This is a genomic window from Mesonia profundi (assembly GCF_031085155.1).
GTDB lineage: Bacteria > Bacteroidota > Bacteroidia > Flavobacteriales > Flavobacteriaceae > Mesonia > Mesonia profundi.
On sequence record NZ_JAVHUL010000019.1, the window covers coordinates 1 to 57,671 of the forward strand.

55 protein-coding genes are annotated in these 57,671 nt (G+C 35.6%); 31 read left to right on the forward strand and 24 right to left on the reverse strand.

The features are described from left to right. Window positions 1-405: 405 nt before the first annotated feature. Together RBU60_RS08345 and trkA are read right to left on the reverse strand one after the other, a co-directional pair. Window positions 406-1,902 carry a TrkH family potassium uptake protein gene (locus RBU60_RS08345; RefSeq protein WP_308864368.1) on the reverse strand — a complete coding sequence of 499 codons (1,497 nt, stop codon included), beginning with the start codon at window positions 1,900-1,902 and terminating at the stop codon, window positions 406-408. Beyond that, window positions 1,902-3,251, reverse strand: a complete 1,350-nt coding sequence (gene trkA / locus RBU60_RS08350; protein WP_308864369.1) for a Trk system potassium transporter TrkA — start codon at window positions 3,249-3,251, stop codon at window positions 1,902-1,904. Before trkA ends, RBU60_RS08345 begins: the two co-directional genes overlap by 1 nt. A gap of 130 nt (window positions 3,252-3,381) precedes the next feature. On the opposite strand from trkA, the gene ubiE reads away from it, so the two are divergent. Both ubiE and porT read left to right on the forward strand, forming a co-directional pair. Further along, entirely contained in the window at window positions 3,382-4,110 is a 729-nt protein-coding gene (gene ubiE / locus RBU60_RS08355) for a bifunctional demethylmenaquinone methyltransferase/2-methoxy-6-polyprenyl-1,4-benzoquinol methylase UbiE (RefSeq protein ID WP_308864371.1), read from the forward strand. A 4-nt stretch (window positions 4,111-4,114) separates the two neighbouring features. Continuing rightward, a complete protein-coding gene (porT, locus tag RBU60_RS08360) occupies window positions 4,115-4,807 on the forward strand; it encodes a type IX secretion/gliding motility protein PorT/SprT (protein ID WP_308864373.1) in 693 nt (230 codons plus the stop codon). A 1-nt stretch (window position 4,808) separates the two neighbouring features. Here the strand turns inward: porT and RBU60_RS08365 are convergent, their stop codons facing one another. Then, the gene (locus tag RBU60_RS08365) at window positions 4,809-5,531 is read right to left on the reverse strand and encodes a TrmH family RNA methyltransferase (RefSeq protein ID WP_308864375.1); all 723 of its coding nucleotides are present in this window, start codon (window positions 5,529-5,531) and stop codon (window positions 4,809-4,811) included. A gap of 34 nt (window positions 5,532-5,565) precedes the next feature. Between RBU60_RS08365 and tamL the strand changes: the two genes are divergently transcribed. The 3 genes from tamL to accD are packed head-to-tail and all read left to right on the forward strand — an operon-like array spanning window position 5,566 to window position 10,153. Beyond that, entirely contained in the window at window positions 5,566-8,133 is a 2,568-nt protein-coding gene (gene tamL, locus RBU60_RS08370) for a translocation and assembly module lipoprotein TamL (RefSeq protein ID WP_308864376.1), read from the forward strand. Window positions 8,134-8,187: 54 nt separating this feature from the next. Then, entirely contained in the window at window positions 8,188-9,261 is a 1,074-nt protein-coding gene (gene fbaA / locus RBU60_RS08375) for a class II fructose-bisphosphate aldolase (protein ID WP_308864377.1), read from the forward strand. Between the two features lie 34 nt (window positions 9,262-9,295). Beyond that, complete coding sequence (gene accD / locus RBU60_RS08380; protein WP_308864378.1) at window positions 9,296-10,153, forward strand: acetyl-CoA carboxylase, carboxyltransferase subunit beta; 858 nt, start codon at window positions 9,296-9,298, stop codon at window positions 10,151-10,153. 49 nt (window positions 10,154-10,202) lie between these two features. On the opposite strand, the gene RBU60_RS08385 is transcribed toward accD, so the two are convergent. From RBU60_RS08385 to RBU60_RS08405, 5 genes are all read right to left on the reverse strand, one after another. Further along, window positions 10,203-11,051, reverse strand: coding sequence for a T9SS type A sorting domain-containing protein (locus tag RBU60_RS08385; RefSeq protein WP_308864380.1), 849 nt, complete (start codon window positions 11,049-11,051; stop codon window positions 10,203-10,205). Window positions 11,052-11,062: 11 nt separating this feature from the next. Further along, a complete protein-coding gene (locus RBU60_RS08390) occupies window positions 11,063-13,015 on the reverse strand; it encodes a T9SS type A sorting domain-containing protein (RefSeq protein WP_308864381.1) in 1,953 nt (650 codons plus the stop codon). 849 nt (window positions 13,016-13,864) lie between these two features. After that, window positions 13,865-14,230 (reverse strand): heavy-metal-associated domain-containing protein, encoded by a 366-nt coding sequence (locus tag RBU60_RS08395; RefSeq protein WP_308864383.1) that lies wholly within the window; start codon window positions 14,228-14,230, stop codon window positions 13,865-13,867. 21 nt (window positions 14,231-14,251) lie between these two features. Then, window positions 14,252-16,498 (reverse strand): TonB-dependent receptor, encoded by a 2,247-nt coding sequence (locus tag RBU60_RS08400; RefSeq protein WP_308864385.1) that lies wholly within the window; start codon window positions 16,496-16,498, stop codon window positions 14,252-14,254. A gap of 184 nt (window positions 16,499-16,682) precedes the next feature. Then, window positions 16,683-17,102 carry an HYC_CC_PP family protein gene (locus tag RBU60_RS08405; RefSeq protein ID WP_308864387.1) on the reverse strand — a complete coding sequence of 140 codons (420 nt, stop codon included), beginning with the start codon at window positions 17,100-17,102 and terminating at the stop codon, window positions 16,683-16,685. A gap of 234 nt (window positions 17,103-17,336) precedes the next feature. Here RBU60_RS08405 and rpsO point away from each other — a divergent pair, with 234 nt between their 5' ends. From rpsO to RBU60_RS08460, 11 genes are all read left to right on the forward strand, one after another. Beyond that, window positions 17,337-17,606 carry a 30S ribosomal protein S15 gene (gene rpsO, locus RBU60_RS08410; protein WP_308864389.1) on the forward strand — a complete coding sequence of 90 codons (270 nt, stop codon included), beginning with the start codon at window positions 17,337-17,339 and terminating at the stop codon, window positions 17,604-17,606. Window positions 17,607-17,869: 263 nt separating this feature from the next. After that, on the forward strand, window positions 17,870-20,038 hold the full coding sequence (locus RBU60_RS08415; RefSeq protein ID WP_308864391.1) for a polyribonucleotide nucleotidyltransferase: 2,169 nt from the start codon (window positions 17,870-17,872) through the stop codon (window positions 20,036-20,038). A 309-nt stretch (window positions 20,039-20,347) separates the two neighbouring features. Beyond that, the gene (gene proC, locus RBU60_RS08420; protein WP_308864392.1) at window positions 20,348-21,157 is read left to right on the forward strand and encodes a pyrroline-5-carboxylate reductase; all 810 of its coding nucleotides are present in this window, start codon (window positions 20,348-20,350) and stop codon (window positions 21,155-21,157) included. 16 nt (window positions 21,158-21,173) lie between these two features. Further along, window positions 21,174-21,953 carry a glutamate 5-kinase gene (gene proB / locus RBU60_RS08425; protein ID WP_308864394.1) on the forward strand — a complete coding sequence of 260 codons (780 nt, stop codon included), beginning with the start codon at window positions 21,174-21,176 and terminating at the stop codon, window positions 21,951-21,953. Window positions 21,954-21,996: 43 nt separating this feature from the next. Then, the gene (locus RBU60_RS08430) at window positions 21,997-23,196 is read left to right on the forward strand and encodes a glutamate-5-semialdehyde dehydrogenase (RefSeq protein WP_308864395.1); all 1,200 of its coding nucleotides are present in this window, start codon (window positions 21,997-21,999) and stop codon (window positions 23,194-23,196) included. A gap of 148 nt (window positions 23,197-23,344) precedes the next feature. After that, window positions 23,345-24,055, forward strand: coding sequence for a hypothetical protein (locus RBU60_RS08435; protein ID WP_308864396.1), 711 nt, complete (start codon window positions 23,345-23,347; stop codon window positions 24,053-24,055). Between the two features lie 127 nt (window positions 24,056-24,182). After that, window positions 24,183-26,861 (forward strand): TonB-dependent receptor, encoded by a 2,679-nt coding sequence (locus RBU60_RS08440; RefSeq protein ID WP_308864397.1) that lies wholly within the window; start codon window positions 24,183-24,185, stop codon window positions 26,859-26,861. Between the two features lie 22 nt (window positions 26,862-26,883). Further along, window positions 26,884-28,593: a hypothetical protein gene (locus RBU60_RS08445; RefSeq protein WP_308864398.1), complete on the forward strand. Its 1,710-nt coding sequence runs from the start codon at window positions 26,884-26,886 to the stop codon at window positions 28,591-28,593. Window positions 28,594-28,745: 152 nt separating this feature from the next. Next, window positions 28,746-29,948, forward strand: a complete 1,203-nt coding sequence (locus tag RBU60_RS08450) for a DUF4249 domain-containing protein (RefSeq protein ID WP_308864399.1) — start codon at window positions 28,746-28,748, stop codon at window positions 29,946-29,948. 14 nt (window positions 29,949-29,962) lie between these two features. Continuing rightward, window positions 29,963-31,207 carry a DUF4249 domain-containing protein gene (locus tag RBU60_RS08455; protein WP_308864400.1) on the forward strand — a complete coding sequence of 415 codons (1,245 nt, stop codon included), beginning with the start codon at window positions 29,963-29,965 and terminating at the stop codon, window positions 31,205-31,207. 174 nt (window positions 31,208-31,381) lie between these two features. After that, window positions 31,382-32,245, forward strand: coding sequence for a sigma-70 family RNA polymerase sigma factor (locus tag RBU60_RS08460; protein ID WP_308864401.1), 864 nt, complete (start codon window positions 31,382-31,384; stop codon window positions 32,243-32,245). Between the two features lie 95 nt (window positions 32,246-32,340). Here RBU60_RS08460 and RBU60_RS08465 read toward each other — a convergent pair whose 3' ends face one another. Continuing rightward, window positions 32,341-33,345 carry a lipoate--protein ligase gene (locus tag RBU60_RS08465; RefSeq protein ID WP_308864403.1) on the reverse strand — a complete coding sequence of 335 codons (1,005 nt, stop codon included), beginning with the start codon at window positions 33,343-33,345 and terminating at the stop codon, window positions 32,341-32,343. A gap of 227 nt (window positions 33,346-33,572) precedes the next feature. Here RBU60_RS08465 and rpe point away from each other — a divergent pair, with 227 nt between their 5' ends. The 4 genes from rpe (at window position 33,573) to RBU60_RS08485 (ending at window position 36,639) form a co-directional block, all read left to right on the forward strand. Beyond that, window positions 33,573-34,238: a ribulose-phosphate 3-epimerase gene (gene rpe, locus RBU60_RS08470; protein WP_308864405.1), complete on the forward strand. Its 666-nt coding sequence runs from the start codon at window positions 33,573-33,575 to the stop codon at window positions 34,236-34,238. A gap of 86 nt (window positions 34,239-34,324) precedes the next feature. Continuing rightward, entirely contained in the window at window positions 34,325-35,287 is a 963-nt protein-coding gene (locus tag RBU60_RS08475) for a YpdA family putative bacillithiol disulfide reductase (protein WP_308864406.1), read from the forward strand. 33 nt (window positions 35,288-35,320) lie between these two features. Next, window positions 35,321-36,058, forward strand: coding sequence for an NYN domain-containing protein (locus RBU60_RS08480; protein WP_308864407.1), 738 nt, complete (start codon window positions 35,321-35,323; stop codon window positions 36,056-36,058). 179 nt (window positions 36,059-36,237) lie between these two features. Further along, window positions 36,238-36,639 carry a GlcG/HbpS family heme-binding protein gene (locus RBU60_RS08485; protein ID WP_308864408.1) on the forward strand — a complete coding sequence of 134 codons (402 nt, stop codon included), beginning with the start codon at window positions 36,238-36,240 and terminating at the stop codon, window positions 36,637-36,639. A gap of 373 nt (window positions 36,640-37,012) precedes the next feature. Here RBU60_RS08485 and RBU60_RS08490 read toward each other — a convergent pair whose 3' ends face one another. Next, complete coding sequence (locus RBU60_RS08490; RefSeq protein ID WP_308864409.1) at window positions 37,013-37,852, reverse strand: zinc-dependent peptidase; 840 nt, start codon at window positions 37,850-37,852, stop codon at window positions 37,013-37,015. A 445-nt stretch (window positions 37,853-38,297) separates the two neighbouring features. On the opposite strand from RBU60_RS08490, the gene RBU60_RS08495 reads away from it, so the two are divergent. Beyond that, a complete protein-coding gene (locus tag RBU60_RS08495; RefSeq protein ID WP_308864411.1) occupies window positions 38,298-39,341 on the forward strand; it encodes a flavin-containing monooxygenase in 1,044 nt (347 codons plus the stop codon). Here the strand turns inward: RBU60_RS08495 and RBU60_RS08500 are convergent, their stop codons facing one another. From RBU60_RS08500 to RBU60_RS08525, 6 genes are all read right to left on the reverse strand, one after another. Continuing rightward, a complete protein-coding gene (locus RBU60_RS08500; protein WP_308864413.1) occupies window positions 39,342-39,755 on the reverse strand; it encodes a DoxX family protein in 414 nt (137 codons plus the stop codon). A gap of 35 nt (window positions 39,756-39,790) precedes the next feature. Next, on the reverse strand, window positions 39,791-40,228 hold the full coding sequence (locus tag RBU60_RS08505) for a hypothetical protein (RefSeq protein ID WP_308864414.1): 438 nt from the start codon (window positions 40,226-40,228) through the stop codon (window positions 39,791-39,793). A 43-nt stretch (window positions 40,229-40,271) separates the two neighbouring features. Continuing rightward, window positions 40,272-41,618: an alpha/beta hydrolase family protein gene (locus RBU60_RS08510; RefSeq protein WP_308864415.1), complete on the reverse strand. Its 1,347-nt coding sequence runs from the start codon at window positions 41,616-41,618 to the stop codon at window positions 40,272-40,274. 5 nt (window positions 41,619-41,623) lie between these two features. Further along, window positions 41,624-42,202, reverse strand: a complete 579-nt coding sequence (locus RBU60_RS08515; RefSeq protein ID WP_308864416.1) for a hypothetical protein — start codon at window positions 42,200-42,202, stop codon at window positions 41,624-41,626. 2 nt (window positions 42,203-42,204) lie between these two features. Beyond that, complete coding sequence (locus tag RBU60_RS08520) at window positions 42,205-42,474, reverse strand: DUF2089 family protein (RefSeq protein ID WP_308864417.1); 270 nt, start codon at window positions 42,472-42,474, stop codon at window positions 42,205-42,207. Window positions 42,475-42,934: 460 nt separating this feature from the next. After that, on the reverse strand, window positions 42,935-43,696 hold the full coding sequence (locus RBU60_RS08525) for an endonuclease/exonuclease/phosphatase family protein (protein ID WP_308864418.1): 762 nt from the start codon (window positions 43,694-43,696) through the stop codon (window positions 42,935-42,937). A gap of 212 nt (window positions 43,697-43,908) precedes the next feature. On the opposite strand from RBU60_RS08525, the gene RBU60_RS08530 reads away from it, so the two are divergent. From RBU60_RS08530 to RBU60_RS08540, 3 genes are all read left to right on the forward strand, one after another. Next, window positions 43,909-44,535, forward strand: a complete 627-nt coding sequence (locus RBU60_RS08530; RefSeq protein WP_308864420.1) for a Crp/Fnr family transcriptional regulator — start codon at window positions 43,909-43,911, stop codon at window positions 44,533-44,535. A 225-nt stretch (window positions 44,536-44,760) separates the two neighbouring features. Continuing rightward, window positions 44,761-45,561 (forward strand): sulfite exporter TauE/SafE family protein, encoded by an 801-nt coding sequence (locus RBU60_RS08535; protein ID WP_308864421.1) that lies wholly within the window; start codon window positions 44,761-44,763, stop codon window positions 45,559-45,561. Window positions 45,562-45,660: 99 nt separating this feature from the next. Beyond that, window positions 45,661-47,118, forward strand: a complete 1,458-nt coding sequence (locus RBU60_RS08540) for an MBL fold metallo-hydrolase (RefSeq protein WP_308864422.1) — start codon at window positions 45,661-45,663, stop codon at window positions 47,116-47,118. Between the two features lie 79 nt (window positions 47,119-47,197). On the opposite strand, the gene RBU60_RS08545 is transcribed toward RBU60_RS08540, so the two are convergent. After that, window positions 47,198-47,788 (reverse strand): class I SAM-dependent methyltransferase, encoded by a 591-nt coding sequence (locus RBU60_RS08545; RefSeq protein ID WP_308864424.1) that lies wholly within the window; start codon window positions 47,786-47,788, stop codon window positions 47,198-47,200. 137 nt (window positions 47,789-47,925) lie between these two features. On the opposite strand from RBU60_RS08545, the gene RBU60_RS08550 reads away from it, so the two are divergent. Continuing rightward, entirely contained in the window at window positions 47,926-48,300 is a 375-nt protein-coding gene (locus tag RBU60_RS08550; protein ID WP_308864426.1) for a rhodanese-like domain-containing protein, read from the forward strand. 291 nt (window positions 48,301-48,591) lie between these two features. On the opposite strand, the gene RBU60_RS08555 is transcribed toward RBU60_RS08550, so the two are convergent. From RBU60_RS08555 to RBU60_RS08585, 7 genes are all read right to left on the reverse strand, one after another. Then, on the reverse strand, window positions 48,592-49,089 hold the full coding sequence (locus RBU60_RS08555; RefSeq protein WP_308864427.1) for a GTP-binding protein: 498 nt from the start codon (window positions 49,087-49,089) through the stop codon (window positions 48,592-48,594). A 327-nt stretch (window positions 49,090-49,416) separates the two neighbouring features. After that, window positions 49,417-50,046 (reverse strand): TlpA family protein disulfide reductase, encoded by a 630-nt coding sequence (locus RBU60_RS08560; protein ID WP_308864428.1) that lies wholly within the window; start codon window positions 50,044-50,046, stop codon window positions 49,417-49,419. 9 nt (window positions 50,047-50,055) lie between these two features. Beyond that, a complete protein-coding gene (locus RBU60_RS08565; protein WP_308864441.1) occupies window positions 50,056-51,714 on the reverse strand; it encodes a bifunctional metallophosphatase/5'-nucleotidase in 1,659 nt (552 codons plus the stop codon). Window positions 51,715-51,716: 2 nt separating this feature from the next. Beyond that, window positions 51,717-52,139, reverse strand: coding sequence for a DsrE family protein (locus RBU60_RS08570; RefSeq protein ID WP_308864429.1), 423 nt, complete (start codon window positions 52,137-52,139; stop codon window positions 51,717-51,719). 74 nt (window positions 52,140-52,213) lie between these two features. Continuing rightward, complete coding sequence (locus RBU60_RS08575) at window positions 52,214-52,630, reverse strand: DoxX family protein (protein ID WP_308864430.1); 417 nt, start codon at window positions 52,628-52,630, stop codon at window positions 52,214-52,216. A 122-nt stretch (window positions 52,631-52,752) separates the two neighbouring features. Then, the gene (locus RBU60_RS08580; RefSeq protein ID WP_308864431.1) at window positions 52,753-53,115 is read right to left on the reverse strand and encodes a hypothetical protein; all 363 of its coding nucleotides are present in this window, start codon (window positions 53,113-53,115) and stop codon (window positions 52,753-52,755) included. A 101-nt stretch (window positions 53,116-53,216) separates the two neighbouring features. Next, complete coding sequence (locus tag RBU60_RS08585) at window positions 53,217-53,372, reverse strand: hypothetical protein (protein WP_308864433.1); 156 nt, start codon at window positions 53,370-53,372, stop codon at window positions 53,217-53,219. A 313-nt stretch (window positions 53,373-53,685) separates the two neighbouring features. On the opposite strand from RBU60_RS08585, the gene RBU60_RS08590 reads away from it, so the two are divergent. The 6 genes from RBU60_RS08590 (at window position 53,686) to RBU60_RS08615 (ending at window position 57,586) form a co-directional block, all read left to right on the forward strand. Continuing rightward, complete coding sequence (locus RBU60_RS08590) at window positions 53,686-54,243, forward strand: YeeE/YedE family protein (RefSeq protein WP_308864434.1); 558 nt, start codon at window positions 53,686-53,688, stop codon at window positions 54,241-54,243. Between the two features lie 3 nt (window positions 54,244-54,246). Next, window positions 54,247-54,660, forward strand: coding sequence for a DUF6691 family protein (locus RBU60_RS08595; RefSeq protein ID WP_308864435.1), 414 nt, complete (start codon window positions 54,247-54,249; stop codon window positions 54,658-54,660). Between the two features lie 203 nt (window positions 54,661-54,863). Then, complete coding sequence (locus RBU60_RS08600) at window positions 54,864-55,376, forward strand: hypothetical protein (protein ID WP_308864436.1); 513 nt, start codon at window positions 54,864-54,866, stop codon at window positions 55,374-55,376. 167 nt (window positions 55,377-55,543) lie between these two features. Continuing rightward, a complete protein-coding gene (locus RBU60_RS08605) occupies window positions 55,544-56,161 on the forward strand; it encodes a hypothetical protein (RefSeq protein WP_308864438.1) in 618 nt (205 codons plus the stop codon). Window positions 56,162-56,322: 161 nt separating this feature from the next. Beyond that, entirely contained in the window at window positions 56,323-56,874 is a 552-nt protein-coding gene (locus RBU60_RS08610; RefSeq protein ID WP_308864439.1) for a hypothetical protein, read from the forward strand. A gap of 46 nt (window positions 56,875-56,920) precedes the next feature. Beyond that, window positions 56,921-57,586 carry an FAD-binding oxidoreductase gene (locus RBU60_RS08615; protein ID WP_308864440.1) on the forward strand — a complete coding sequence of 222 codons (666 nt, stop codon included), beginning with the start codon at window positions 56,921-56,923 and terminating at the stop codon, window positions 57,584-57,586. Window positions 57,587-57,671 lie beyond the last annotated feature (85 nt).

A 57,671-nucleotide genomic window follows, 5' to 3' on the forward strand; every position in this document is an offset into this window, starting at 1 on the left:
TAATTGTCCGATAGAATTATGATAAAAATAAATTAGTATATTAACCAAAACGGTCAACTCTATTTAGGGAAGCACACATACTGAATACTGAACACCGAATACTGAATACTGAATACTGAATTTTTAGCTTTTAGTTTTTATCTTTCCACTTTACAAAGTGACAGTCGGGACTTCATTGCATTCGCTCTGAATGACAGTTCTTTTATTAGTTGTTATTCTGAAGAAGAAAGTCTTTAGATTAACGATTGAAGATTAACGATTGTGGATTTTTGATTTTTTTTCACACATTACTCATCACTCAATACTCAATACTCAATACTCATTACTGAATACTCAATACTGAATTTTACACTTTTCACTCTCACATTGGTCTATTTTCTATTCTCTATTCTCTATATTCTTTTCTCACCTATTTCTCCAAAAGAAAGGCGTTAAAATGATAAGTACGGTAAAAAGCTCTAAACGCCCAATAAGCATTAAAAATGCACACCACCATTTTCCGGCAGCAGGCAAGACGTCATAATTATTAACAGGACTTAAAGCACCAAACGCCGGACCTATATTTCCTAAGGAAGAAGCGGCACCTCCTATGGCGGTAGAGAAATCTAAGCCTAAAGAAGCCAGGCCAATGGCACCAATAATAAATGCCAGCATATACAGAATAAAAAATCCCAGAATATTAAAAACAATCTTTCCTTGGATGCTTTTTCCGTTATAGCGAACCGGTAAAATAGCGTTGGGATGCAAGGTTCTCTTAAATTCGGTGATCCCGTTACGAATCATAATAATGTGACGCACCACTTTCACCCCTCCCGAAGTAGATCCCGCAGATCCTCCCAAGAAAAACATCCCAAAAAAGAAAATGGTCAAAAAAGGCGTCCACATAGTGTAATCTGCACTAACAAATCCTGTAGTGGTAATCACAGACAATACCTGAAACAAGGCGTGCCTAAATGCACTTTCTCCTTGTCCCCAAACCATAGGATGCTCGATGGAAGACAAGCCAACATCTGCATAGAAATAAATAAGCAAGGCTGCGATTACCGCAAAAGAACTCACAAATATTACATACCATTTAAATTCTTCATCGTGTAAAATACGCTGTATTCTGCCTTTAAAAGCGAAGTAACTCATCACAAAGTTCATTCCTGCCAAGAACATAAACGCAATGATAATGTACTGAATAAGAGGTTTGTGATTCCAATAGGCAACACTGGCGTTTTTGGTAGAAAAACCTCCAGTAGAAAGCGTACTCAAAGCGTGGTTAGCTGCATCAAACATGCTCATTCCAGCAACTTTAAGCAAGATGGTTTCGGCTACAGTGTAGCCTACATAAATAAACCATAAACGTTTCGCAGTATCGGTGATGCGAGGTTTGAGTTTATCGGCGCTGGGACCCGGAGCTTCGGCGGCAAAAAGCTGCATTCCTCCAATTCCCAATAAGGGTAAAATAGCTACGGCGAGTACAATAATCCCCATTCCGCCAATCCAATGCGTTAAACTTCGCCATATTAAAACCCCTTTGGGGATCACTTCAATATCATTTAAAATAGTAGCTCCCGTAGTGGTATAACCAGACATGGTTTCAAAGAAAGCATTGGTAATGGTGGGAATCGATTCGGTAAATAAGTAAGGCAGCATTCCGCTAAAAGCCATAAAAATCCACCCGAAAGTCACAATAATATAACCTTCGCGTTGCTTCATTTCCTTGCGGTAATCGCGGGTAAAAAACATCAGCAAAACGCCAATTAGCATAGTCGTAATAGATGCTGCCGCAATCTGTACGGTTACGCCATCTTCATAATACCAACTTACCAATGTCGCTAGCATCATGAAACCTCCGTTGCACAGCAACAAAAGCCCCATAATATGAATAATAATCTTAAGGTTAAGTTTTGGCATTAGGAAAATAGTTTTTCTACCTTATGGATGGATCTAGGCAAGCAACAAATCACTACGCGATCGCCTTCTTTTATCAAAAAATCTCCCAAAGCAATAATCCCTTCTCCTTGCCTTACCACGCCACCCACAATAGCCGAACGCGGCAAATCTATATCTACAATTTTTTTATCGCATACCTTAGAATTAGGACGTACAATAAATTCTAGCAACTCCGCATTCATATTATTGAGTTTGGTCATTGCTACCACTTCTCCTTTTCTTACGTATCTAAAAATATTATTTGCTGCTAAGAGCTTTTTATTAATCAAGGTATTGATCCCTATGGAATGACTCAGCTGAAAATAATCCATATTTTCTACCAAGGCGATGGTTTTTTTTACGCCTTTAGATTTTGCCACTAAGCAAGACATGATATTGGTTTCTGAATTTCCGGTCACGGCAATAAACGCATCCATATCATGAATATTCTCTTCTTCAAGAATCCCTACATTTCTTCCGTCGCCATTAATCACGAGCACTTTAGACATTTCATCTGCCAGCTCAAAAGCTTTGTCGTGGTCTTTTTCTACCAATTTTACATTAAATTTAGCGTCACTAAGCACTTGAGAGGTTTGCGCTCCAATTTTACTTCCGCCAAGGATCATAATGTTTTTAATTTCTTGTTTTACTTTCCCTGTAAGTTTATACAGTTCTTGTTCGCCATCTGCCGTAGTGATAAAAAATACTTGATCTCCTTCTTTAAACTGCGTATCTCCTCTAGGGATAAGCGTGTATTGCGTCCCAAATCGCTGGATGGCAATAGGTACAAATCGTAAACTAGGGAAAATTAAAGCCGCATCTTGAACACTTTTCCCTACAAAAGGAGCATTTTTAGAAAGTTTAAATCCAATCATAGAAAGAGCACCTTCATCAAATTGAAAGTTCTCATTAAATGCAGATTGGTTGATGAGCAATTCTATTTCTTTCGCGGCAAGAGCTTCTGGAGAAATAAGCTCATCGATTCCAAACTGTACAAACCCAAGCTCATCTTTATCTTCAATAAACTCGGTGTTGGATATTCTGGCAATAGTTCTTTTGGCACCCAACTGCTTGGCCAATACGCAAACAGTAATGTTGGTCGTTTCACTGCTGGTTACACTCACAACCAGGTCTGCTCCTTTTATTTGCGCTTCTTTAAGAATCTTTATTGAAGTGGCATCTCCTTTTACTGTCCTAATATCTAGGTGCGTATCTGCATACGCTAGATTAACTTTGTCATTATCTATTAAAGTGATATCCTGCGACTCGAAAGAAAGTAGTTTTGCTAAATGAAAACCAACTTCTCCCGCACCAGCAATAATAATCTTCATATAAAGTGAAATTTTGGCTGAACAAAGGTAAGTCTTTTTAAAAAGATTTGATAAAATCCACCCAAGCAATTTTTCAAAGCTTTAAAGTAATATTAAAGCATAAAACTTATCTTTGACAAAAAAAACAAAGATGTCTAAGAAAGTTACACCCTACAAAGACTCAGAGCTTGGTAAAAAGAAGCAAGTGGAACAGATGTTCGACACAATTTCAGAAAATTATGACGGACTTAACCGCGTCATTTCTTTTGGAATTGATACTTCTTGGAGAAAAAAGGTGATCGATTTTGTAAAGCAAACCCAACCGCAGAATGCTTTAGACATCGCAACAGGAACTGGCGATTTGGCTATTAGCTTAGCGGAAGCGGGCATACCCAAAGTAATTGGCTTAGATCTTTCTGACGGAATGCTAAGTGTAGGTCGTAAAAAAATAGCCGATAAAAAATTGGACAAGGTGATTGAAATGATTCAAGGGGACTCTGAAGCCTTGCCTTTTGAAAACGATTCTTTTGATGCCATTACCGTTGCTTTTGGAGTGCGCAACTTTGAAACCCTAGAAAATGGATTAAAAGAAATTTTAAGAGTCTTGAAACCCGAAGGTGTTTTTGTAATTCTAGAAACTTCTGTTCCTACCAAATTTCCTTTTAAACAAGGCTACCGTTTTCATTGCAGATTTATCTTACCTACCATTGGAAAACTCTTCTCTAAAGACAAAGTGGCTTATAAATATTTAAGCGATAGTGCTGCCGTTTTCCCATTTGGAGAAAAATTCAACAATATTTTATCAAAAATTGGGTTTACACAAGTGAAACATCTTCCACAAACTATGGGAGTGGCAACGATTTATACGGCATCAAAATAAGTTTATGAAGAAAGTATTTTTTCTATTTATCTTTTTTATGGCATTTCAAACTACAGAGGCTCAGTGGCTTTTTAGTAAGGAGAAGATAAAGAACAAAGAGAATTTTGACAAACAACGCTGGTCTTGGGGTTATTTCCTAGGCTTTAACTCCTATGATTTCAAATTTGATTATGAGGAAGGAGCTTCAGATGTGATTGTAGAAAAAAACATTGGTTTTAATGTGGGGCTTTTGGGGAACCTTAGAATTAATGATTATATCGACTTAAGACTAGAACCCGGAGTTGTTTTTGCCAATAGAAATTTAACTTTTCCAGATATTCCCGAAGATAATTTTAGGGAGGTAAAATCTACGTATGTTCATATTCCACTTCTGGTAAAATTTTCTACCAAGCGATTAAACAACTTTAAACCCTTTGTGGTGGCTGGGATTTCTACGTCTATCAACTTATCGAGTAATGAGAAAAATCCCGATGATAACAATGCGGGAGAATTTAGGATGATCAACAACACCAACTATTTTGAGGTTGGGTTTGGTGTAGATTTATACCTTCCTTACTTTAAGTTTACGCCTTCCATACGAGGTATTTTTGCGATGAGCGATGAACTAAAAAAGGATGATGATCCTAACAGCGCCTACACCGGAAACATTAACAGTATGCAATCTAGAGGAGTCTTTATCAATTTCACCTTTCAATAAGTTAACCCCTTCTCCACTCGTTTAATAAAATAGCAGTAGCGGTAGCTACATTTAAACTTTCAGTAGATTGATTTTGCCCGAATTGAGGTATACTTATTTTCTGTTGCGCCAAAGTTGCGATGCTAGAAGAAATCCCGTTAGCTTCATTGCCTAGAACTAAAATTCCGCTTGACGGGAACGAAGTTTTATAAACACTTTCTCCGTCCATAAAAGTTGCAAAAACAGGTAAATCGGTTTCTTTCAGCGTTTCATATAAATCCGCGTAAGCGATATTCACCCTCGTCAAAGAACCCATCGTTGCCTGCACTACTTTTTCATTATAACAATCTACCGTATCTTTAGAGCACAACAATTGTTTCACCCCAAACCAATCGCAAAGCCTAATGATGGTTCCTAAATTCCCAGGATCCCTTACGCCGTCTAAGGCTACCACAAGATTTTTAAGAGGTTTTTCTTCCGTTTCCGGAATTTCAAACAAGGCCAAAGCAGATTGTGAAGAACTTAGCTTCGTAATTTTCTTCAGTTCTTGCGGAGTCACCAAAGTAAACTTATCTTTAGGAGCAAAGAATAAATCCACTTCGGCAAAAAGCATATGAAGTTCGTAGGAAGAGTTAAGAAGTTCTTTGATAACTTTCACCCCTTCGGCTACAAACAATCTGTTTTTATTTCGATATTTCTTTTGAGATAGACTGTTTATTAACTTTATTTGGCTTTTGCTAAGCATAAATTGACGTATTTTTGAACCTAAATTATTTTTTTTGAAAGCTGTACCTGCAAAAATAACATTCTTACTTCTGGTACTTTTAATTGCAGGGTGTAGCCCGGTAAAACGAGTAAAAGACAATCAGCATTTACTAACCAAAAATAATATTTTAGTAAATGATGAGCACATTTCTACGCGACAAATATACAACCAGTTGTACCAAGAGCCTAATGTAAAGCTTTTACGTATTCCGTTAAGGTTACATATTTATAATCTAGCAGACCCCACTCCAGACAGCAGCTTCACCCGTTGGCTAGACAAAAAAGAAAAAAGAAGAGCTCGTTTAAAAAACATTTATTCTGACAAACAAGTTAGAAGAATGCGTAGAGCCTATATTTCTTTCAATGAGTTTTTGGAAGAAACTGGACAAGAACCCACCATTGTTAGCGAACTAAAGACCAAAAAATCTGCCAACCGATTAAAAGCTTGGTATTGGAATAATGGTTGGTTTAATGTAGAAACCGATTATAAAATTATCAAAAATGATAATAAACGCGCCGAAGTTGAATATTACGTTACCCCGCATCAAGCTTATCTCGTAGATTCGATTACCAAAAGAATAAAATCTCCCGTAGCCGATTCTTTATACCAATTAAGAGAAAACGAAGCTACCGTAAAAGAAGGAAAGCAATTTAAAACCGAAGATTTTGAAGAAGAGCGGGAACGCATTACCACCCAGTTTAGAAATAACGGTTTATTCCATTTTGAAAAAGAATACATCACTTTTGATGCTGATACGCTTGACACCAAGCATAAAGCGAATGTAGATATCGTAATTGCCAACCGAGAAGTAACGCGTTTGGACTCTACCTATTCTGTGCCCTATAAAGTTCACTACATCAGTAAAGTGAATATTTTTCCAGATTATAATTATGATAATAGAAATAAGCCCATCACCGATTCTACCAGCTTCAAGGGCTATGATATTTATAGTTTTGAGAAATTAAAATACAGACCTAAGGCCATCTCTGATGCTGTTTTTATTAAGCAAGGAGAAGTGTATCGGGATTTGGATCGTTCTCGTACTTTTAAAAGAATGAATGAGCTGGGACAATTTAAGTACCCCAACATACAATACATTCCAGATCCAGAAGATACAACCGGAACAAAGTTGATTAGTAATGTGTTTTTAACGCCTAAACCCAAGTTTGGAGTCACCTATAATTTTGATGTTTCTCGAAGTAATATTCAGGATTTCGGAATCGGGTTTGGAGGTTCACTGCTCATTAGAAATGTTTTTAAAGGCGCAGAAAATTTAGAAATTTCGGGAAGAGGAAGTATTGGTTCCTCCAAAGACGCTGCCGAAAGTGAAGATCGCTTTTTTAATATCTCAGAAATTGGAGGAGATTTAAGCCTTACTTTTCCAAAAATTGCTTTTCCATTTATCAATACCGAAAAAATTATTCCTAAATCCATGTCTCCGTTTACCACAGTAAGTTTAGGGATGAGCTCACAGCAAAACATTGGTTTAGATAAGCAAAACGTGACTGGTAAGTTTGCCTATCGTTGGTATCCCGATGAGGAATTAACGCACAAACTCAACCTTCTCGACCTACAATACGTTAGGAACCTCAACACGGGGAATTATTTTAACGTGTATAGAAACTCGTTTAGCTCGTTAAATGAAATTGCGCAAAATAACATCAGTCAACTTAATCCTGAATATTTTAATGAAATTCCTGAAGGAGAAACTGGTGTCCCAGATTTAATTATTCCACAAGGCGTCAATGGGTTTATAAATGACATTAATAACAGTAATCTGATTCTCCCTACTGATGAACGAAGAGAAGCCCGAAATATTATTGAACGAAAAGAACGCTTAACGGAAGACAACTTAATCCTCGCCACGAGCTTTAATTATATAAAAAATACCCGAGATAATATTTACGATAATGAATTTACACAGTTTAGGTTCAAGTTGGAAGCTTCAGGAAACACCTTAGCACTCGCCTCTAGTATTTTAAAAGTAAAAGAAAATAAAGTAGGGAAATATAATTTATTCGGAGTTCAATTTTCTCAATACCTAAAAGGGGAAGTTGATTTTATCAAACACTGGGATTTAGGAAATAAAAATATTATTGCTGTACGCGCACTTGGCGGATTGGCGGTTCCTTATGGAAACTCGAACAGCATCCCTTTCGCTCGAAGCTTTTTTGCAGGTGGCGCCAATGACAATAGAGGGTGGCAGGCTTATGATCTAGGTCCAGGTAGTACGGGTGGCGTTAACGAGTTTAACGAAGCCAATATGAAAATCACCTTTAATTTTGAGTATCGTTTTAATCTCTTTGGAGCTTTAAACAGTGCTCTATTTATAGATGTAGGGAACATTTGGAATGCCTTAGACAATGTAAAAGACGAAGCGGCGCGGTTTAGTTCTCTAAAAGATTTAGAGGAACTTTCGGTAAGTTCAGGGATAGGATTGCGTTACGATTTAGACTTTTTCGTGATTCGTTTTGATGTAGGTTTAAAAACCTACAACCCCGCTTTAGAGCAAAAAAAATGGCTAAGAGATTACAACTTTTCAAATGCGGTTTATAATGTTGGGATTAATTATCCTTTCTAAGCAGTTTTATTTTACTAATTTTGTCACCACAACTATTTAACGCATATTACAACTATGAGTCACAATATAAAATCTGGAGTCGCCACAGGGAAAGAAGTTCAAGAGATTTTTAACCATGCTAAAAAACACGCTTATGCTTTACCAGCCGTAAATGTGGTAGGTTCTAATACGGTGAATACCGTTATGGAAACCGCTGCAGAATTAAATGCGCCAGTGATTATTCAGTTTTCTAATGGAGGTGCCGTTTTTAATGCAGGAAAAGGTCTTTCTAACGAAAACCATCAAGCCGCCATCCTAGGAGGCGTTTCTGGAGCAAAACATATTCACGATCTTGCGAAAGCTTACGGTGCAACCGTGATATTACATACTGATCATTGTGCAAAAAAATTATTGCCTTGGATTGACGGACTTTTAGATGCAGGAGAAGAATTTTATAAAGTTCATGGAAAACCGCTTTATAGTTCTCATATGATTGACTTAAGTGAAGAGCCTATTGAAGAGAACATCGAAATTTGTAAGGAATACCTTGCCAGAATGAGCAAAATGGGAATGACCTTAGAGATTGAACTAGGAATCACAGGAGGAGAAGAAGATGGCGTAGATAATACCGATGTAGATTCTTCCAAACTTTATACCCAACCAGAAGAAGTGGCTTACGCTTATGAAGAACTAAGCAAAATAAGTGATCAATTTACGATTGCTGCCGCTTTTGGAAACGTACACGGAGTTTACAAGCCAGGAAACGTAAAATTAACGCCAAAGATTCTTAAAAACTCTCAAGAATACATTACCAAAAAATATAAGGTAGAAGAAAATCATATCGACTTTGTATTTCACGGCGGGAGTGGTTCTACCTTAGAAGAAATTAGAGAAGCTATTGGATACGGTGTGATTAAAATGAATATTGATACCGATTTACAATATGCCTTTACGGAAGGAGTTCGCGATTATATTTTATCTAAACAGGACTACTTGAAAGCTCAAATAGGAAACCCTGACGGAAACGACATTCCTAATAAGAAATATTACGATCCAAGAAAATGGTTAAGAGAAGGTGAAATCACTTTCAAAAACCGACTTAAAAAAGCATTTGAAGATTTAAATAACGTACATACGTTAAACAAATAAATTTAACTTTTACAAAACCTAATTTAGCAACCCTATGGCTTGGTTTAAAAGAACAAAAAAAGGAATCCAAACGGCGACGGAAGATAAGAAAGACGTGCCTAAAGGATTGTGGTATAAATCTCCTACGGGAAAGATTGTAGATGCAGAGCAGCTGGAGAAGAACTTCTACGTAAGTCCAGAAGACGGTTATCACGTAAGAATTGGAAGTAATGAATACTTCCAAATTTTATTTGACGACAATAAATTCAAAGAATTAGATAAGAATTTAACGTCTAAAGATCCTTTAAAATTTGAGGACAAAAAGACGTATCCAGATCGTATTAAAGAAGCAGAAGAAAAAACGAATCTTAAAGATGCCATTCGCGTTGGGGTAGGAAAATCTAAAGGAAGAGACATCGTCATTGCGTGTATGGACTTTAGTTTTATTGGAGGTTCTATGGGGTCTGTTGTAGGTGAAAAAATTGCTCGTGCTGCAGAGCATTCTTTAAAGAAAAACATTCCGTTAATGATTATCTCCAAATCTGGAGGAGCGAGAATGCAAGAAGCGGTATTGTCTTTAATGCAATTGGCAAAAACATCGGTTAAATTGGCGCAATTAGCCGAAGCTAATATCCCTTACATTTCTCTTTGTACAGATCCTACAACAGGAGGAACAACCGCATCTTATGCGATGTTAGGTGATATCAATATTTCTGAACCTGGTGCATTAATTGGTTTTGCAGGACCACGAGTGGTAAGAGACACCACAGGAAAAGAATTACCTGAAGGTTTCCAAACCGCAGAATTTTTAAAAGAACACGGGTTTTTAGATTTTATCACGCCGCGAAAAGAACTTAAAAACAAAGTGAATTTATACTTAGACTTAATTCTAAATCAAGAAGTACGAGCATAAAAAAAGCGACCAAAAGGTCGCTTTTTTTTTAAAGTTAGATTGACTTCTATTAACGTTTAACAATTCGCTGTACTTTTTCTCCTTTAGTGCTTTGTATTTTTACAAAATACATTCCAGTAGAGAGTTGCGAAATATCATAATCTTGTTGCGAATTAAAATTTGCTACTTCTCTTCCTGCCACAGAAAATACACTCACGCTTCTTATCTCCTCTGAAGTTGTTATTTGAAATGTATTTTCTACAGGGTTGGGGTATAAACTTACCATCACTTTTTTGGAATCATCGATATCTAAATTACAATCATCTGAAAAGCTATAAAAACAACAAACTACCCAATTTGTATAATTACCCTGCCCAGCAACAGCTTGGCTAGGGTTGGTAACCTGAATACATAAATCTCCTGTTTCAGTTGGGTCTCTATATACAGAAATCTCTAAATTGGTTAAAGTTAAATCACTCCCCGTTAGATCTATAGAATTTAATGACCAATTGCCAGTAGATTCTATCATTTGTAAATTTGGATTATTATTAAGCAATAGTCTCCCAACAAATAAACTTATATCGTCTTTGTCTGCATCCATATATAATTCTTCTAAACTTATTAAGGCTGATAAATCTAGTGGAGTGGAATAATAATCTAAATAGGAATATGAAATATCTAAAATTTTTAAAGATTGAAAAGCTTCTATTCCTGTTAAATCAGTCAAATTTTTCCAACTCAAATCTAAACTCTCTACACCACTAATATCATTGGTTAATACTTGGCCGTTAATCACGCCATCACTATCAATCCCCTCATCAATGAGATGCTGTTCAAAAACTTGGTCGGGAATATTGGTGGTTTGCGCAGTGAGTCCGAATGAAAAAAGGAAACTTAAAATGCTTATATATATTTTCATAATTAATTATCTTATTGAATGATTAAGTTTTTGGTTTCGACAATTTCTCCATTACAATTTAATGCAACTACATACGTACCTGTAGGATAGGCAGAAACATCTATATTTACTGAAGCTGCATTTACATCTAGAATATAGTTATTGCTAATTGCTGTTTGGGTAGAGGTAATACTTATATAACCAGAGTCAGCGCCAGCTGTTTGATAATTAACAGTTACTTGACTACTTGCTGGATTAGGACTTAAACTTTGCAATTTGTATGAACTATCTGCATATATATTGGTGTAATCTTTATACCCATCTGCCTCTGCAATAATTTCTAATTTATAAGTTTGCGCTATTGCACTATTCACATTAAGCTGTTGTCCTGAATGCATCAAATTACCTTCTTCATCATACCAGTTGTAGATAGCAGGTTCATTGATAGCAGTAGCTTGCAAAATGGAAGTTTGATTAGTTGTATTGTTTACTTGATCAACTTGCGCCATAAACATAAGCCTATTAAATTTAGGGATGATTTCATAACTTTCTCCGCCTGTAACTATGCCACTCTCACTTTCTATTTGTTTTAGGTGATACAAATAGTTAGGTTTATTAGTTACCTCTTCTGTAAGAAAATTAAAACTTAAGTGCATAGTTCCCCACTCTTTTCCTCCAAACATAATATTACTTATTTTTGCCTCTTTACTCAGAATACGTAATTTATTACCTCCTCCTTTAACTTCTCTTACAGCTATACCTTTCTTACCACCAGCAAGCCATAAATTCCACGTATAATCATCTAAGGTTACAATTACTTCTGCCTCTTCTAAAATTGGATGAGGGTCATTTTGTGGTGGAAAAAACTCAAACTCTGTAAGAACTGGATACGTTTTTACAGGGTTACCAATAAGCACAGTTGCTCCTGGTTCTACCCCTAAATCCTCATTAAGATCTACAATGCTAATGTTCTTATTGGCTATATTATTATTATAATAAGCATTATTTTGTCCCGCTTGCTCTGGCACATTCATAGGATCTTGGGGGGATAGTATTCTCGCTAATAAACAAAAATGCCAAGGATCATTACTAATTGATTCAAAATCTACTGGGTTGGGAGGATACCACTCAAATTCTACAATTTCTGACTCACCTGCCGCAATATTAGGTAAATTTACAGCATTTATAGGTGCTCCTAGAGTAGGGTTACTAGTGCTACCATCCCATAATGTGGGCCATCCTAAACTAGTACTGGCTTTCGCCCAATGCAATTTTAGAGTGTCGATAGGTGTTGCTACGAAATCTTGACAACTTTTATTATTTATCCTTACGTACACATAGACGGGGTTATTAGGGTCGTATTCTGCATTTTCGTGTTCTTGTACCACAAAACCATCAGCTTGGTTACGCACCCATATATCTGGACTTCTCCAAAGTATCATATTTGAGTGGATATCTGGCTCTACGCCAACATCATCGGTAGAATTTCTTACATAAATATCAATTGTGTTAGAGCTAAACTTATTATTGTAGTAACTATTATTAACAATTATAGATTCTCTCATTCTAATAGCCTGTCCAATACTAAAATGGTCTTGAAGATTCCAATTGGAATACGCCATAAAGTTAGTGATATCCTGCCAAGTTACTAAATCATAAGTTTCTTGATGGCAATTGGTAATAGCTCCTATGTATGTTTGATTTTCCACGTCAACTCCATCACTAAAATTTTCAAAATCACCTGTAAAACTTGGTACTGCGTTGGTATCTACTACTCTATCTCCAGTACAAGGAGCATCATAGTTTGGATCATTGACATTTCGAGTTACATGCTCACAACTAGCGTGTGTATGAGAGAGCCCGAATACATGACCCATTTCATGACCAATAATACCTGTACCATTAAAAAATGCATTTATATTTATTGTAGTCATGGCGTAGGAGCGACTTGCTTGTCCCTGAAATTCACCTTGTACTAAATACATATTAATGGCATCAAGTTTCATTAAATCTGGATTATTACTGTTATTCTGGACATGATGATCCAATCTAAAGCGATCATTTCCTGGTATATTATAATAGTAGTCATCATTAATAGTATTAACGCCCATTAAATTTAAACAAATATTTGCTATAGAAAAATCACTATTCAATTGGTCAATTGCTTGTAAAACTTCCTCAGTATTATAATCTCTATCGTTGGTTCCATCACTCCTATTGACAATCCAAACTTGAACATTAAAACTGATAGGAGCAAATGTATCTAAATCACTTTGCAAAATGGAAGCTGTAAAGCCCGGAGCAGGATCACATGAAGAGTTATTTTTATTCAAGGTTATCTGCTCACTAACTCCACAGTTATAATTAAATGATTGCGCAGATACTAAACCACAAAATAATATTGCCATAAAGAAGAAAACTCCTTTTACCCTACTCTGGTTAATTAATTGGTTGGTTGGTTGGTTGGTTGGTTGGTTGGTTGGTTGGTTGGTAAAGCTGTTTCATAATATTCAATTTTACCTAGTTAAACTTCGTCTAAAGTACTAAAAAAATAGACATAAGCGAATAAAAAAGTTAAAATTACTCAAATAAATTATTTAACAAAACAAAAAAATTCTGTAAACCATCACATCTTTTTTTTAGAAAACTACGTTTAATAACAAACTAAACAGATAATGTTGCTATTAAATCGTTTCTTTTATGTTTCCTTTTTACTGAAAATCATTCAATTTGCTAATAAGACATAACGTATTCAAATTGGTATAACCCATAATAAAAAACACCCCAAAAAGCAGTTTGCTTTTTGAGGTGTTTTTTTTTAAAACTTTTTCTTACTACTTCGTCTTATCATCTTTATGGTCGTCTTTTACCTCCTCATCACGATACTTACAGCAATCGTGAATGCTAGCATAAGCTTCATCTGTCGCTTGAGTATTGGCTAAATCGTGTCCTGCCTCAAGAACACTCCCTTTGATAGCGTTTAAATTGGTTTTCTTTTCATTATAAATTAAATCCAATTGATGTGTGTTGACATCCCAATTAGCGCTTTTTACCCCTTTCGTTTTTATACTGGCTTTTTCAATACGTTCTTTACACATATTACAAACGCCATCTACTTCAAAAGAAGCTTTGGCATTTCTATTTTGTGCAAAAATGACCGTAGTCATTAAAATCATAGCTATACTTAATAGGTTTTTCATCTTATTTATTTTAATTGATTATTAGTTAATTCTATACCTTATACCTGCATAATACATACTCCCAAAAATAGGACCGTACACAAATGTAGTATCAAAATTTGAACCAAAAGGATTTTCGGCTTCCAAAATGGGATTTCTCTGCCTTACATTGGTGATATTTTCTCCGCCAGCATAAATTTCAAATTTCGGAGAAAACACTCGGGTGATTTGCGCATTCATCGTGGCTACGGTAGGAGAATATTCTGGCATTTGAAAAGCTTCTGGATTGCTTTCTGTAGAAGGGAAACGTTGTTTCCCCAACCAGTTGTAGGTCACATCAAATTTCCATTTACTATTATTCTTAATGGGTGTTTCATAAGAAAGATTGGCAAAGAAGCGATGTTGCGCCGTTAGAGGCTTTATCTTTTCACCGCTTTGGTACTTGGTTTTTACGTCGTAATATTTATAGGCCAAGCGCGCATCCAAACCTTCAAGAATATTATAACTCACTTCTGTTTGAAAGCTATTTGCGTAGCTATTATTTTTTAAATTATAGAAACTAACCTGATTCGGGTTTTCCCAATCAACCACCACTTGGTTTTGAAAATCGGTTCTATAAAAATCAAAAGTAACGTCTGCTTTTCGGTTAAACAAATTAAAACCCTGCAGGTAAGAAACACCATAGTTCCACGCAATTTCTGGATCTAAACCATAAATATCTCCTTCCGCGGAAGCGATCACATTTATATTTCTAGAGGTAGCAAATAGATTCTGGTTTTCAGCAAAAATATTGGCTAAACGCTTTCCACGTCCAACAGAAGCTCTAAACGCAGATTTCTCCCAAGGCGTATACCGTGCGTGAACCCGTGGTGTCACAAATACCCCTAGCCTATTATGCTGATCTACGCGCATACCTGCCGTAAAATTTAGATCTTCTAGATTATCAAAATTATATTCAAAGAACGCTCCAACCGAGTTATCTACACGCTCAAAAGAAGAAGTTTCTACCAATTCTTCATACTTATCATAAGTAAAACTAATTCCCGTTTTTATTTTATGGCGAGAATCCCCAATAATACTATTGTAGGTAAAGTTAGAATAAATGCTGTTGTGCTCAATATTATAGGTACGCAAACCAAAATAAGAATCTTGTTGATGACTACTTGCCGCAAATTGAAGTCCGGCACTTCGCCAAGGAAGATCTGGATCTACATAACCCAATTTTCCAGAAAATTCATACCGCTGCGTATCAATTTCACTTCCCCAAGCATTGGTGGTTAACTTATCTGTATCTGGATCAAAATTTACTTCTCCCGTTTGTTTATGATCATCTAAGAAACGAACGTCAAAAAAGCCTACAAACCCACTTTCAGTGTCGGTATATTGCCATCTATTCATTACATTTATTTGATGATACTTAGGCATGTCCAGAAAATTATCGTGATTTACATCGTGTTCTTTTTGATGCGAATTCCCGTGAAGATAAATTCCTGTACTCCACTTATCGCTTACTTTGGTATTGTAATGTGTATTCAATTCTAAGCGCTCGCTACTTGCACCATACACATTCAGAAAAAATTGATCGTCTTTGGTTGGTTTTTGCAGCTCGGCATTAATTTGTCCTGCGATACTTTCATAACCATTCACCACGCTTCCCGCACCTTTGGTAATTTGAATGCTCTCCACCCAAGTTCCCGGAGTAAATGTGAGTCCGTAGGCTTGAGAAGCACCGCGAACGTTAGGAATATTTTCCATCGCGATAAGAATATACGGACTTGTGAGTCCCAACATCTTAATTTGCTTGGTTCCCGAAATCGCATCGGCAAAATTCACATCGATGGAAGGATTGGTTTCAAAGCTTTCAGACAAGTTACAACAGGCCGCTTTTAGCAATTCGTCGCTACTTACATTGATCACATTTTTAGCTTCAATATAAGATCTAGAAGTGGCTCTTTTTCTAGAAACCACTTTCACCTCATCTAAATTACTTTTGGGCGCTAGCGAAACTTTAATTTTCTTTTTAGGATTAGTTACCACAATGGTATCGGCTTTAAACCCAATATAACTAATGATTAATTGCTGGTATTCTTTTGTATACGGAATAGAAAATTTTCCATCAAAATCGGTTACCGTTCCAACTTCTGTGTTTAACCAATATACATTTGCTCCCAATAACGGAGTCTTAGCGTTGCCTGAACCTTCATCATAGATAATGCCTTCTACTTTCTCTTGTGAGAACATGCTTAACGGAAATATAAAGAGAAAAAACAGATAGAGTAATTTTTTCATTTTTTAAGAGGATATATATAAGTCAGCAAGAATATTTTTTCAAGTAACTTAAACTGATTTTTTAATTAAAATTGATAAGAATAAAGTTTTGTATCTCCTTTATTTCGCTTCCGCGGAAATTAATCCGTGTGCAATTTATAACATACTATTGTAAGAGCGGATGCAAAGGAAACCTCTTAGAGTTCTAAATTAAAAAAACTTGCTGCTGAAGCTGGATATCCGTCAGCATTTTGGGAGAAGAATAATATTGGTGTGGAATACAATTTTTAGGTAGATATTCTAATAAATCTGAATAGGGATTTTCCTGTATTATCCAAAAAATCTGTTGAGGATAGATAAGCTTCTCAAAATTCTTCAGAATTAATTGATCCTGACCTTTAAAAAATTTAGACGTATCCTTACAGCAAGAAGGAGACTTTATTTCTGATTTCTCCAAAGGTGTAGAAATTACCAATTCACAACACGAATTTACTTCCGTAAAGATAGTAGTATCTATAAGAGCGTCACCGCAAAAATGCTTCTTCACCGTAAAGGAAGTGGTAGAAAGCAGAATAAGCACTGCTACTACAGAAGATAAAATTCTATGTAAAATATTAATTTTCACGATGCAAAAGTAATCTTTTTTTAAGAATATGTAAAACCATATTTTTTTTTAGATAATGCGTTGTAAAACTAAAGCTGGCTTCAATCACAGCACTTTTAATTAGTAATTGATTAGAATCAACAAGTTAAGCACTAAAAATACTTGTTTTAAAATAGGATATTTATTTTTTAGCCTTATATTTGCCGCTTGATAGAAAAACTATCTGTACATAATAATCATTGAAATAATATTGGAATGTATTTAACAAAGGAAGAAAAGCAAGATTTATTTGCAAAACACGGTAAAGGAAAAAACGATACCGGTTCAACAGAGGGACAAATTGCACTATTTACTAAAAGAATAGCGTATATTTCTGATCACTTAAAGACAAATAAAAAAGATTACAACTCTGAGCGTTCATTAGTAATGCTGGTAGGTAAAAGAAGAAGTTTACTAGATTATTTAATGAAGAAAGATATTGTAAGATATCGTGAAATCGTTAAAGAATTAGGATTAAGAAAATAATTTTCAAGGGGCTTTATGCCCCTTTTTTTATATTGAACTCGTATAAACTTTTTTCATTGACTAAAAAATTGCTCTTTTACGCTACAAAGCGAAAAGTATAGATGAGTTTACTGTTTTTTCCTGGTAAAACAGGTTTTTCTAGAGAAAAAGAAAAAACTACATTATTAGTTTTTCATTGGTCATATCATTGCACTACACACCACACACAACCCAGACCGTCATGGTAAGGCGGAGACCAATTGTTAACTTAGAATAAAAAAATTATGATTCCACAAGTTTTTAAAGAGGTCATCGATTTAGGAGATGGAAGAGAAATCTCAATCGAGACCGGAAAATTAGCTAAACAAGCACACGGTTCTGTGGTTGTTCAATCAGGAAAATGTATGTTGCTTTGTACCGTAGTTTCTAACTACGAACAAAAAGACTTACCATTCTTACCCTTAACGGTAGATTACCGTGAAAAATTTGCAGCAGCAGGACGTTATCCAGGAGGTTTCTTTAAAAGAGAAGCACGACCAAGTGATGGGGAAGTTTTGACCATGCGTTTAGTGGATCGTGTACTACGACCATTATTTCCAAAAGATTATACTGCTGAAACGCAAGTAATGATTCAGTTAATGTCTCACGATGATGATGTGATGCCAGAAGCAATGGCAGGTTTGGCCGCTTCCGCAGCAATTCAATTATCAGATTTACCATTTGAATGTGCTATTTCTGAAGCAAGAGTAGGACGTGTAAATGGAGAATTCATCATTAACCCTACTAGAGCTCAGTTAGCAGAGTCTGACATCGATATGATGATTGGCGCTTCTGCAGATTCTGTGATGATGGTAGAAGGTGAAATGGAAGAGATTTCTGAAGAAGAAATGATTGAAGCCATTAAGTTTGCACACGAAGCTATCAAACTTCAAATTGAAGCACAACATCGTCTAGCTGATGCTTTTGGTAGAAAAGAAGTACGTGAGTATGAAGGTGCTGTTGAAAATGAAGATTTAGCGAAAAAAGTGCACGATATGGCATACGATAAAGTATATGCCGTTGCAAAAGCAGGTTCTTCTAAACAAGAACGTACAATTGCATTCGCTACTATTAAAGAGGAAGTAAAAGCATCGTTCTCTGAAGAAGAATTAGAAGAATACGGTGGTTTAGTTTCAGATTATTATCGCAAAGCAGAAAAAGCTGCAGTTAGAGACCTTACGGTTAACGAAGGTTTACGCCTTGACGGTCGTAAGACTAATGAAGTACGTGACATCTGGTGTGAAATAGATTATTTACCCTCTGTACACGGATCTGCTATTTTTACACGTGGAGAAACACAAGCATTAGCTACGGTAACTTTAGGAACTTCTAGAGACGCAAATAAAATAGACATGCCATCTTACGAAGGGGAAGAAAATTTTTACCTTCATTATAACTTCCCTCCTTTTTGTACGGGTGAAGCAAGACCTATTCGTGGAACCTCTCGTAGAGAAGTAGGTCACGGTAATCTTGCGCAACGTGGTCTTAAAGGAATGGTGCCAGACGATTGCCCTTACACTGTTCGTGTAGTTTCTGAAGTATTAGAATCTAACGGTTCTTCTTCTATGGCAACGGTTTGTGCCGCGACTATGGCGATGATGGATGCAGGTATCAAAATGATAAAGCCAGTTTCTGGTATTGCCATGGGATTAATTTCTGATGCAGATTCAGGAAAATATGCTGTCCTATCAGATATTTTAGGGGACGAAGATCACTTGGGAGATATGGACTTTAAAGTAACCGGAACAGCAGACGGGATTACCGCTTGCCAGATGGATATAAAAGTAAAAGGATTGCGCTATGAGGTTCTTGTAACCGCATTAAAGCAAGCAAGAGACGGAAGACTTCATATTCTTGAAAAGCTAACCGATACGATTGCTGCTCCTCGTGAAGATGTGAAGCCACATTCTCCAAAAATGGTTACTCGAAGAGTTCCGAACGAATTTATTGGAGCGATGATTGGACCTGGAGGAAAAGTGATTCAAGAACTTCAAAAAGAAACAGGAACAACAATCGTAATCAACGAAGACCCTGTGACTGAAGAAGGAATTATTGAGATTTTAGGAACAGATCAAGAAGGAATTGATAAAGTTCTTGCTAAAATTGACTCGGTCACCTTTAAACCAGTAAAAGGAAGTGTTTACGAAGTAAAAGTAATTAAAGTTTTAGATTTTGGAGTGGTAGTAGAATACATAGATGCTCCAGGAAATGAAGTTTTATTACACATTTCTGAATTGGCTTGGGAACGCACAACGAACGTAACCGATGTATTAAACATGGGAGACGTATTGGATGTGAAGTATTTTGGAGTAGATCCAAAAACTAGAAAAGAAAAAGTTTCTAGAAAAGCGCTTTTACCAAGACCACCAAGAGAAGACAAAAAAGATTCTCCTAGTCCGAAGAAAGAAGATTAAGAAGTCAAATCACTATGATATAAAATAGCCTTAGAAAACTCTAAGGCTATTTTTTTTATTCTTTTTTAAGGTTTTGTTAACTGACATGCTTTCACTTTTAAGACGTCTTGGCAGTACTTAGCAAGGTTAAGAAATTTTCAGCAATAAAGATATATCAGTATATAGTATTAAAATAATGCAAAATTGAAGGCTGTTAGCCATAATTATTAGTATTTTGATAAAAACTAGATATTTTAAGAAATAATCAGGTCTTCTGTATGCATGTTGCAGCTTATATGGCAGACAAATAATTAACTATAAATCAATCACATGAAATTATTAGTAATAGGAGCAGGAAATATGGGATTAACCTATTCAGAAGGAATGGCAAAATCTCCTTTATTAAGTGGCAAAAAGCTTAAAATCTATGATACTGATCCTAACAAAATTGCAAGCTTAAGAGAAACTGGCACTTTTGATGTTTACGAAAATTTAGAAGACTGTCTTCCAAAAGCTGACATGGTCTTCATCGCAGTAAAACCTTACCACGCCGATTCACTTTTCGAAGAGATGAAACCGATGATCAATGATGGTCAAATTTTCGTTTCTCTAATGGCTGGAGTAACTATAGGAAGTATTCAAGACAGTTTGGGAGTTAAAAAAGTAGTGAGAACTATGCCTAACTTACCTGCGCAAGTAGGGAAAGGAGTTACTTCTTATACTGAATCTGAAGAAGTGTCTCGTATAGAGCTTCTTATGATTAGAAATTTATTAGATACTACAGGAGCTTCCATTCACGTAGAAACCGAAAACTTTATTGATGCTTCTACAGGAATTTCTGGAAGTGGTCCCGCTTATGTATTTTACTTTATGCAATCCATGTTAGAAGCTGCTAAGAAAATGGGCTTCTCAGACTACGATTCCAAAGTATTGGTAAGCAACACCTTTGAAGGAGCTGTAGAATTATTTAATCAATCAGACATTTCTCCACAATCTTGGATGGATCGCGTAGCTTCAAAAGGAGGAACTACAAGAGCCGCCTTAGATTCTATGGCAGATAATAATGTAAACGAATTAATTAAAGATGCTGCCTACGCTGCTTTTGATAGAGCAGTAGAATTAGGGGAAGCAGATAAATAAATACAAACAAGAAGTTATGAGTAAGAAAAGAGTTGTAGTAAAAGTTGGAACCAATGTAATGACCAACAAGGACAACCGAATTCTAGGACCTATATTAAAAGAACTCGTAAGACAGATTTCTGTACTTTATGAGGAAGATATTATGGTAGTTTTAGTCTCATCTGGATCTGCTATTGCAGGAAAAGAGGTGTTGGGAGAATGTGATATTAAAGATCCTTCTTCTAGAAGACAAGTCTATTCTGCAGTAGGACAACCAAGAATGATGAGACATTACTATAGTATTTTCCATGATTACGGAATGCGTTGCGCTCAAGTTTTAGCGACCAAAAGAGATTTTGATCCGGGAGCCTATAGAGAAAATATGATCAATTGTTACGAAGGTTTATTGTCTCAAGGTGTAATTCCTATCGCCAATGAAGATGATGCGGTTTCTTTAACCATGTCTATGTTTTCTGATAATGACGAACTAGCTAGCTTGGTAGCTCAACTTGTGAATGCCGATAAACTGATTATCTTAAGCGATACAGACGGACTTTACACAGGTCATCCTGATGACGATGACTCGGAAAAATTAGAACAAGTTAAAACCGATGATAACGTAGAGAAGTACGTGCAAGCTTCAGAAAAAGGCGAAGGTGAAGGTCGAGGCGGAATGGAGAGCAAATTAAAAATTGCAAAATATACTGCATCCAAAGGCATTCCTACCTATATCGCCAACGGGAAACGTCCTAACGTGATTGTAGATATTGTTGATGGAAAAGATGTTGGAACAGAGTTTATCAATTCTGAAGAATAAATAGATGCAGAAGGAAAGAAATTTATAATTAAAAAAATAAAGAATGGAACTTTTAAATTCAGATAAAAAAAATAAAGTATTACAGTCGATGATTAACATTATCGATGCCAAAAGAAGTGAAATCATTGCCGAAAACAAAAAAGATCTAGACGCTTTTAAAAGAGACGATCAAGCACTTTACGATAGATTAGTCGTAAATGAAGCTAAGGTGGATGACATGATTCAGGCGATAAAAGAAGTAAAAGCTCAAGAGGATCCTGTAGGGAAAACTATTTCTGATCGTACGCTTGAAAGCGGATTAAATATTCAGAACAAAACGGCTCCTTTCGGTACCATTATGATTATTTACGAATCTAGACCAGATGTCACGATTGAAGCTGCCGTACTAGCCTTTAAAGCCAATAATAAAATTTTATTAAAAGGTGGAAAAGAAGCTTACCACAGTAATGTAGTATTAGAAAAATGCTGGCACGAAGCATTGGCCGAAAATGATTTAGATAAAACTTGGATTCGCTTAATGCATATCAACAGAGAAGAAACGCAAGAATTCTTAAGAAACCCTACAGAGCCCTTAGATCTTATTGTTCCTCGTGGAGGAGAAAGATTGATTCAATTTGTAAAAGAACACGCCAAATGTGCGGTGTTGATTAGTGGTAGAGGAAACAACTTTTTATATGTTTCTAAAACTGCTGATTGGGCAAAATCTATTAGCGTAATTCTTAATGCTAAAACCGAAAAGATTTCGGGTTGTAACGCCTTAGATAAAGTACTTATCGACAAAAATATTCCTAATTACGAAGCTAAAGTAAAAGAATTAGCTTCGGTATTGGAAAATGCTAACGTGGAGATTATTGTTGATAAAGACATCAAGTCTGTTTTAAGCGATAAAGAAGAAGTTGCAGGCAAAGAGGTTTGGCATGAAGAGTTTTTAGCTTTAAAAATTCTTTTAGCTGAAGTGGACGGATTAGATCAAGTGATTGAAATGATCAACGAATATTCTGGCGGACACTCCGCTTCTATTATGACTAGCAATAAGGCAGAAGCAGAAAAATTTATGGAGCAAGTAGATAGCGCTGCGGTTTACCATAATGCTTCTACCCGTTTCACCGATGGAGGACAAATGGGAGTTGGTGCAGAACTTGCGATTAGTACAGACAAGCTTCACCATAGAGGACCATTGGGACTTAAGCAACTGGTGACCAACAAATATTATGTATTTGGTGATGGCCACGTAAGAGTATAAGCACATAGAGTAATTATCTTCAAATAAACTGCCATAAAAAGCAGAATTAATATTATTTTAAAAAGCAGCCCGTATTTTTATACGGGCTGCTTCTATTTTAAGAAATAATTAGTACATTTAGCTTTATATTTATTAAACCCTCCAATTAATGAAAAAATATTTTTTCCTGAATTTTTTAATTTTTTTTTTCTTTTCTAATTTCTCGTTGATTGCTCAGAACAATACAATTCTTCTAAAGGATTTTGATCGGGTTTATGGAAAAAACAACCTTGAAATTAACAATGGAACCTTACACTCCAATACTTTTAGGACTATTAATGACAAGATTCGATACTACTCCAAAAATTTTCTTTCTGGAACCTTATATTATGAAGGAGATGTATACTATGAAGTTCCTTTAAAATTTGATGAGTTTGAAGAACAACTCATTCTAAAACTTCAAAAATCCAACACTAATTTTGGGCTTAATTTAATTACCCAAAAAGTGGATTCTTTTGCCTTTGGTGACACCAAATTCATTAACCTGAGTAAAGTTAACCATAATTATGCTCAAAGCAATAATTTGAGTTTTGTAGAAAAGAAATCTTATTCTAAACACCTACATTTATACATAAACCATTCAAAAAATAAAAAGGATAAAATTGAAGGCTCTTCTGTTTATTATGAATTTGCAGAAATGAAAAGCTTTTTTGTTTCCCAAAATGAAATAATATACAAAGTAAGCTCTCGTAGCGATTTTTATTCCATATTCCCTTCAAAGAAAAAAGCTATAAAAAAGTTTTATAAAAATTACAAAACACTGCGGAAAGACAATGAGCTTAAATTCATAGATGAATTATTGAAACATCTTTCTGTTTAACTAAACTTAAATTTTATTCCTATAAATGAGATATTTCTTACTACAAATAACTTTACTCTGCGCGATAAATTTTTCGTTTGCGCAACAAAGCCAAGAAAAACTAAGTGTTAGCTTTAATAATGTTTCAGTGAAACAAGCTATTATACAGTTAGAGAGTAAAACCGAAACCCCTTTCTTTTACAAAGAAGAATGGTTAGAAAAACCTAAAAAAAAAGTTCAGAAAACATTTAACAACGAGCTTCTATCTACCATTTTGGAAGAGCTTCTACAAGAAACGAATATTAATTTTTTGGCACACAACCAATCTATTATTTTTTCTAAAAACAATTATATTTATAAAGATTTACCCAACAATTACTTCGGAAAAGATTCTATTTCAATCCCCAATGAATTCGTTAACAAACCCGTTTTCTATCAAGAGTTTTACAATCCAAAAAATGATATAGACAGCGCGCGAACCCAGAAAAGACCATTGGCATTTATTGGGAAGGAAAATAAAGAAAAGACAGATGAGTTATATAAAATTAGTGGCGTTGTAAGAGCTGCAGAGACGGGAAGTCCTATTCCCTTTATAGGCGTAAGCACCACAGACAATAGCAAAAGTGTATCTACTGATGCTAATGGCTTTTATACCATGAAGCTTCCTGTAGGCGAGAGCGAACTTCAAGTCTCCTCTTTAGAATATCAGCGACAAACCAGAAAAATAATAGTTTACAGCGATGGCTCACTAAATTTTAATATGCTCCGCGACGTAAATTTATTAGGTGAGGTGGTGATTTCGGGTGAAAAAAAACGTAATATCAGAGCCGCCGTGACTGGAGTTTCTTCTATCAATATGGAAGATGTAAAAACGGTACCGATGGTTTTGGGAGAGCGGGATGTAATTAAGATTGTGACTACTCTTCCAGGAATAACAAATGTGGGAGAAGGCGCGCAAGGATTTAATGTTCGCGGTGGTAAAACAGATCAAAATTTAGTTTTGTTAGATGAAGGTGTCATATACAACCCTTTTCATTTCTTCGGATTTTTCTCTGCTGTAAATCCGTATTTAGTAGATAAAGCAGACTTATACAAAGGGAGTATTCCTGCAGAATACGGAGGTAGACTTTCTTCTGTTTTTGACATTAAAACAAAGAAACCTAATTTAAAAAAATTTTCTGGAGAAGGAGGTATAGGTCCCGTAACGGGTAATTTAACTGCTAGCATCCCTATCATTAAAGAAAAAGCTGGAATTAGTATTGGAGGAAGAGCTACTTATGCCGATTGGATCTTAAACACTCTAGACGATGAAAACTTAAAAAATAGTGAAGCTTCCTTTTACGATGGCTTTTTTAAATATTATCATAAATTAGACAAGAACAACACCCTAGAAGCCAATGCTTATTACAGTAGAGATAAATTTAGTGTTAGTTCAGATTCGCTTTACAAATACAATAATCTAATGCTTAACCTCAAATGGCAACACACTTTTAATAGTGACCACAGAGCAAGCTTATTGGTAAATAATAGCAATTATGGATTTGACATCATTTATGAATCCCGCGGCACCAATGATTTTGATTTTGGTTATAATATTAATGAAACCGAAGTGAAGGCTAAATTTGATTACAACTATAGCCCAAAACATAACATTACTTATGGTTTGTCTAGTAAGCTATATAATATTAATCCCGGTGAGATAAGCCCCAAAGGAAAAATCTCTAATATCATTCCCTTAAGTTTACAAGAAGAAAAAGGTTTAGAATCTGCTTTATTTATTGGAGATGCTTTTAAAGTAAGTGATAAACTATTACTTAATCTAGGGTTACGTTATTCTTTTTATGCAGCTTTAGGACCTGCCCTAGCAAATGTTTATGACCCTAACCTCCCTATTAGTGATGCCACCCAAATAGGTACAGAAACCTACGAAAAAAATGAAATAATAGAAACTGATGGCAACTTAGAATATAGGCTCTCTGCTCGTTATTTTTTATGGGATCACTTTTCTGTTAAAGCTGGTTTTGATACCAATACGCAATACATTCACTTATTATCTACCAATACGACACAATCGCCAACAGATACTTGGAAATTATCAAATTCGAATATTAAACCTCAAGAATCTAAACAGTTTTCTCTTGGTTTCTTTAAAAACTTCAGTAATGATATGTACGAAGTAAGTATAGAAGGCTATTACAAGACTATGAATAATATGTTAGATTATAAAACTGGCGCAGAAGTCTTACTCAACGAAAAATTAGAAACCCAACTTTTACAAGGAGAAGGGAAAGCTTACGGGGTAGAGTTTTTGATTAAAAAGACTTCAGGTAAATTTAATGGATGGTTAGGTTACTCTTACTCTCGCTCTAAATTAAAATTAGATAGTCCTTTTGAAGGATTAAAAGTAAATGACGGACGATATTTCCCTACCAATTATGATAAGCCACATGATTTTAGTTTAGTGTTAAATTATAAATTGACCAAACGATTTAGCTTTTCGGCAAATGTTGTCTATCAAACGGGGAGACCAATCACTTACCCTGTAGGTAAATATGGATATGGTAATGCCGAATTTACCTTATATAGTGATAGAAATGCTTTTAGAATTCCAGATTATTACCGTTTAGATTTAGGAGTTAATATTGAAGCCAATCATAGAAAAGGCAAATTACTACATGGTTTTTGGAACATCTCAGTTTACAATGTTTTAGGCCGAAACAATCCCTACAATATCTATTTTGTTACTGAAAATGGTAGAGTAAAAGGTTATAAAAGTTCTATTTTTTCTATTCCAATTCCAACTATCAGTTATAATTTTAAGTTTTAAGCAATTAATGATTTTAAGTCTTATGAAAATTCTTTTTCAAAAAATAGTATTCCTTGTAATTTTTAGCTGTTTTGCGCTAACCATAAAAGGACAAGATCTTAAATCGAAGATCGATCAGGTAAACGAAAAAGTGTATATCTCTACCAATAACCAAACTGTATTGACAGGAGAGAGTTTGCGCTATACTTTTTTTAATTTAACCGAAAATTTTGAACGTTACAGTTCTATAAGTAAAATTGGTTATATAGAATTAGTAAGTCCAAGTGGAGAACTGCTCAAAAAACAAGTCATAAATTTAGAAAATGGTTTAGGAAGCGGAAGCATCTATATTCCTACAAATACTTTAACGGGTAATTATAAATTATTGGGCTATACGAGATGGATGCTTAATCGACCTATTTCTTATTCTTTTCAAGCCAATATTTATATTATTAATCCATTTCAAACTCCAAAACAGGCATTAATAAGCAAAGAAAAAGACTCTCTAAACCCCATTAAAGTCCAATCAAAACCAGTTTCTTCACAGTTCCTCTTTGCTAAGTTATCTAAAGAAACCTACACAAAGCGCGAGAAAATTCAAATAGATTTAAGCGCTTTAGAAGAGGCAAATCTAAGTGTTTCCGTAAAGAAATTGGACAATTTGGATATCACTAATAATATGAATCCAATTCATTTTACCGAGCAAAATTTTCCAAAAACCACTAACAATTCTACCACAATACTTCCAGAGCTAAGAGGTCAAATTATTGCAGGTCGAATTAGTGGGGATCTTGTTTCAAACAAATTTGTTGCTTTATCCATTCCGGGAGGAAAAAATTCACAAACCAAAATAGTAAGTACAAATAATAAAGGTGAATTCCTTTTTAATTTAGCTCCATTTCCTGCATCTAAAAAAGCTTATATAGAAGTATTAGAAGAGAATAGAAATGTTTACCGTATAAGCTTAGATAGTGCCGAAATCAACTACAAAAAACTTGATTTTGAAAACACACCTTTACTCCATTCTTACATGAAGAGCGATATAGAGCAAAGATCTATCGCATTACAAATTCAAAACGCCTATTTTGATGATAAAAAAGATAGCATTCTTGCCAATCCTGACACCAAAATCTTTTATGAACCACTAAAAAAAGTATACAAATTAGACGATTATAAACGCTTTCCTACTATAGCAGAAACCATTATCGAAATTGCAAATGAAATTTATTTCACTCAGAAAAACGATACGTATAAAATTTATTTACGCGACCGGGAAAACTTTACCACTACTGAAGTTTACGGAAGTAGTTTAGTGCTTTTTAATGGAACCATAGTTCAAAACTTAAACCGTTTGTTTGAACTACCAGCTAAGAACATCGAGAGAATTGAGTTTGTAAATAAAGGTTATGTATTTGGTCCTAGAATATTTAATGGAGTGGTCAATTTTATAAATGAAGACTATGACTACGAATTAGAAACAGACAAAGATTACAGAGTTAAAGCTAATTTAAATAGACCTGACGCTATTAGATTACCAAATGAACCTAATTATCAAGAAGCAGTCAAATTAAATAAGATACCCGATTACCGCTATCAATTATATTGGAAACCTGCATTACAAATGGAAAAAGAGACTAAGAATCTTAGCTTTTTCACTTCTGATGTAAGTGGTGTTTTTGAAATTAAAATAGAAGGTTTCACCAAAAGTGGAAAACCTGTTTTAATTAGAAAGTATTTTGAAGTCACCAATTAAGCTCTAAAAAAACAATGCTTTTTTATATCTTTATAAAGTTGTAAAACCTGTGCAAGTATTTATTGAACGTTTAACACCGCCCGGGTTACTGCCGAATTTACACAAACTCAAAGCCTCCAAGAATTTTGTGAAGAGTAAATAAAATAAACAAAATGAAAAATATAAAATTTATACTCTTTTTATTAATCGGCTTTGGTACATTACTAAGCTGTACAGAGCCTTATGAGTTAAGTTCTGACTTTTTTGAAGAACAAATTGTCATTGAAGCGAGTATTACGAATCGCTTTGAAAATCAACGCATTAAAATATCTAAGACCTATCCTATAGATTCCACCATTTACCAACCCTCTACAGGAGACGTTAGCGTAAAAATAAAAAATGAACAAGGCTTAGAGTTTATTTTCTCTTATAATGAAGAAAAGGAAGCCTATTTCTCTGAGCAGCCATTCAAAGCTCAACCTGATACCGAGTACACCCTAGAAGTTGTATCCAATGAAGATATCTATACGGCAACTTCAATTTTAACCACAGAAACCGTTTTGGCTAGCTTGAATGCGCAAAAAACTACCAATCAAGATGGTGTAGAAGGTTTGGAGGTCGTAGCCAATAGTTATGATCCTTCAGGAACCTCTCAATATTACAGATTCATTTACGAAGAAACCTATAAGGTAACCGCACCTTATTGGTCCAATAAAAAAGCAACTGTTACAGAAATACCTCCTGAAGAGGTATGGTTAGATCCAACCTATGAAATTGGCTGGGAAATTGATGAAGATATCTATACCGAAAGATGCTACAAAACTAACTATTACCAACAACCAGTTTTAACCCAAACATTAAGTTTAAACGAAGATAGGTTAACTAATTTTCCAGTAAAATTTATACCTAAAACAAATTATAGCATCAACGAACGTTATAGCATTAAAGTTACGCAATACGTGGAAACCTTTGATGCTTATAATTTTTATAAAACACTAAATAATCTTTCTTCTTCCGGAGAAATTCTATCGCCTAATCAACCAGGATTCGTAAAAGGAAATATCAAAGCTAGTAGTGATCCTAATAAAAAGGTAATTGGTTTCTTTGATGTGGTTGCAACCTCATCTAAGCGAATTTATTTTAATCATCAAGATTTTTTTGAAGGAGAGCCACTACCTCCCTATTTTATAGATTGTGATATTATTGGATTATCTAAAGGTATTCCAAGCGAACGTTTTAGACTAATCAGCAATATTAACACAGACTATTTACATTTATTCCAACCGGATGGTGAAATTTACTGGATGGTAAAACCAAGATGTAGCGATTGTGCGATATATGCCAATCCCGAACCCCCAGAATTTTGGGAAGAGTAAATAAAATAAACAAAATGAAAAATATAAAATCTACAATCTTTTTCTTAATCGGCTTTGGCACATTACTAAGCTGTACCGAGCCCTATGAATTAAGTTCTGACTTTTTTGAAGAACAAATTGTTATTGAAGCGAGTATTAGCAATCGCTTAGAAAAACAGCGTATTAAAGTATCTAAAACCTACCCCATAGATAGCATCTCTTACCAACCCGCTAACACTGGCACTAGTGTAAAAGTAAAGAATGATCAAGGAGCTGAATATGCTTTCTCGTATAACGAAGAAGATAGTACCTTTATTTCTGAGCAGGCATTTAAAGGAGAACCTAATATAACCTATACACTAGAAGTAGCTACAGCTAATGATGTCTATACTGCCACTTCTAAATTTGAAAACTCAGGAGAACTAGATAGTATTAGCGTCAATAAAGCGTTTAATGAAGATGGAGTTGAAGGTCTTCAAATTGCCGTAAATTCTAACGATGTGACTAACACAAATAAATATTACCGCTTTAAGTATGAATCTACCTATAAAGTTACCGCACCCTATTATTCACCTTATAAAGCAGTAATTGTAGGATTAGAACCAGAATATCCTTGGATGGAACCCATAGAAATTGTGATGCAAGAATATGATGAAGATATCTATCACGAAGTTTGCTATAAGTCTGAAGCTTCTAAAAAAGCTATTTTAACGACTACTGAGGATTTTTCTGAATCTAGTTTGGTGGACTATCCTATTAAGTTCATTTCAAAAGCAGATTATAGTCTAAACGAACGTTATAGCATAAAAATCACACAATATATACAAAGCTTAGAAGCTTATAATTTTTACAAAGCCCTAAATGGCTTATCTTCTGAAGGTAACATTTTATCCCCCAATCAACCTGGGTTTGTAAACGGAAACATACGATCGGTTAACATTTCAAATAAGAAAGTAATTGGTTTCTTTGAAGTAGTTCCTACTTCTTCTAAAAGAGTATATTTTAATCACCAAGACTTTTTTCCTGGGGAACCAATCCCTGAGTATTTTAGAGAATGTGAAGTGAGGGTTTTCGACAAAACCGATCCTTTGCCTCCAGCTGGAACAGGACAAGGCTATAAATTACAACAATACGTAACCTCTAATTCTCTTTATTTATGGAAAACTGAGAGTTTTATTTCTCAGGAAATGGGCTTTAAAAACTTCTTTATGGTTAAACCAGAATGCGGTGATTGCGCGGTATTAGCAAATCCTGAACCTCCTGAGTTTTGGGAAGAGTAAATTTTAGCTTAAGGTTTATCTTAAAAAATTCCTGCTTTTCAAGCAGGAATTTTTTTGCTTTATATTCAACTAGAAATCAATACATTAATAAATACTTCCTTTTTTTTGTAACATTATTCCAAAAGCACTCGTATAAGAAAGTATAACCCATATTTTAATTTTCAGGAAGATTCTATGAGACAACTCAAAATCACCAAACAGGTTACCAATAGGGAAACCGCCTCTTTAGACAAATACTTACAAGAAATAGGTAAGGTAGATTTAATTACCGCAGAAGAGGAAGTAGAGTTAGCACAACGTATTAGAGCCGGAGACGACAAAGCTTTAGAGAAATTAACCAATGCCAACCTAAGGTTCGTGGTTTCTGTTTCTAAGCAATATCAAAACCAAGGCTTAACCCTACCCGATTTGATTAACGAAGGAAACTTGGGTCTTATTAAAGCGGCCAAAAGATTTGATGAAACTAGAGGTTTTAAATTTATCTCTTACGCCGTTTGGTGGATTCGTCAATCTATTTTACAAGCTTTAGCAGAGCAGTCTAGAATTGTGAGACTTCCGCTAAACAAAATTGGATCGATCAACAAGATCAACAAAACTTTCGCTTTTTTAGAGCAGTCCAACGAAAGACCTCCAAGTCCAGAAGAGATTGCCAAAGAGTTAGATATGACCATCAATGAAGTGAAAGAGTCTTTAAAAAACTCTGGCCGCCACATCTCGATGGATGCACCTTTAATTGAAGGAGAAAATTCTAACTTATACGATGTTTTACGCTCTGGAGAGTCGCCAAATCCAGATAGAGAGTTATTACACGATTCGCTTAAAATAGAGATTGAAAGAGCCTTAGAAACTGTAACTCCTAGAGAAGCAGATGTAGTGCGTCTTTATTTTGGTTTAGGAGATCAACAACCTATGACGCTAGAGGAAATAGGAGAAACCTTTGAACTTACTAGAGAACGCGTAAGACAAATTAAGGAGAAAGCAATTAGAAGGTTAAAGCATACCACGAGAAGCAAAATTTTAAAAACATACTTAGGCTAATATTTTAGTATATTTGCCTTGAACAAGCAGTATCATAACTGTTCGTTTTTTGATTGATGAATGAACCCCGGAGTGATGACCGGGGTTTTTATTTTTTACACCTCATCTTCTCCGTAAAGCAAATCAATAAATTCTTGTTGATCTACATTTCCAAAATAATCATGAATAACTATAGGCTCTAAAGCGGTAGTGATTTCAGCAAGGTCGTAACGTTTACCCGTAAGCACTTCTTCTATGTTTTCTACGGGTTCTTTTCCAAAAAAGTCTCCGTAAATCTTAATGCTCTTAATGGTTCCTTTTTCCACAAAAATCCGAATATCTATTTCTCCTACCGCAAAACGCTTGGTTCTATGAATATTAAATTTTGGAGATTTCCCATAGTTCCAATCCCATTGATCATACTTTTCGGCTTTTAACTTCTTTACGCCATCCCATTCGTCTTCCGTAAGATGATAGGTTTTAAAGTTTTCCTGCTCCCGATACACCTCTTCAATAATTTTTTTTCTGAAAGATTGAATGTCCATAGGCTCTGGCAGAAACTCGGTGATATTGGCCACCCTACTGCGAACCGACTTATGCCCTTTCGACTGAATTTTACTCATCTTTACATTCAGTGTTTTCTGCACCTCACTTAAATCACAATCAAAAAGCAAGGTTCCGTGGCTAAACATTCGTTTTACACTAGAAAACTGAGCGTTCCCAGATATTTTCTTATCCCCCACTAAGATATCATTCCGCCCTTTTAGCTCTGCCTTTACGCCCATTCCATTCAACGCTTTGACCACAGGACTGGTGAAATTTCTAAAATTATTGAGTTTGGTATTATCATAATCGGTGATAAAACTAAAGTTTAAATTTCCTAAATCGTGATACACCGCTCCCCCACCAGAAATTCTTCTCACGATATGAACTCCGTTTTCTTCGGTATAGGATTGGTTGATTTCCTCTAAGGTATTTTGATTTCTTCCAATAATAATGGAAGGCTCATTAATATAAAAAAGTAAGTAATCTTCCCCACGATCAAAATTCCTTAGAATGTATTCTTCCAAAGCCAAGTTAAGATGCGGATCGTTAATGCCTTCATTTTCAATAAAAATCATAATATAAAAGTATTTAGATTTCCGTTTCCACGGAATAACAATTTTAATAAAAACCTCAACCTCTACCCAATAGATGCGACGAGTAAAGCATCAAAAGTTTCTCTTCGAGTAAAATAGTGAAAAGCGCACTTTAAAAAAAGAAAAAACTAGTTTTTAGGTTTTCGTTAAATTGAAATCAAGACTCAGTTTAAATCTTTATTTTTGCAATTCAACACAACAAGACTTTTATGAAAAATGATAAATTAATTGCGCCTTCTATTCTTGCGGCAGATTTTGCTAATCTTCAACGAGATATTGAAATGATTAACTCTAGTGACGCCGATTGGTTTCATATTGATATTATGGATGGTGTTTTTGTTCCCAACATTAGTTTTGGGATGCCCGTGTTAAAAGCCATTACCAAGCACACCAAAAAAACCATAGATGTACATTTAATGATCGTAGATCCAGATCGTTTTATCGACACTTTTGCGGCTTTGGGCGCCAATATTTTGAGCGTACATTATGAAGCTTGTACACATTTGCATAGAACCTTGCAAGCCATTAAAGGCGCTGGGATGAAAGCCGGAGTAGCCATCAATCCGCATACCAATGTTGCACTTTTAGAAGATGTAATTCAAGACATAGATTTGGTGTGTATGATGAGCGTTAATCCTGGGTTTGGAGGACAGAGTTTTATAGAAAATACGTATAAAAAGATAGCGCAATTAAAAGAAATCATCCTCAACAACAATGCTTCTACGCTCATTGAAATTGATGGTGGTGTAACCGATCAAAATGCAGAGAAATTAGTGAAAGCAGGAGCCGATGTATTGGTTGCGGGAAGTTTTGTATTTAAATCTGACGACCCAAAAACCACCATCAAGCAACTAAAAGAAATCACTAACAAATAACTGAAGATTAATTTTTTGGAAGCCTAATATTTCCTTATCGGAATTTTTTTCGTTTCCTAATAAAACCAATTTAAACGCAATCTGTTTTGAATAAAACTTTAGATGTGATCATTATTGGCGCGGGTCCCATTGGGATTGCTTGCGGCTTAGAAGCTAAAAAGAGAAATCTTAATTACCTCATCATAGAGAAAGGCCCTTTGGTAAATTCCTTGTACCACTACCCTACCAATATGACGTTTTTTTCTACGTCAGAAAAATTGGAGATAGACAATATTCCGTTCATCAGCAATAATCCTAAACCTACCAAAAGAGAGGCTTTAGAATATTACCGACGCATTGCTACTTCTAATGAGCTCCAGGTTCAGCTTTTTGAAAAAGTAGAAAAGGTAAGTCGGAAGGAAGAAAAATACGAAGTAAAATCATCCAAAGCTACCTACACTACCAAAAATATTATTGTTGCCACGGGTTTTTATGACATTCCCAATCCCCTAAATATTCCTGGGGAAGGTTTACCCAAAGTGACTCATTATTATAACGATCCTCATTATTATGCAGGACAAGATGTGGCCGTGATAGGCGCGAGTAATTCATCTGTAGATGCAGCTTTAGAGGTCTACCGCAAAGGCGGAAATGTGACTATGATTGTTCGCGGAAAGTCTATTGGTGAGCGCGTAAAGTATTGGGTAAGACCAGACATTATCAATCGTATTGAAGAAGGTAGTATTACCGCTTATTATGAATCGGAGCTGAAAGAAATCCGTGGCAACGACATAAAAATAAGCAGTCCAAAAGGAGAGAAAGTGCTTCCTAACGATTTTGTCTTGGCCCTTACCGGATATCAACCCAACTTTGCCTTTTTAAAATCTATGGGGATTACGCTTGGTGAGACAGAGAAAAAAATCCCGACCTACAATCCGCAAACTATGGAAACCAACCAAAAAGGAATTTACTTGGCGGGCGTGATTTGCGGCGGACTGGAAACGCACAAATGGTTTATCGAGAATTCTAGGATCCACGCCAAAATCATTATGGAGAACATCAATAGTTAATCAATTTCAATTACCTTTAAAAAAAATAAATTTATGGATATCAATCTGGCTGTTTTAATTGATGGCGACAACATCACCTCTGCTTACGTTAAAGAAATGATGGAAGAGATTGCCAAATACGGCAATCCCACTATCAAGCGTATTTATGGGGATTGGACCCAACCTCACCTAAATAAATGGAAGAAAGTTCTTCTAGAAAATGCCATTAATCCCATTCAACAATATGGGTATACGCAAGGTAAAAATGCTACCGATTCTGCCATGATTATCGACGCTATGGATATTCTTTATGGAGATCGCGTAGACGGTTTCTGCTTGGTTTCTAGCGACAGTGATTTTACGCGATTGGCAACCAGACTGCGCGAAGCGGGAAAGCACGTGATTGGAATTGGAGAAAAGAAAACGCCAGAACCTTTTATCGTGGCTTGTGATAGATTCATTTATATTGAAATCTTAAAGAACAAGTCCAAACAAGCGAGCGCCTCCAAAGATTCGAAAGAAAAGAGTACCAAAAATGATGTGGATAAAATCACTCCTAAAGTCATCGAGCTTATCGCTTCCACGATTGCTGATGTAACCGATGAAGACGGATGGGCATTTTTGGGCGATGTAGGAAGTTTATTGCAAAAAAAACAACCTAATTTTGATAGTCGTAACTACGGTTTTCACAAGTTAACGCCGATGATTAATTCTATCGACCAATTTGAAATTGAATCTCGAGACAATCAGAAAGGTAGGCTTAAATTGATTTATGTAAGAAATAAAGAGTAGCATTTGGGTGCTCCCCACCTTTCATGTGGGTCGGGCTATTCGTTATATCTTTTTTCTATTCTTTCTCAAGAATAGAAAAAAGGATGCCACTGCTATCCCTAGCACAAAAAAACGTTAGATGTTTCTTAATAAGTTTCTATTGGCGTTGATGTTCCTTAACTTAAGGAAAAATATAATTTATGAAACTTACATTAGAACAAGCACAGAAAGCAGTAGAAGCAGGAGTAAAAAAATCTAAAGAACTCGACCTTAAAATGAATGTCGCAGTGGTAGATGCAGGAGCCAATCTAATGGCTTTTGGTAGAATGGAAGGCGCTTGGTTAGGATCTGTAGATATTGCTATTAAAAAAGCTAAAACCGCACGTTATTTTGATATGGAAAGCGGAGAAATAGGAAAACTTTCGCAACCAGGACAACCTTTATTTAATATAGAACACTCTAATAACGGACTTATTACTTTCCCAGGAGGCGTACTTATTGAAGATAAAAACGGAGAAATTATTGGAGCCATTGGCGTATCGGGAAGTTCGGTAGAAAATGACCACGAAGTAGCGACTGCTGCTAAGAAAAGCATCAGCTAATGGGTTAATATCAGCAAGAATTCAAAAAGGACAGTTTTTCAAACTGTCCTTTTTTTGTGTCCACTAACTATAACTTCAATTAATTACTTTGAGGTGATAATTGAAAACGATTTGCAACATAACTTTAATATTCCAAAATAAAAGAAGAGGTAAAATTGGTAGTAGTTCTCGATACACTATTTTTTCTTCTCTGCGTTACGAAAAAATAGCACTCGAACAGACAGTAAACTCAATTTGTCACTTCGAGTAATTAGTTTGAAGTGTTAACGAAAAACGAATTGTATCGAGAAGTCTCATGTTTCAGAATATATAAACAGTTGCCTAAGTTTATTCACGACAATTTCAAACTAAATTTTCCACTTCGGGTTTTATGCTAATATCCAGCGAAGTGATAATTAAGCATCTCTTTGATTTTCTTGTAAAACTCGGGGAAGTTCTGCTCAAAAACCTGCGGAGATTCGATAAAAGACTCCACCAAAACAGCTAAAAACTCGACTCTATTGGTAAATGCATACTCCCGAAAATACCTAGAATTGATCAGCTTATGCCTAAGGTGATCTTGTTTTAACAAGTTCTCCAATTCTTTATTGGCATCACTAAAAATTACCGCACTTATATTTTTATGATTATGCGTATTGATTTGAATCACATGCATAAATTCGTGAATGGCAAGGTTCACATTATCCTTATCGTTGTCAAAGCCTTCTAGAAAATCTTTCCAAGAAAAAACCAAGGCTTTTAAATGTGGATTAAACTCTCCTTTATGCTTCACTTTATTAATGGTAGAAAAGTAAACATCGGGATAGATAATAATTTTCTGCAACCGATTCAGTAAAAAATTACGCATCCCAAACGTGAGCATCACTGCGGTGGCACCAATATAAAGCTTTACCTCTTCGGTGATTTCAAAATCATCTCTGCCTTCAAAACTTTTATGAGCCACGAAAGTGACAAGCCTATGCTGAAAAAATCGCTGTTGCTTTGTTGAAAGCCTAGTATAGAATAAGAAATTTTGTTTTAAAAATTCTTGGTGCTGCGGAGAAAGTTTTTTTACCCTAAAATAAAAATGCGTGTACAGAGGTTTCTTGTAAAAGTAACTGTAGAGATGTTCTACCAAAGAAACGGATTTTATCAAGATAATCACTACCAAAGCAATGACTAACGCTCCTAAGCATAGCATCACAAATACATAATTAATCTCTTCTTCGGGCATTGATTTTTTTTAGTCGTGTCCGATTAAGATTTTAGACCTGCCCGTACCGAAGTGGTACGTTCGGGCGGGCCGCTCCGCTTTTAGATAATAGAAGTAAGATTTAATTCCAATCCTTTAGCAAACAATAGTTTAATATTTAATTCCAGAATTACCCAGTGTAAAAAATAGACTATAGCTATACAAATGCTTTGTTTCTAACTTCCATTATTAAGACGACTGCGATCTTTAAATTTCTAATCGAACACTAGTGATTTTTTTTATAAAACTACTAAAAATTTTCTTTAAAAGAGGAGGAATCTTGCAGGGAGACTTTCTAGATAAATTCAATTATTACAAATCCAAGATAATGAGAATTCTTAAAGAAATTAAGTCTTCTGTGAAGGATTAAGCATTCTTAAACTTGTGTATATTTCTTAAAAAGTGTATTATTCCTGAAATAAAAAAAATGTTAGATTTTATAGTCGTTGGAGCTGCTCAAGCTGGTTTATCTATATCTTATTACCTACAAAAACTCGATAAAAAATTTATCATGGTAGATAAAGAAGAGGAAATAGGTGCCTCTTGGCTTAATAGATGGGATTCCCTTACCCTTTTTACGCCAACTGAGTTTAACCACCTCCCAGGATTAGATTTTCCTGCCCCAAAAGGACATTACCCTAACAAATACGAGGTAGCCGATTATTTTAAACTTTATGTCAAAGAATTTGATTTCCCTTTACAGCTAACTACTTTAATAGAGAAAATTGAAAAGAAAGAGGATCGGTTTATTCTTACGCATAAAGGTGGGACATATGAAGCTAAGAATGTAATTATTGCCACGGGACCATTTCACATTCCGTATACGCCGCCTTGTTCTGAAGATATTTCAGAAGATATTTTTCAGATTCATAGTAATTTTTATAAAAGTCCTTCTCAATTAAAAGCTGGCCCTACGATGGTGGTTGGAGATGGAGATAGCGGAGTTCAAATATTAAACGAGGTCTCTTCCGAAAAGGAGAGAAAAACCTATTTCTCTGGAGATACGAATATTAAAACGCTGCCTCAAGAAATTCTAGGAAAAACACTCTGGTGGTGGTTTACCAAAACAGGATTTTTAAGCTTCAGCAAAGATTCTTACCTAGGGAAAAAGATAAGTCACTCTAGACAGCCTGTTATTGGAACCGATGTAAAAGGAATTTTAGACAGAGAAAATGTCATTCCCGTGGGAAGAACCAATGACGCTCATCAGCATCAAATAGAAACCGATGAAAAATCTATAAGCGATATCAAAAATATTGTTTGGGCCACAGGATACCGTCCCAATTTTTCTTGGATTAAAGGTTTAGAACTCACTCAAGAAGGCTATCCAAAACATAAAAGAGGCATCAGTGCAATGAAGGGACTTTACTTTATTGGCTTACCTTGGCTGCATACGCGCGGCTCTGCAACGCTTGGTGGCATTAAAAAAGATGCCAAGTATTTAAAAAAATACATCAACAAGGAAGAATAATTACTTCTTTAAAAATTTGTAATCTAGAGAGTATTTTCCGCTTCCAGAATAGAAAAGTACCACATAACAAATTAAATACAAGGCTCCTAATTCTTGTGCTTGAAAACCATCGGTAGCATGATATATAAGAACTGCTACCGCCATATTTATAATTAATGGAATAACGGCAAGACGAGTTCCTAGCCCTAGGATAATTAAACCAGAGCAAATAACTTCGGCTACAACAGACAAAGCTAAGCTTGCTGTAACCCCAATCCCAATAGGATTTGCAAATACAATTTCTTCTCCGCTAAATAATTGAATTAATTTAGGAATCCCATGAACGAGCATCATTCCGCCAATGGCAATTCTAAAAAGCAAGAGTGCAAAATCTGTTTTGGGTAAGTTAAGATTCGTAAAGTAAGAATTTTTCATAGATACTTATTTAGTTATAAAAGATACTGTTCTGATTAATCCTCACCTAAAACCTTTTTTCCGTAAGCCACACTTTCAAACACGTCATCTCGCATTTTTTTGGCTGAAGTGATTTCAGGTTCTAATTTTTTCTTTTCTTTTTGCCACTCTTCCTCGCTTAAGTCTTTTTCGGTATGAACATCTGGGAAATTCTCAGAAAAATCTTTCATCCAAGTCATCATATGATCGTGCGCCTGCTTCAATCTTTGCTCTGCTTTGAGAAGTTCTTCATCAGGCTCCCCTGTTTCCAAGGTTGTTTTCTTCTCTAGCGTAGCTATCAAATTGGCTATTTCTCCCATTTTTGGCATCGCCTCATCATGGTAAGCAAAAACTTCTTTTAAGGTTTTATCATAATCTTCCTTGGCTTGAGAAGTTTCTTCTTGACAGCTCATCAATACTGCACATACAGAAAACAATAGGATTATTTTTTTCATCACTTTAGTTTTCAGTAAAAGTAATTATTTTTAACCGAATAGCCTATAAATTCGTATGGATCCACTCTTTGACAATCTCCAAAACTTTAAGAGAAATAGTCTCCTCTATTTGTCCGTATTCATTAGGCATTCCCGTTGTTGCTTCCTGAAATAAATGATTTAAACCTTCCAACTCTTTTACGGTAACGTTTTTATTTCCGCCTTGAGCGAGATTATCTTTAATAGAAGTTAAATTCTGAGTTGCATTTACCTGCACATCTTTAGAACCGTTAAGTGCTAAAACAGGACAAGAAACCTGTTGTAAAGCGGCTGTGGGATCATAAGTGATGAACGAATAAAGCCAGTTGTCCTCAAACTGCTCCAGTTGTTTTGAAATCTCTGAATCTGACAATGATTTCTTCTTAGCATATTCTCCCACTTTCTTATCTAACTGTTTTCTATCTACCGTATTTAACACCTCATAAATACCTGTATTTAAATCGATAATAGAGTCTATGCTAGCTTTAGGCATACCAGAACCTCCATAAACATCTTTTTGCTGTTGCAATAATACTTTATCTAAACGCACTCCAGGGCCAGCTAAAAGAACGATTCCTCCTAGCTTTTTATCTTTTGAAGCGATCAAGGGAGCTACTAATCCGCCTTCGCTATGTCCTAATAAGACAATTTTTTTAGGATCAATATCTTTTCTGCTTCTTAAGTAAGCTACCGCAGCTTTGGCATCTTCGGTGAAATCAAAAATGGTAGAATTTTGAAACTTCCCCGTAGATTCCCCAACGCCGCGATCATCGTATCTTAAAACCGCAATTCCGTTACGCGTTAGGTAATCAGATAGCACCAAGAAAGGCTGGTGTCCCATTAACTCTTCGTTTCGATTTTGTGGTCCGCTGCCGGTAATTAAAATTACGGTAGGAAAATTTTTTAGGTCTTTAGGCTTGGTTAAAGTTCCTGCCAAGATAACTGTATCGGTTACATTCTCAAAAGTTACCTCTTCCTCTAAATAAGGATAAGGTTTTTTTGGGGTTTGCGGCCTGTTGATCTTCTTCTCGGTTGAACTTAACTGCAAAGGCAAACTCATCCCTCCTTGTTGAAATTTTCCTGTAAGCTCACCTGCTTTTAAAACCGCCGTATAAGTCATCATCATATTGGGAGCCGAAATCGTCAAGGTATCGCTGTGAAAAGAAGTATTTGCCATGGGGATGCCATTGGCACCTTGATCTGGACTGTCCATCGTACTTTTTAAGTCATCACCTTCATTTTCAATATGAAAGGCAATACGAAGTTTTTGACCTTGTATGTCTAAAGCTCCGTACCAATCGCCCGTAACTTCCTGAGCTTGCATAGTGATGGAAACAATAAAACTGACTAGAATAAAAGATAGATATTTCATAAGGCTTAGTAGTTAATTAATAATTTAGAGAATATTTCTGCCACAATAATGGCGATGACAAACAAGATACTATATTTTGTTCCTTTAGCGTTCGAAGCTACTTTTGTCCCGTTATATAAAAGAACCAACTGCCAAATAATGGCTAATAATGAAAGTCCCGAGAAAACCAGCAGTAGCAAAAGATGAGGAATTGCAATGTTTCCGGTGGTTATCCCCATAGGATCTTTTAAAATTTCTTCTGAAACCTTCACCATAAGGCCATTCACATTAAAAAAGCTCAGTAAGTAATAGGGAATTCTTGCAAATAAGCAAACGGCCAAAACATCAATAATTCTTGTTCTTTTATTCATATAAAAAGCCACCGCTCCTAAACAAACCAACAAACAGACAACATTGACTGCCTGATCTGCAAAAGTTTGCCACAAGTCTACCTGAGATACAAAATGTAAGTCTAAAACGCCATCAAAGCGAGCCTGAAAATAAAACGCCAACAAAGCACCAATTATCAGGGCTATAATCCCTACAGAAATCAAAAAACGCTCTTGAAAACGTTCAAACGGATTGTAAAGTAATTTATAGTTCATTCTTAACGCTTAATTTGATTTAACTTCTCAATAATTTCATCTAGCATATTTCTCACGGTGGGATAACTCTTATTTAATTGTGTAGCCATTTTTTTTAAGCTTCCGCCGGAAAGCATAAAGTCTAAAATAAACTGTTGATCTTCCCTAGGTAAATTTACTAACACCGGCAAATCAAAACTTCCAGAAATGATGGTCTCACATGCCTCACAAGAAAGCTGACTTACTTTTAAGCTGTTGGTACAACTGGGACATTTCACGGGTAGTTTTTTCATTTTACAATCCTATTTTAAATAAAAGTAAGTATAAAATTAATAATATTCAAAATTATATTAATATTATTTAATGAATTATTTTTATTGAATAAATCCAGAACCTCGATCCAAGCGCACGAGGTATGAATAGAAAAATACTTTTTAAAATTTCGAGGCAAGCCCGTCCGAACGTTACACGGGCGGGCCTCGGGGAATTAAACCCTCTGGAGGGATTAAAAAAATAAGAATGTTTATAAAATAGAAGGAATGAAGATTCTGAGTTTTTTTATTCTTACGGAAGATAAATCTCAAGATAAACTGGTAAATGGTCTGAACCGATATTCTCCCCTACCTCTCTTTTCTTGACCCTAATATTTTTACTGACTAATGCGTGATCTAAGGTAGTTTGAAGCGGAAAAACGCCTGCTGGCCAAGAGCTTTGCAAGCCAAAACCTTCCCGACTGTCTTTGAGTCCCGCTTTTTATTTAAAGTTTTTAAAGTTTCGGGAGAAAGAAGAAGTGTTTAAATCTCCTATAACCACTGCATTCTGTGGTTTTTCGGTAGTTAAAAAGGCAGCGATCTTTTGCAGTTGGCGGTTTCTTTGCTCAAATTGTTGCTGTCCCACTGGAGGAAATGGATGGGTCGCAATAAGAGAAAGTGAGGTTCCTTCTGCTTTATAGCTTAACAAAATGGAAGGCAATTGGTATTTAGAGAAATAAAGAATATCTAATTCGACAGGGATTTTACTCCATACCCCAATTCCGAAATTATCTTCCCGCACCTCTTTTAGCTGATAATCGTAAGTTCGCAACACCTCAACCAAATCTTGATCCCAGCGAGGAGTTAGTTCTACTAGCATCAAAATATCTGGATTTTTTTCTTTTATAAATTCCGCTACGGCAGCCACATCTTTATTGCTCGACAACACGTTGATACTCGCTATAGAAATAAGTTCTTCAGTTTCATGTTTCGCTTCCGCGGAAGCGTTTACATAAAAAGGATAAATTTGATAGGCACTAAAAATAATCCCCACAGATAAAAAAAGTATCCATTTCATATTTTTCTGAACAGCAAAAATGAGTAGCAAAAGAAGCATCAACACCAAATATTGCACTTGGAAATTAGAAAATATATCGATCCACCAAATTTGGTATAAAAAGTAAGGAACAAAGCTAAGCGCTAGAAGTACCAACGCCATAATTTTAAATAAGGCCTTTAGAAGAGATCTACTTTTTGAATTCATAATCACTAAAATAAACTTTTTAAAATTAGAATGCCTCCCTTGCCACTAAACAATAGACTTAAGACTAAATTATGAATTTGCCTGAAGTAAATCTGTGCTTAAGTCTTATCTTCGCTTTAAGGAGAATTAGGTTTTGTAAAGACAAAATGAAGTGCTTTTTTGACATATTTCTTCATAACAGGGATTGTAAAATCATAAAAAAAATCCAACCCATGATTCAGGAGCTTAAAAAATATTACGGTTCGCAGTTTGAACCTGCACTTATAGAAGAAATTAATCGTGTAGCCACTTTTATGGAGGTACAAGAGGGGGAAGATTTAATAAAACCAGGACAATACATCAAATCGATGCCTTTATTACTTTCGGGAAGCATCAAAATTATGCGTCACGACGAAGAAGGACAAGAATTGCTGCTTTATTACCTAGAAAGAGGAGAAACCTGTGCGATGACGATGACTTGTTGTATGGGAAATACCAAAAGTGAAATTCACGCCATCACCGAAACTCCGGTAAAGCTATTAATGATTCCCATTGGAAAGATGGAAGAATGGTCTAGCAAGTATAAAACTTGGCGAAACTTCGTTTTTTCCAGTTACCACGCGCGAATGATGGAGCTGCTAGAAAGTGTAGATAATATCGCCTTTAATAATCTAGATGAGCGCTTAGAGAAATACCTGCAAGAGAGAATGAAGATTCTAAACAGCAAACACATCTACACCACGCATCAACAAATTGCAACAGACTTGCATACGAGCAGGGTGGTAGTGTCTAGATTGCTAAAAAAAATGGAGAATAAAGACCGAATAAAATTACACCGTAGTTTTATTGAGGTCTTGTAACATCAGTTACCCAATTCAGTTCTAAAACGCTATACATTTGTTTTATACCATCATTACGTTAAAATAGAGACAATAAAATGCCCTTTTTTCCTTTCTACTTCAAGATAAAAAGAAACCATAACTAAGGCTATGCTTCATTTTTCTAATTCGTATAAAGAATAAAATCATCATTTTATTTTATCACAACTTCAAAGTAAAAATGGTATTAATTAGTGAATTAGACAGATGGAAATTACAGAAATTTTTGGTTATGTAGGAGCGCTACTCATAGGGCTCGTTTTAGGCTTAATTGGTGGCGGCGGTTCTATTCTCACCGTACCTATTTTGGTGTACGCCCTTAGTCTTAATCCCGTAATCGCCACAGCATATTCTCTATTTATAGTAGGAACCACTTCTCTTGTGGGCGCCGTTAGGAATATGAAGAAAGGCATGGTAGACTTTAAAACAGCTATCATTTTTGCTATTCCTGCTTTTATTGCCGTTTACCTTACAAGAGCTTTTTTGATTCCTGCTATTCCCGAAGAATTGTTTCTGGTAGGTGATTTTGTAGTGACCAAAAACCTAGCAATTATGCTGTTTTTTGCCGTCATTATGTTACTTGCCTCGCTTTCGATGATTCGGAATAAAAATAAAGAAACCCACGAAAATGAAGTCATCACCTATAATTACCCGCTTATTATTATAGAAGGACTTGTGGTGGGAACCATCACGGGGATTGTAGGAGCCGGAGGTGGTTTCTTGATTATTCCTGCTTTGGTACTATTGGCCAAATTACCTATGAAAAAAGCGGTGGCCACTTCCCTATTTATTATTGCTATAAAATCTCTTATAGGCTTTTTGGGCGATGTACAAACCCATCATATCGATTGGAGTTTTCTACTTTCGTTTACAGCACTTTCAGTACTTGGGATATTTATAGGCATTTGGTTAAACCAATTTATTGATGGAAAAAAACTAAAAAAAGCTTTTGGTTGGTTTGTATTATTGATGGGGATTTATATTATTTACAAAGAGCTAATTGTGTAACCTTGGTTACTAAAATCAAACCTAAAAACGTTTAATTTTACCTGAAGAGCAAAGCTTCCGCGGAAGCAAAAAAACAATAAAAACTTAAACTTAGAGATTATGAAAATTGAGCAAATTTATACGGGTTGTTTGTCACAGGGCGCCTACTATATTGAAAGTCAGGGGGAAGTAGCGATTATTGATCCGCTTCGCGAAGTACAACCTTATATAGACAAAGCGGAAGCTTCTGGGGCAAAAATCAAGTACATTTTTGAAACCCATTTTCATGCCGATTTCGTTTCGGGACACCTTACTTTATCAGAAATAACAGGAGCTCCTATTATTTTTGGCCCAAATGCAAACCCAGATTTTGAATCTACCACCGCTACAGACGGACAAGAATTTAAATTGGGAGAACTTACTTTTGTAGTGCTTCATACACCGGGACATACCATGGAAAGTACCACTTATCTTTTAAGAGATAAAAATGGAAAAGACCATGCTTTATTTACGGGAGACACCTTGTTTTTAGGAGATGTAGGACGTCCAGATCTTGCTCAAAAAGCAGCAGATATGACGCAAGAAGACTTGGCAGGAATTTTATATAATAGTTTAAGAACTAAGATTATGCCTTTGGCAGATGATATTACGGTTTACCCGGCTCATGGCGCAGGATCTGCTTGTGGAAAGAATATGATGAAGGAAACGGTAGATACGTTAGGGAATCAAAAAGAGATGAATTACGCGCTTCGTAGCGATATGACCAAGGAAGAATTTGTAGAAGAAGTAACCGACGGTTTATTACCTCCACCCGCTTATTTCCCGATGAATGTGAAGATGAATAAAGAAGGCTACAAAAATATTGAAGAAGTACTCAAACGTGGAAATAGCGCTTTAAGTCCAACTGCATTTGAAGCTGCAGCCAATGAAACTGGCGCTGTGATTCTGGATGTAAGAAAAGCCCAGGATTTTGCCAAAGGACATATTCCGGGTTCTATTTTTATAGGAATTGATGGAGGATTTGCACCTTGGGTAGGAGATTTGATTAAAGATGTAGAACAGCCTATTCTTTTAATTGCAGACCACGATCGCATTGAGGAAACCATCACCCGTTTATCTCGTGTAGGTTTTGATCATACTTTAGGTTATCTAGAAGGTGGTTTTGAAGCTTGGAAAAAAGCGAGTAAAGAATACGATACCGTAACTTCTATTAGCGCACAAGAGTTTAAGAAAGCTCAAGAGGATGAAAAAGATATTCCTGTATTTGATGTACGAAAGCCGGGAGAATTTGAAGCAGAACATTTACCAAATGTTCACCACACTTCCCTTTCTGACCTTAATGATCATATGGCAGAATATCCAGAAAAAGAAACTTTCTATGTGCATTGTGCAGGTGGATACCGCAGTATGATTGCTTCGTCTATTTTAAAAAATCGTGGGATTCACAATCTGATTGATATTCAAGGCGGTTTCAAAGCGATCAAAGAAGCAGGAATAGAAACGACAAATTATGTTTGTCCGTCTACCTTAAAAAAAAAAAATACGCCTGAATTGGATTCGTCCAACAAGGCCTCATAATAACCCCTCAACGAAGGGAAAGTAAATTTTTGGTTGGTTAGTAGAAAAGAGCGGCAAGAGATGGTCGCTCTTTTCGTTTTTATTCTTTTTGAAACACTAAAGTCGTCATCGCCCGCAGGTCTTGCACATTGGTCGTTTTTACAGGCTCCATAAGTTTTAAAGGATGGATTTCTAAAAGCGCTGAAATTAGTTCTCGAGTGATGTAAAAATTCCCATTTTCGTTAGTCTGACTATCTTGTACAAAACCATTCTTTCCTTGCAAACCAATAGTTGACGATACGCGAATAAATAAAGTTCCTGAAGCTTTTAGAACCCGAATTAATTCTTTAAACATCGCCTGAAAATGTTCTGTGTTTTTTGCAAAATGCAATACTGCAGAACATAAAATGTGATCGAAACTACTTCTGCCGTAAGGCAAATTATCTAAGTCCCCTATCCTTAGCTGTGTTGCTATTTTAGAGTAAATTTCTTGCGCTATTTTAATGCGTTCGGGATTGCTGTCTATTCCATAAAGAGAAAAGTCGTTTTGATAAAACCATTTTAGGTTTCTTCCTTCACCACAACCCGCATCTAGAATAGATTGCCCAGGCTGGTAGGTTCCTTTTAAAATTTGATCGAGTACATAAATGTCTATATTTCCTATTAACTCATAGGTTTTTTTGTGATCCATAGCAGAAATTTCAGAAAACAAGATAAGAATTCATGTGGAGTTTGGTAACATGGGTTACGTATTTTTACTGCTAGATTTCTTATCTTTAAAAATCGATAAGCGAAGATTGCTTTTATGAATTTAAAAACACCAAAAAAATGAAAAATATAGTTTTAATACTGACCTTAATCAGCACTTTAACTGCTTGTAATGCACAACAGACCAACACCATTGAAGTTCTTTCTGCTACAGAATTTAAGGAAGCAGTTACCAACAAAGAGGTTCAACTGGTAGATGTTCGTACTCCAGAAGAATTTAAGGAAGGAGAGATTGATGACGCTTTAAACATCGACTTTTTACAAAATGAGAGCTTTACGACTCAGTTTGAAAAGTTAGATAAAGAAGAGCCGGTATATATTTACTGCCGTTCTGGAAACCGAAGTGGAAAAGCAGCGAATCAATTACAAAAAATGGGGTTTAAAGAAATTTACGACCTTGAAGGTGGTTATATGAACTATCCTTATAAAAAGTAAGATAGCCCATAAGACTTGTATTTTATTTAAAATGCGCAAAGAAGAAAACATAAGGTTTTATTTCTTTGCGCATTTTGCATTAGACTTAAGTTTTTCTGCGTAGAACTCTAATTCTAGATTCTAAAAATCAATTAGAATTTATACCAATTTAAATACGTAATGTCGCATTAAGAAATTGAATTATTTTTTGCTTGATTGAAGTTAAAAATTATTAGCATAGCCTTTGTTACGGTGATAATTTTTAATGAAAAGTAAGCATAAAAGAAACGATTTAATGGTTACATTATCTGTTTAATTTGGTATTAACACCTCATACATAAAATGCTGCAAGCTTCGCATCTCTTCTTTACCAACCTTTCTACCCAAGCGACCAGAGAAATATAGCACAAACCAAAGCACAAAAAGTGTTCCCATTGCTAGGATAGGCCAAGTACTGGGTCTCTCTAGTCTAATATTGGTGTACACCCATATACTTGCACCTATAAAAAGGCTTCCTACGACAAAGTGCAAGAACATAAACAATGTCCATACCGTAGGACTTGGTCCGTAAAGTCCTTTTAAAACGGTAGGTTGATCTTCAATTTTATAGATTTCTAAGTGTAATTGTGGCGACCAGAAATGCTGTTTTTCTTTCGGAAATCGTATAAACACATGATCGTCTACCCTACTGGTCACAAAGCTTTCACTACTCTTTCCAGCCGACTTAAAAGCAACTAGTAGCTTTTCGGGATCTTCATTTAGCTCTAGGCGAAACCTAGGACGTAAAACTACTTGGTTAGATAATTCCATAATGGGCTAAATATAGAACATTTAATTTGTGCCCTGCAAGAAGAAAATTTTCATATTTTTTTTCTGAAGTTTTTGATTTAAAAAAACAAAGAGCAGATTCATCAAATCTACTCTTTGTTTTGTTTCTATTTTTTCTTCCGATAAGAGAGAAACTCTTTCAAAACATACTAAAATGTCATTTCGAGCGCCAGCCCGAAAGAATTCATTCTGGCGGGGAGTCGAGAAATCTAACTATAAAACATTTCGATTCCATTCAGCATAGACATTTCGACGCTGTTCATTGTGACAAGGTTTTTTTTACCGTTACACTTCCGCAAAGTTTCTTTTTTACTTCAAACTATTTAAAAACTCCTTAAAATCGGGGTGGCTATAATCGGCCATTCCATTATGTGTCATCACCAAATTTCCTTTGGTATCGATCACATAAGTGGTAGGAATAGCAGAAGAATGATACATTCTAGGAACTCCGTTTGCTGCCGTATAAATGGGCAGATCATATTCTTTACGCTTGTCAAATGCCTTGGCTTTTTCAAAATCATCATCTAAAGAAAGCATCACAAAAGCAACCTCATCTCCCATTTCTTCGTGCAGCTCATCAATGCTAGGCATTTCTGCCACACAAGGCGGACACCAAGTGGCCCACAAGTTCATAAAGATGACTTTACCTTTCAATTCCTTTAAAGAGACGGTATTTCCATCTCTATCAATCAAATCAAAATTGAAATCTGCTTTCGTTTTATTGGCATCAACTGCTGCCACCTCATCGCTTCCGGTGTTTTCTGCTACGGTCATTTCTTTTACATCAGGATTCATTAAACCAGTAGCTAGAATTCCGCGTTGAGCGAAACCAATTACTTCGGTATGTAATCCTGTAGCGTAGAGCACCACAGCGATGGCTGCAAAAATTCCGTACTGAATCCAGGTTTTCTTAGCGCTATCTTTTTTATTCTCTTTCATAATTAATTTTTATTGAAATTTATATTCGGTTCCCGGTACGGTAGAGAAAGAGTACTTTCCAAGATATTCACAGTAAGCTCTTCCCTCTAAAGTAGGAGATACTGGCGATTTCTTTTCTAAATATTCTTCTACCACTTCGTGAATGGTATAGTCTTTCACTTCTACATCTTCTACATTAGGCATTCTACACAAATTATCGATAGGATCTCCCGGTCTCACACAAGCAGAAATGGTATAATATTCATCATCTTGCATAGGCTCTCCTTTCACGATAATGCTAGAAATACGCTCTCCTTTTTGATTTTGAGAATTAAAATTCACTTTCATTCCAGAGAAACGCACCAACCAACCGCCAAATCTTTCGGTGGCATTTTCAGCAAAAGCATTATGCATTTCACCTTCTAACCAATCCTTAATCTGTTTTCCAGTCGCTTTTCCTGTTTTCACTTTTTCGTTTACTGGAAGTAAATTCCACAAGTTAGCACGGGTAATAGGTTCTGGTTTACCATCTTTGGGAACTATAGGATTCCCAAAACGGAAGCCATTAGAAATTGAAATATCTGCTCCGGTTTTCCAACGTGCAGCATCGGTAATCATATTATCCATAGGATTTTCTACGGTTAAATAACGATATATTGGCGTATTGGTATAGCCTACCACCGTTTCTAGATACTCTTTATAAGGTGCTTTTTCTCTATCTACTAGCGCTTGCAATTCTTTATCTGCAGGATATTTGATAGGATCTACATCGATGAGTTCATAATCGTCTCCTACTAATTTTCCATCTACCAAATGTAAGGTTAATTTCCCCACGAAAGAACCAAATGCACCCGGTTCAGATACCTTAGCGTACTTTCCTTGTATCAATTCGCGTACCCTTTCGTGCGTATCATTACCCAATACATAATCTACATTTTCGGCAATCGGATTATTAGCCAATTCTACTTGTTTAAAAATTCCAATATGTGTCACTAAAAAAAGCACATCTATTTTTTCTTTCACTTTAATATCGTCCACCATCTTTTTCAAATCATCATCAAGGCCACTAAAGCCTATTCCTTTACTAAAAATAGGATTTTGTCTTACCGGAACAGCGGGATCATTAATCCCTACAAAACCAATGCGAACTCCTTCAATCTCTTTCACCCAGTGCGCAGGAAACAAAGGCTCTTTGCTTTCGTCGTGGTGCATATTTTGTGCGATAATGGGCGTATCATAGCCTTTCATTACCTCCATCATATTGTCTTTCCCGTACACTACCTCCCAATTTCCTGGAATAATAACATCAAATCCCATATTCTTAATAACGTCTGGCATCACTTTTCCTTCAGATAAAGCTGCATATCCACTTCCTTGAATCAGGTCACCCCCATCTACAATAATGGTACGGTTGGGATTTTTTTCACGCTCTTGGTCAAAAAGAGTCTTAATATTTGCTAGTCCGCCTCGATTTTTAAAGACCACTTCTTCGTCTTCCCAAAAAAGTTCTGGATGCGTATCTAATTGCCCGTGAATATCTGCCGTTTGAAGGATGGTAATACTCAAGGTATCTTTCGTTTCGGAATTTTTAGCCATATCTTTTGAAGTTTCATTTTTACAAGAAACGGTGGCTATTAATATTCCTAAAAGGCTAAGCCTTGCTAAAATTGTGGTGTTAAATAGGTTCATCATTATAAACTTAAACTTTTATAGCCCTTTTTTTGAAGCTGAAAATTATACAAAATGCCGTTTTCTACGACCTTCATTTCTTCTGGTACCTTTGTGGTATCAATTTTAAATTTGTTCAGCGAAAAACCGCAAGCTACTAAGTGTACTCCGGCTTCCTCCGCTTTTCTTATAAATTTCTTCATTTTATGCGTATCGGTGATATCCCCTATTTCCTTTCCGCAAATAATCACTTGAAAATCGCCAAAATCATCGCCTTCTTCCGCTTTAAGCGATTCCGCAGTAAGAATTATAGGTTGTAATTGTGGTATCTTTTTAGTGAGTACCACATAATTATTTTTATCATTTAGATGTTGTTGCGCCTTTAAGTTAGCCGTGCTGAATAAATTCAGCATTAAAAAGAGGGCGCTTAAAATATATGTTTTCATTTTTATGGTTTTAGATGATTTTAGTTTGTGTTTAAAAAGTATCCTGTTTTTTCCGCTTTACGGAAAGCTATCCGCTAAGGTTCATATTCATCTGGGTTCACAGATTTTCTGGTGTCGTTTAAAACAAAGAATAAAAGTCCGCCTAAGATGGCAATATTTTTAAAAAGTGGTCCTAATGTCGTGATTTGTCCTACCTGAATGGTTAAGGTAATGGGAATTAAAACGCCTATCAAAATGAGGGCTGCCCATTTGGTTTTGTAGCCCATAAGAAAAAGAAAACCTGCACTAAGCATCACCATTCCCGAAAGAATCACCAGCCATTGGGGATCTCCAAAAAGATGGGCAATCCCTTTAAAATTAGCTTTTTCTATGCGTTGTGCTGTCTTTTCTACCTGAAGCAAGTGGTTAAAACCTGCTACGAGAAATATACCACTAACGAATATTCTTAAAAGTTGGACCGATCTAGCGTTTACTGAAATACGTGTCGCCATGAGAACTCATGTAAAAATTAAGAGTTGATTTTGTGCGGTGTCTATCCGTAATTACTCCTTTTTACATGCGTTTGGAAAAGAAACCATTACGGTAGCACCGACTTAAAATTTTATCATTATTCTTAAGCGATCCGGGGTGGCGGAGAGGTATTATCTAGGTGTAGATAATTGAATCTTGAAGTAAAGTAATCGTTGAAAATCGTGATGGGTTCTACCGTATTGGTTTCCCAAGAAAACAAATCGAACTGAAATTGTGAGGTACAAAAACTGTTTAAGGCAATCACCTGAGAAGTGATTTGATCTGCTTCAGAAAATTGAGCTTTCTTTTGGCCTTGCTTCGGAAAGTTTTCTTTCTTACAATGCGGATTCACAAAAGTGATATCACTTCCGCTGAAAAGCAAATTCAATCCCCCCGCTTCTAAGGCCATAAACTTTGCCGAGAAGATGAAGATAAGTGCTGCCGCTATGTAAGTTTGTGTTTTCACGATGCTCCAAACATATAACAATTAAGCCGTGAGCTTTGTAACTTTTGTTACTCAATCGCTTTAAAAGCTTTTTTTAACAAAATTTAGAAAAAAACACTTCCTTACTTAATCACTTGAATTGCCCAGACGACTAACAGAAAACCTATCCCTGTAACGGCGGGTGCTGGAATTTGAGCAACAACCCCCAATACAATCATTACGATAGCGGTGATGGCAAGTAATACAGAAATCAAGTTTAATTTTTTGGTACGTGTCATTTTTCTATTTTTATTAGTCGTGTCCGACTAAGATATAAAACCTAAGACTTGATCTTAATAGCCTGCTCATTAGATTAAATCGATGAAGCGTACGTATTAATTTTTAAATTTCAATGGTAAACTTAATAGCAAGCAGTCACTTCATAAAAAATCGCTGAACGTCTTTTATATTTGAATCAACAGAAATCTTTAATGTTGTAATCGGACACTAATGTATTTTTCTCTAAACTAATAAAAAATAATCGGACTTATTGTAACGTTTGTTACCGATATCACTTTACAAAAACAGCATCTTTGCTCAAAAATTATCGATATGAATTGGATATATGATCCTTGGCCTTGGTATGTTGCGGGACCGCTTATTGCTTTTACCATGTTTATTTTATTGCTCGCAGGAAAGCAATTTGGGATGTCTTCCAACCTTCGTACGGCATGTTCGGCGATGGGAGCAGGAAAAGCAGCCGACTTTTTCAAATTTGATTGGAAAGCAGAACGCTGGAATTTGATGCTTGTCGCAGGAGCGGTGATTGGTGGTTTTATCGCCTCTAACTACATGAGCGACAATATCGTAGAAATTAACCCCGAAGTTGCTCAGCAACTCGCCACCGACTATCAAATTGAAAGTGCTGGTGAAAGCTATTTACCTACAGAACTGTTTTCTACCGCAGCATTATCAAATCCTTTTACCATCATCATCCTTTTATTAGGTGGGTTAATGGTAGGTTTTGGAGCCCGTTATGCCGGTGGTTGTACCTCGGGTCACGCCATCTCTGGATTGAGTAACCTGCAACTCCCCTCTTTAATTGCCGTCATCGGTTTTTTTATAGGCGGCTTGGTCATGATTCATTTAATTTTCCCTTTAATCTTTTAGCACATGAAATATTTCACTTATTTAGTCATTGGTATTTTCTTCGGAATTGTGATGTTTAAATCTGAAGCCGCTTCTTGGTTTCGGATTTATGAAATGTTCCAGTTTGGAAGCTTTCATATGTACGGCATCATAGGCTCGGCCTTAGCTTTAGGCGTTATAGGCGTTCAACTTATAAAACGCAAAAACATAAAACCCTTAGACGGAAGCGAAATGAGCTTACAACCTAAGAAAAAAGGCATAGCTCGCTACCTTATTGGCGGTATTATTTTTGGACTTGGTTGGGCATTGGCAGGCGCTTGCCCAGGACCTATGTACGTTCTCGCAGGTGCAGGTTATGGTTCTATTTTTATCGTTATTTTTGGAGCCCTTGCCGGAACTTTTCTTTACGGAATCTTAAGAAAACATCTTCCACATTAAGCTATAAATGCTAATTTTTAGTAAATCAAAAGTCCTTTAAATTTTTTGTTTAAAGGGCTTTTTTTTGTTGTTGTAAACTCTGCTTTTTCTAATGCTTAGGAGTAATTAATTTTACTTTACGGAAACAAAAAAATGTTTTCATCTTGCGGTAGGTTTTATTAAAGGACTATTTTTGCAGCCTTAAAATTAATAGCCCCCTAAAAATGAAAATGATCCTCTCTTTAACTTTAATGCTTTTTGCGTTAACCTCTTGCAATGAACCCATAGAAACCAAATTTGAACATGATGGAGTTTCACTAATCTCCCCTACTGACTGGAAAATTACAGATGAGGAGAATTTTGAAAATGAAGGATATTATTTAGCCATAGAAAAAGAGGGATTAAATTCTAGTGGTTTATTGACCATAACTTGGTTAAACAATGAGGTAGAACTTAACGATTGGAGATCTCTTATTATAGGAGAGTTAAAAAAGAGTACTCCTTTTGAAAATTCAGATTTAACCTTTGCTTCACCTTACGAAAGTAAGTATAATAGTATAAAATCTATTTCGACAGATTTCTCTGTGACTATTCTCAATTTAAAACACAGTGGCGTAATTCATGTTTTTAATAAAGCAAATAAAACATTTGGGGTTGTTAAACAAGAAGCAGACGACGATAACTCTGAAAACAAAAAGGGGTTTGAACTAATTGAGAAAAGTCTGATAATTGAATAAAAATTCAATTATCGATAACTAGAAAGTCAATTAGTTTTCAGCACTAAGCTTTTGCATTTTTTCTCTAACATTACTGAAACCTTGCAAAAACAAAAAATCTTATTATTCTGTAAGGTTTGGCATTAAAAGTGTACTTTTATTTTGTCATAAATTCTTGTAAATAAGCTATGAAAAGAGCAATTCTAAGTCTGTTATTTCTGATTCTTTTTAATACGTGTTTTGGACAAACGTATTCGTTTGATAGACTCATAAAAAGCGAAGTTTCTACAACCTCCGCTAAGCATAAAGAAAATACCTATTTGTTTAATTCTGAAGATTACTCCTATTCCTTGCGTCTAAATGAAGGCAAAGATTCTACAGAAGCATGGATCATTGACACAAAAAGAAGGCAAGTCCATTATTTTAATGCCGAGCGTAAAGACTCCTTAGAATTAAAGTTTGTAAAAACGAATCCGTATAAACTTAACCTTCCCGAATACACTTATGAGTTTTCTTATGTAAAATCGAAAAGCAGAGAGAAAGAAATCTTACTCGCTATAATCGACAAAGAGAAAAAAGAAATTGCGAGCTACAGGTTGAAAATAGAAAAAACAGATCATAATTATTTTCCTATATTTCAAGCAACAGCAGCCGTAGAGCCGTTTAATCTCATGAACATAAAAGCTCCTTTTAATTTTTTAGTTTTAAAATCTAACGGAAAAAATTCTAATGGCAAGGCGGTGAACTATGAGTTAAGTTGTACAGAAGGTACAGAGCTTATGGTGACCATACCTCAAAAAAGTTAAAGCTACAGCAAGTAGTTGTAAATCGCTTTCACAAATAACACGTAGTTTTCAAACAAAAGAAGTAACTTCATCAACCCCTAAGTCTTAGTTTACAAGGCATATTCGCATTGCAACATGTCTCAATCTAGACCGTTGGTGATAACCTGCAAAGAAACACACGAATGAACAAAGAGATTCTACTCACCCTACTCATAAGCTCGTTGCTATGGATTATCATATTGATAATTATTTATGTTAAAAATAAAAACCGGACAGAAAAGAATATTGCCAAGCAACATGAAAATGTAAGTCAGATCAATTCAGAATACAATAAAAAGCTGGAAAGTATTCTCACCGAAAGAAATGAGGACTTAAGACAGAGTTACGAAAAAGGATATGCTGACGCAGAATCAAAAAAAGAATTGTCGGTCCAGATTTCCCCTTGGAAAGAAGAGATGGATAGTCGTACATTATTCAAGAATAAAAAATCGGTTAAGGTTGGTTATAAACATCAGTTATTCTCCAATGGAATGCCTTGTTTTGAGCCTCATATTACCGTAATCGAGGAATTAACGGTAGACAAATTAAATGAAGAACATATAAAAAAGACCTTTTCTAACCTAGAGTTAATAATGAATAATATCCCGAATACTGGAAGCGTGGCAGTGAGCATTTTAGGAAACGGTAAAGATTTAGCCAATTCCCTATTGAATATGACTAAACGAAAAAAGTAAACTTTTGTTTACAAACTAGTTGAAAACCATATAAAACAACTATATCATGAAACAGGTAAAAATATTATCCAAGAAAAACGCAACCCACGATGTTGTACAGCTTAGAACCCAAAAACCAAAAGATCTTTCTTTTTTACCAGGGCAAGCCGTTGATGTTTCGTTGAATAAACCTGAATGGAAAGAAGAGTTAAGACCGTTTACCTTTACGTCTCTTCCCCAGGATGATTATCTAGAATTTCATATTAAAATTTATCCTGAACACGACGGAGTTACCGAGCAGATTGGCAAACTAAGACAGAATGATTCGCTTTCCCTTGGTGATGTATTTGGCGCGATCAAATATCAAGGGGAAGGTGTTTTTATTGCGGGAGGAGCCGGCGTCACCCCGTTTATCTCCATTTTAAGAGACCTTGAAAAACAAAACAAAATGGGCCATAACAAGCTTCTTTTTGCCAATAAAACCGCTGATGATATTATTGAAAAAGAATTATTTAATCAGTTATTGGGTGACAATTTTGTCAATGTGCTTTCAGATGAACAGAAGGAAGGTTACGAACATGGTTATATAACTAAAGACTTGATTAAAGCGCAAATTCAGAACGAAAACAGTCTTTTTTACTTGTGTGGTCCGCCTCCAATGATGGATGCGGTTTTAAAACAACTCAAAGAATTGGGCATAGACAAATCGAAAATCATACAAGAGGAATTCTAATCCTTCGTCGAGGTTTTAATATCTTAAATTTCAACTATAATCTTGAACCGAAGTTCTTAATTGTGGATGAGTAAAACAAATACAA

Coding starts and splice junctions, on each gene's coding strand:
- RBU60_RS08345 (WP_308864368.1), bottom strand. CDS start 1,902: ATGCCAAAACTTAACCTTAAGATTATTATTCATATTATGGGGCTTTTG.
- trkA (WP_308864369.1), bottom strand. CDS start 3,251: ATGAAGATTATTATTGCTGGTGCGGGAGAAGTTGGTTTTCATTTAGCA.
- ubiE (WP_308864371.1), top strand. CDS start 3,382: ATGTCTAAGAAAGTTACACCCTACAAAGACTCAGAGCTTGGTAAAAAG.
- porT (WP_308864373.1), top strand. CDS start 4,115: ATGAAGAAAGTATTTTTTCTATTTATCTTTTTTATGGCATTTCAAACT.
- RBU60_RS08365 (WP_308864375.1), bottom strand. CDS start 5,531: ATGCTTAGCAAAAGCCAAATAAAGTTAATAAACAGTCTATCTCAAAAG.
- fbaA (WP_308864377.1), top strand. CDS start 8,188: ATGAGTCACAATATAAAATCTGGAGTCGCCACAGGGAAAGAAGTTCAA.
- accD (WP_308864378.1), top strand. CDS start 9,296: ATGGCTTGGTTTAAAAGAACAAAAAAAGGAATCCAAACGGCGACGGAA.
- RBU60_RS08385 (WP_308864380.1), bottom strand. CDS start 11,051: ATGAAAATATATATAAGCATTTTAAGTTTCCTTTTTTCATTCGGACTC.
- RBU60_RS08390 (WP_308864381.1), bottom strand. CDS start 13,015: ATGTATTTAGTACAAGGTGAATTTCAGGGACAAGCAAGTCGCTCCTAC.
- RBU60_RS08395 (WP_308864383.1), bottom strand. CDS start 14,230: ATGAAAAACCTATTAAGTATAGCTATGATTTTAATGACTACGGTCATT.
- RBU60_RS08400 (WP_308864385.1), bottom strand. CDS start 16,498: ATGAAAAAATTACTCTATCTGTTTTTTCTCTTTATATTTCCGTTAAGC.
- rpsO (WP_308864389.1), top strand. CDS start 17,337: ATGTATTTAACAAAGGAAGAAAAGCAAGATTTATTTGCAAAACACGGT.
- RBU60_RS08415 (WP_308864391.1), top strand. CDS start 17,870: ATGATTCCACAAGTTTTTAAAGAGGTCATCGATTTAGGAGATGGAAGA.
- proC (WP_308864392.1), top strand. CDS start 20,348: ATGAAATTATTAGTAATAGGAGCAGGAAATATGGGATTAACCTATTCA.
- proB (WP_308864394.1), top strand. CDS start 21,174: ATGAGTAAGAAAAGAGTTGTAGTAAAAGTTGGAACCAATGTAATGACC.
- RBU60_RS08430 (WP_308864395.1), top strand. CDS start 21,997: ATGGAACTTTTAAATTCAGATAAAAAAAATAAAGTATTACAGTCGATG.
- RBU60_RS08435 (WP_308864396.1), top strand. CDS start 23,345: ATGAAAAAATATTTTTTCCTGAATTTTTTAATTTTTTTTTTCTTTTCT.
- RBU60_RS08445 (WP_308864398.1), top strand. CDS start 26,884: ATGAAAATTCTTTTTCAAAAAATAGTATTCCTTGTAATTTTTAGCTGT.
- RBU60_RS08450 (WP_308864399.1), top strand. CDS start 28,746: ATGAAAAATATAAAATTTATACTCTTTTTATTAATCGGCTTTGGTACA.
- RBU60_RS08455 (WP_308864400.1), top strand. CDS start 29,963: ATGAAAAATATAAAATCTACAATCTTTTTCTTAATCGGCTTTGGCACA.
- RBU60_RS08460 (WP_308864401.1), top strand. CDS start 31,382: ATGAGACAACTCAAAATCACCAAACAGGTTACCAATAGGGAAACCGCC.
- RBU60_RS08465 (WP_308864403.1), bottom strand. CDS start 33,345: ATGATTTTTATTGAAAATGAAGGCATTAACGATCCGCATCTTAACTTG.
- rpe (WP_308864405.1), top strand. CDS start 33,573: ATGAAAAATGATAAATTAATTGCGCCTTCTATTCTTGCGGCAGATTTT.
- RBU60_RS08480 (WP_308864407.1), top strand. CDS start 35,321: ATGGATATCAATCTGGCTGTTTTAATTGATGGCGACAACATCACCTCT.
- RBU60_RS08485 (WP_308864408.1), top strand. CDS start 36,238: ATGAAACTTACATTAGAACAAGCACAGAAAGCAGTAGAAGCAGGAGTA.
- RBU60_RS08490 (WP_308864409.1), bottom strand. CDS start 37,852: ATGCCCGAAGAAGAGATTAATTATGTATTTGTGATGCTATGCTTAGGA.
- RBU60_RS08495 (WP_308864411.1), top strand. CDS start 38,298: ATGTTAGATTTTATAGTCGTTGGAGCTGCTCAAGCTGGTTTATCTATA.
- RBU60_RS08500 (WP_308864413.1), bottom strand. CDS start 39,755: ATGAAAAATTCTTACTTTACGAATCTTAACTTACCCAAAACAGATTTT.
- RBU60_RS08505 (WP_308864414.1), bottom strand. CDS start 40,228: ATGAAAAAAATAATCCTATTGTTTTCTGTATGTGCAGTATTGATGAGC.
- RBU60_RS08510 (WP_308864415.1), bottom strand. CDS start 41,618: ATGAAATATCTATCTTTTATTCTAGTCAGTTTTATTGTTTCCATCACT.
- RBU60_RS08515 (WP_308864416.1), bottom strand. CDS start 42,202: ATGAACTATAAATTACTTTACAATCCGTTTGAACGTTTTCAAGAGCGT.
- RBU60_RS08520 (WP_308864417.1), bottom strand. CDS start 42,474: ATGAAAAAACTACCCGTGAAATGTCCCAGTTGTACCAACAGCTTAAAA.
- RBU60_RS08525 (WP_308864418.1), bottom strand. CDS start 43,696: ATGAATTCAAAAAGTAGATCTCTTCTAAAGGCCTTATTTAAAATTATG.
- RBU60_RS08530 (WP_308864420.1), top strand. CDS start 43,909: ATGATTCAGGAGCTTAAAAAATATTACGGTTCGCAGTTTGAACCTGCA.
- RBU60_RS08535 (WP_308864421.1), top strand. CDS start 44,761: ATGGAAATTACAGAAATTTTTGGTTATGTAGGAGCGCTACTCATAGGG.
- RBU60_RS08540 (WP_308864422.1), top strand. CDS start 45,661: ATGAAAATTGAGCAAATTTATACGGGTTGTTTGTCACAGGGCGCCTAC.
- RBU60_RS08545 (WP_308864424.1), bottom strand. CDS start 47,788: ATGGATCACAAAAAAACCTATGAGTTAATAGGAAATATAGACATTTAT.
- RBU60_RS08550 (WP_308864426.1), top strand. CDS start 47,926: ATGAAAAATATAGTTTTAATACTGACCTTAATCAGCACTTTAACTGCT.
- RBU60_RS08555 (WP_308864427.1), bottom strand. CDS start 49,089: ATGGAATTATCTAACCAAGTAGTTTTACGTCCTAGGTTTCGCCTAGAG.
- RBU60_RS08560 (WP_308864428.1), bottom strand. CDS start 50,046: ATGAAAGAGAATAAAAAAGATAGCGCTAAGAAAACCTGGATTCAGTAC.
- RBU60_RS08565 (WP_308864441.1), bottom strand. CDS start 51,714: ATGAACCTATTTAACACCACAATTTTAGCAAGGCTTAGCCTTTTAGGA.
- RBU60_RS08570 (WP_308864429.1), bottom strand. CDS start 52,139: ATGAAAACATATATTTTAAGCGCCCTCTTTTTAATGCTGAATTTATTC.
- RBU60_RS08575 (WP_308864430.1), bottom strand. CDS start 52,630: ATGGCGACACGTATTTCAGTAAACGCTAGATCGGTCCAACTTTTAAGA.
- RBU60_RS08585 (WP_308864433.1), bottom strand. CDS start 53,372: ATGACACGTACCAAAAAATTAAACTTGATTTCTGTATTACTTGCCATC.
- RBU60_RS08590 (WP_308864434.1), top strand. CDS start 53,686: ATGAATTGGATATATGATCCTTGGCCTTGGTATGTTGCGGGACCGCTT.
- RBU60_RS08595 (WP_308864435.1), top strand. CDS start 54,247: ATGAAATATTTCACTTATTTAGTCATTGGTATTTTCTTCGGAATTGTG.
- RBU60_RS08600 (WP_308864436.1), top strand. CDS start 54,864: ATGAAAATGATCCTCTCTTTAACTTTAATGCTTTTTGCGTTAACCTCT.
- RBU60_RS08605 (WP_308864438.1), top strand. CDS start 55,544: ATGAAAAGAGCAATTCTAAGTCTGTTATTTCTGATTCTTTTTAATACG.
- RBU60_RS08610 (WP_308864439.1), top strand. CDS start 56,323: ATGAACAAAGAGATTCTACTCACCCTACTCATAAGCTCGTTGCTATGG.
- RBU60_RS08615 (WP_308864440.1), top strand. CDS start 56,921: ATGAAACAGGTAAAAATATTATCCAAGAAAAACGCAACCCACGATGTT.